This is a genomic window from Streptomyces longisporoflavus, from assembly GCF_014649775.1.
GTDB classification, from domain to species: Bacteria; Actinomycetota; Actinomycetes; order Streptomycetales; family Streptomycetaceae; genus Streptomyces; species Streptomyces longisporoflavus.
Genome location: NZ_BMTR01000041.1, coordinates 1 through 42797, shown reverse-complemented (window position 1 = coordinate 42797; position 42797 = coordinate 1). Strand labels below are relative to the sequence as shown.

The window sequence follows — 42797 nt, the reverse complement described above, 5'->3', positions numbered from 1 at the left end:
GCCCACCATCACCCCAAAGGACGTTATCCCAGCTCAACCCTTCCCCCGAGGAGAGCTACACCCGACGGAGTTTGGCCTCAGTACGGGCAGAAACGGCCATCAGGATGCCTGGGGGAGCTGGGCGGTGACCGGGTGACATCGGCGAGGCGTTCATGGAGGGCCGCACGCCGGGCCGGGGCAAGGCGTTTGTCGCCGAGCGTGCGGGTGAGGTCTTCTTGCTCGGCGAGCCAGACTGGGGCGTGGGCCGCGGTGACGACGGAGTTACGGCAACGGGCGGGCTGGCAGGCGCGGCGGCCGCGGGCCTGCTGCTGCAGCGGCTGCCGGTCGATCACGCGCGGGCTCTGCCGGCGGGCGAAGTCGCGGGCGGGCTGCGGGACTTTCCCGTCGGTCACCGGCACGACGGCGCCGCCGTGTACGGGCCGGCCGGTGCCGTTGCATCGCAAGGGTCTTCTTGGACTCCCGGTCCTGGATGGTCGCCCGGGACTGGTTCCGGCTCGACGCGGCAGAGCCGGACTCCGGCTGCTGACGAGCCCGGTGGCCGGCGGGGGGAACCGTGTGATGGCCTGCTACGGCTGGCGGCCTTCACTCACCGCGGCGGCGGCCAGGGCCACCAGGTTGTCGGTCCAGCAATCGTCTTCTTTCATCGCGACTTCGGTGCCGCAGCCGGAACAGACGAGGTTGGGCCCCTCGTGGCCCGCGAGGCCGCAGCAACCGCTGAGGCGGCGAGCATCACCATGGGGTGCCGTCCCCAAAACGTCATCGGGGTGAAGGATCAGAAGGGAACCGTCGAAGTTGACCTTGAAGGTTCCCTGAGCCATCCGCGGTGAAGCGATCTCGTGTCCGGGCGGACGCTCGGGGCCTCTCAACGGCTCCCCGGGCTCCACCTCGCCGGTCAGGGGCTGCTGGCAGTTCACGCAGTGAAAGACCGTCACACGAGTGATTCTGCCCGGGCGGCATCACGGGCATGGAGCCGGCACCGTGTTCACTGCGGCCCCCTCGGCCTGCCGGCACGCAGCCACCGCACTGCGCCCCGGTCTCTTCGGTCCGGCACCGATGAGTCCCGGCGCGGACGCGGCGGGTCCCCGCCGGACCCTGCGGGGGCCTGGACGCCGGTGGGTGTCCTTGGCGCCTGACTTCTCTCATGTCTCATGCCTTGCAGTAGTTGCGGTTCCCGGCGAGTGGCCGGCCGGCCACGACGGTCAGGCGGGTGCCGGCGTCGATGACGGCCTGGTGGTTGGTGGAGTTGCCGGTAGCTCTTCGACCGCTCGGTGAGGGTGTCGATGGGGTGGTCCGGGTGGGGGTCGGAGTGCCGTCCGGCGGCCGGTTTTCTCGTGAGCGCGCTCGGCGCGGGCTGGATGGTTTCCCTCGTCAACTCGTCGACGGCCGCCGTTAGGCGTGCGGAGTTCCCGTGGCCGGCGGATTCGGGGTTGTCGTTCGGCGGTGAACGAGGGTGCTGCGGGACGGGAAGTGCCTCTCTCGCTCACGGGGGCGGGGGCGCGGTGTCGGGGGCGGTGTCCTGCTGGTTGGCGGGGTCGTCGAGCCACAGGCGGGTGCCGCTGTCGTCGATGGTCAGCCCGTAACGGGTGTAGTGCGGGCTTCCCGCGGTTCTCCATGTGGTGTGTGCGTTCACGGCTTCGGCCCAGAGGTTGCGTTGGCCGTAGACGGCGACGGCGTCACGGGCGTACCAGGACTGGTAGTTGACGATGGCCACCGATGTGCCCGCTGCGTCCCACAGCTGCACCTGGCGGTCTGCTCCTTGTCCTCGGTGGGCGAAGGAGATGTCCGGGATGTGCAGCCCGAGCGCGAAGTCGGCCTGCCAGTCCCGGCCGAAGATCTGGTCGGGATGGATGACGGACGCCTCGTGGTGCGCGTCCTGGCCGGGGTGCAGTTCGGGCTTTGGGCGGTGCTGGCGTGCCCACATGTACCAGGCGGCGCCGGTGAAGCGGCCCGAGGCCACCGAGTCCTCTACGCGCAGCCTGAGCAGAGCGCCGCGCGCGTACAGCGTGTTGTAGGGGGCCAGGATGAGGGCCCCGTCGGCGGCCTGGTGACGCCACGCGGCCGGGATGTCGCGTACGGCGCAGGTGGCGATGATCCGGTCGTAGGGGGCCGAGGTCTTCCAGCCGTCGAGTCCGTTGCCGTGCACGAGGGTCGGCGTGTATCCGGCGGCCCGGAGATTGTCCGCGCCCCAGGCGGCGAGGCCCGGGTCGTACTCGATGCTGGTGACGTTGTCGGACCCCACACGCTCGCACAGCAGGGCGGTGTCGTATCCGGAGGCGGTGCCGATGTGCAGCACCCTGTGGCCGGGTTTGAGGTCGAGGGCGTGCAGCTTGCGAAAGACGATGTCCGGGGCGGAGATGGAGGAGGAGTAGTCGCCCCTGGCGGGTCCGTCCAGCGGGGTGCGCCCGTCGTCCATCTGCACGATCAGCGAGTGGTGGTTGTCCCACACCGCCTGGCGCCAGGCCTCCTCGTCCCGGCCGCGGTCGATGACCTGGTGCAGCCCGTCGGCGTCGGTGGTCTGGGACCAGAACCGGGCGGGTGCGAAGGCCTCGCGGTCCACTGCATGGAAGGCGGGCCGAAGCCACGGGGAGGCGAAGCCCCCCATGGCCTGCAGCTCGCGTGCGGCGATGGTGCGCCAGTCCACGGGTGCCCCGCTCTACTTGGGGCGTGCGCCGTCGGGGGACGGCGGCTCGGGCGGCGGCGTCCACGGCTTGTCGTCACTTTCTCCGCCGTGTTTCCCGGACATGCTCACCATGTGATTGATCATGGTCGTTTCTCCTTGTTGTCCGGGGGACGTGTGGCTGCGGGGCGGGAGCGGGCCGGGGTGCGGGTCCGGTCCGGGTGCGGGGGTGCTCATCCTGCTCTCCTTCGGGTGGAGCCCGTGCCGGGCCGTCCCGCAAGGGGGTCCGGCGGGTGGGGTGTTCAGGCCCGGCACGGGAGATCAGGGGCTGTCCGCCACGGCGGGGAGAGACGCGCCGAACGCGACGAGGGCCGGCGGCACCGGCGCGGCCGTGATGAGCGTCTGTGCCGGCCGGGCGCGCTCGGGGCGGCGGGCGCGGTGGCGGTGGTTCACCGCGGCGGCCACGGCGTTGTTCAGCAGCCGGCAGGCCCCGGCCGGGAGGCAGAGGCCGGCGGCGGGGCGGGTGAAGGCGCCGGTGAGCTGGTCAGGGTGGACGGCTCCGGCGCGGCGGATGGAGTCGGTCAGGACATCGCGGGCCCGCTGTGCTGCCGGGCCGGCACTGCCCGTGAAGGCCAGGCGCCACTCGGCCGGGCCGATCAGCGCGGCGGGGCAGGCGGTCGACTCCCCGGCGGCGTCACCGGCCAGGCGGCTGTCCGGGCCGGCGGCTGCCGGGCCCCCGGCACGGTGGACGGCGTTGTCGGCCCCGGCCGGGTTCAGGGGGCGGCCCTCCGGCTGTGCGGGGCTCGGTGCGCAAGCGCTCATGCGGGGGCCTCCCGGTCCGGTCACGGCGGCGTCGTCCGCGCACCGCCCCGATGGCGGCCGCGGGCCACGGCAATGACGCTAGGACCGGCCGGAGCCGGGGAGCCAGGAAGTTGCGGGAAGTTGCGGCAGATGTCAGCCGAGGGCGGCGATCTGCGCCGTGATGAGGGCCCGCGCGGCCGGGCCGAAGACGGCCATCTGGCGCAGCCGGTCGAAGGCCCGGGCATACACCTGGATCTCGTCGGGGTCCTTGATGTTGATCTCCGCCGTGAGCGTCTCGACCTGCACCCGTGCCGTGTCGAAGATCATGAATGTCTCCAGCGGCCACATCATGCGCTCGGCGTCCTGCGGGATGATGCCGAACGCGACGCCGGGCAGCGACATGATCTCCAGCAGGTAGCCGAGCTGCCCGGCCATGACCGACGGCGTCCCGAACCGGTAGGCGAGTACGGCCTGCTCGACCAGGAGCACGAAGCGGTGTTGGGGTTCGTAGATGACGCGGGAGCGCTCCAGACGCGCGGTGGCGGCTTCCGGGGCGTCGTTGGGGGTGCCCTGGAAGTCGCTGATCGTCGCCAGCAACGACTCGGCGTAGCCGTGGACCTGGGAGAGGCCGGGGACGACGTTGGAGCAGTACACGCGGAAAAGCCGGGTGGAGTCATACAGCGGCACCGCGCTCTCCTGCATGCGGCGGATGCCGGTGCGGTGCAGGCGTTTCCACTGCACATAGAGCTGGTCGGCGTCCCGCGTGCGGGCGATGAGTTCATCGACCGCGCCGGGGGCGCGGCATGCGCTGCACCAGGCGCGGATGTCCGCGTCCGTGGGCAGCACCCGCGCGTTCTCCAGCCGGGAGACCTTCGACTTGTGCCAGCCGCAGGCCGCCGCGACCTCGATCGCCTTGAGGCCGGCACTCTTGCGCACGTCGACCAGGCGCGCGGCGACCTGGGCGCGGGCCGCCCGGGCGGCTGATGAAGGAGTGCTCGTCATGGTGCGTGATGGGGCTTCGGCTCAGACAGTGAACTGAGTGTGCTCGGTGCCCAGTTCCCACACCGTCTCGAAGGCGTCGGCGCACTGCTTGATGACCTGGTGGTCGGTGCTGGCCTGCGGCTCGACGGCCTGGCCGTCGCCGGAGAAGATGTTGAAGCGGATGATGCGGTCGTCGATCAGCCAGAAATCGTTGCCCGGCAGCATCAGGTGCGAGGCCCGGGCGCGGGGCAGCCAGCGGACTTGCTCACCGGCGTGCAGGTTGGTGGGGGTGATGGCGTGCTCGAAACGGATGTACTGCGTCACCGGCTCCGAGACGACACGGACCCGCCGCACCTCCACGCCGCGGGCCACGGTGCGCTGCACCAGCCCGACCCAGGGCCGCCAGAAATCCGAGTCGTGGGCGGGAACCTGCCCGCTCGCCCGCCAGGCGGCAACGGTGCCGGCTTCCTCGTCGACGCCGTAGGTGTCGCGCATCTCCAGGTGCCAGGCCCGGTACTGGGCGCTGTCGAGGAGTTCGTCAAAGCCGGGAACGTTCGACAACGTCGCATGCCTCCCTGATCTGGGCCACCATCCGCGCCGGAATGCGGATGACGGCTTCGCTGTCGGGCCGGGGACTGTCACTGGCGCAGCGCTCCAGCGTGGCCGCATCCGCCAGCCACCCCTGGAGCACCAGCTCGGGCTCCGTCCGCGTTCCGTCGGGCTGGTCCACCCACACCGCCGGGCAGTTGCCCCCGCCGGTGTCCGGGTCGATCCCGATGAAAAGTAGTGCCATGACCGCCTCCTGCGTCCAGACAGTTGCGCCATGTTGCGTCCCGATCATCCCGCAGAGGGACAGGAGCGGTAAGAGCTCATTCCGGCCGTCGAAAGATTCACGGCACGCCGGCACGCGGGGGCCCGCCTTGCCGGGGGCTCTTGGCATGCGTCCATCGCTGTCGCGTGAGGCCGGCGGTATGACCGAGCCGTTGCCCGTCGTCTTCTGTCCGCCCTCCCCGGCCGGCGGGCGCCGCGTCCGTGTGGACGGGCAGATGCCGGGCCCGGCGCACAGCGTCGCCGGCGTCGTGGAGGCCCCGCGCCGGGGCCGGATGCCCAGGGTCGCGGGTGGCGAGGACAGCTTGGGCCTGCGGAGTAGCCCCGTGCCACAGCGCATGTCGGGCCGAGGGGCGCAATACCGGCTCGCCGCCGCTCATGGCCGCCTCCCCTGGCGCCGGTGCCAGGCGGCGATGGACTGCTTGTAGCCGTCCGGCATGGTCAGGCCAGGCACCTCGTCAGCGGTGAACAGGCCGATCTGCTGGTGTTCGTGGCTCAGGGCCGGTTCCAGGTCCGGGGTGAGGACGGTGCAGCCATAGGTGATGATCACGACGCGGCGTTCGGGCATCGTCCCGGGCAGCGGCTGATAGATCCACACGTCCAGCAGCGGCCCGGCCGTGACCGTCTACCCGGACTCTTCACTGATCTCCCGCGCCACGGTCGCCTCGGGTGCCGCGTCTTCGGGCTCCAGGCGCCCGCCGGGCAGCTCCCACTCCCCGCGCTCGTTCTTCAGCAGCAGCACCCGGCCCCGCGCGTCCAGGGCGACGCCCTTGACGGAGACGGGCCAGGCGGGGGGCGTATACGCCATCGCAGTCCTCGAAGATCGCGGCCGGTCACGGGTGTTCGGAACGTAGCACGCCGTCACCAACCCGCCATCGCGACGCGTGAATTGCCCGAGCCGGCAATCTGTCGCTTTACCGCCCGCCCGATCACGAGCCCGGGGCCGGGATGGTCGATGACGCGAGCGGCGGTGGACTTCGGCACTCCGAAGAGCGGCGCGAGTTGACGCGGAGTCAAGTTGGTGTACCGGTACGCGGCCACCAGTAGCGCCCGGTCCTCCATGGAGAGCTTCCACGGCCGGCCACGGCCCGGCGCGTCGCCGCCCTCGCGGCGCCGCGCCGGGCCGTGGCCGCCCTCGCGGTGCCGCTGCCTCGTCAACTTGCCGAGGGCGCGTGGGATCAGTCGGGCGAACGGGGCTGTCCAGGACGGCTCCGGCGCCGTGATCACACCAGCCACGGCCGAGACCATCCCATGGCAAGATCACTTACGGGACAACCCTCAGGGGGGCGTCAACGATGAGGACGCCGTGTTCCTGGCTGCCTGCAGCGACAGCTACGGTGATGACGGATTTGTATTTCGTGCTGAACGATCGGTGCGGCTCATGTATCCGGTGGCTGAGCCCACGTGAAACGGGGTTCTGCTCTCCAGGATGTCGTGTAGCACGGTCAGGCTCCGCACCAAGGTCACCCGCGGCGCGGGCAGCCCGGCGGCCGCCCTTGCGGTGGTCTTCAAGCTGGTCGAGTCGGCTCGGGCGCGATGGCGTGCGATCACCGGAGCTCACCTGGTGTCCCTGGTCCGTGCCGGTGCACGATTCGAGAACGGCGTCCTGGTCGGGCGCGGGGAGCAGGTCGCATGAACGTCCACGACATCCTGCAGAACCCGGACGAGCACGTCCGCTTCGCGGCCTACCTCGAAAAGCTGGGGCACGTTGCCGACGCGAACGAGGTTGACCTGGTCGGCCGCGTGCTCACCGATCCAGACCTGACGATGGCCCAGTCTGCTGTGCTGCGGCACCTGGACCGTCGGGCCGCCGGTCTCTGCCCCGGTCCCGCCTACGAGGGGTGGGTGCAGGCGATGACCCGGGCCACGATCGCCCACCCCTTCCTGGCTCAGCGCCTGCGGGAGTGGTCACTGTTCCGCGCCATCACGCTCAAGCTGCCCTGGCAGCGGGAGAATCTGCTCGCGTCATCCAACTGGCTCCAGCTCAAGGCCGCCGCCGGGACGACCACCGAGGCCATCGAGATCCTCGCCGAAGCCGGCCGCACCAGACGGATCCGCAACACCGCCAGGATCAGCCTCAACCACCGCAGCGAGAGCTGAAGACAGCTCACCCGCAACTCTTGACTATTGCTCGGGGCAACGTAGGGGTGCCGTCGTGGTTGCCGGCGGTCTACCTGCTGGCGCCGTGGGGCCACAGGATGCGTACGGGGGTGTCGGTGTGTTGTGCGTAGGCGGCGACGTCGGCGGTGCCGCCGTGTCCGCGGGCGGGTTGGCCGTCCCAGACGGCGAGGAGTTCGTCGGCGAGCCGGACGAGGAGTTCGGAGCCGGCCATGTGGGCGGCGGAGTCGGAGACGCTGATGCCGGTGTGGTGCACGCGGGCGGCGCGGGAGAGCAGCGCGTCGTACACGCCGTGGTGCCAGCGGGGCAGGCCGGCCCGGTACCGGTCGGCTGGCACGATGACTTCGAGCCGGCCGCCCGCGGCCAGGACGGCTTCGGCGAACCAGGCGTCGGGGCCGTCTGCGATGCAGGAGAGCGCTACCAGCTGAGCCGCGTCGTATCGGCTGACCTCGCAGGCCAGGAGCGTGCGCACCTGTTCCTCCACGTCGCGGCTCAGCCCGCGGTGGCCGGTGATGGCTACCCGCATGCCCGTTCCTCCTAGAGGTAGACGCCGTGCAGTTGTTCGTCGAAGTCGCGCACGGCCTTGGGCGGTGAGCTGGTGGCCAGTGACCTGCGCACCGTGCGTGCTCTTTCCACGATCCGGCCGGAACGGTAGCGGAGCCCGGTGTCCAGTGCGCGGGAGGCGAGGGCGAACGCGGCGTCGATGCGTCCGGCGGCCAGGTGTCCGGCGGCGATGTCCAGGAGCAGCAGGGCGCGTTGTTTCTCGTGTCCGGTGGCCAGGGCACGGGTGTCTTCGGCCAGTACCCAGTCGGCCAGGCCCAGCCGGGCGCCGCAGGCGACCCGCGCGGCGGATACCTTGGCCGGGGTGAAGGTGAACACCCACGGCCACGGCGGCGCGTGGCGGTCCAGGTCGCGGGCGCTGGTGCGGGCCGCGGTCAGGGCGGTGTCGGCCGAGCGCCGGTCACCGGCCGCCGCGTGGGCCAGCGCCTCGACGGCAGACAGCCACGCGTCGGCGACGGCCGGGCCGTCTTCCCCCAGGTACCGGCGGGCGCGTCGGGTGAGGTTGAGGGCCGGCACGCTGTTTCCGGCGTGGGCCTCGAACTGGGCGAGGCTGCCGGCCTGATAGGCGCCCAGCAGCGGATCCTGCGCCGAGCGCGCCGCCTTGAGTGCTGCTCCGTACCAGGAGCGGGCCGATCCGTCATCTGCCCTGTCCCAGGCGAGCCAGCCGGCGAAGCTGGCCGCCTCGCTGCCCACGGCGGCCAGTCGGCGGCGGTCCTCCTCGCCGGTCGCGGCCCGGGTGACGCTCTGGATCAGCCGCAGATGGGATTGCACGGCCTCCGACAGATCGCGGCTGGGCACCGAGCTGTCCAGTCTGCGGTAGGCGGTGGTGGACAGCCGCAGGGCTGCGGCCTGCCCGCCGCTGGCCTCGGCCGTTTCGGGAAAGGAGGCCAGGGCAGGGGGCGCCGCAGCGGCCACCGCTGCGCCGATGAAGCGTCGTCGGTTCACGTCCTCACCGTCGTTTCGTGGACTGGTCGGCCGGCTGCCGGCGAGCCCCACCGTTGCCGGCGGGATCTGCAGGTGCGCCGCTGCCGCCGCGAGGGTGTCCGTGCTGTAGGGGCCGGGCCCCTTCTTTTCCAGGCGGGACACCGCGGACTGACTCAGGCCCAGGGCCCCTCCCAGGGCGGTCTGCGTCATCCGCCTTTCAAGGCGGACGAGTTGGATCACTCGCCCGTAGTCCCCGGTCCGGGATGCCTCCCCAACCGGGCCGGTCTGCACATCCATGGCGTCCCCTCGCCCCACGCTAAGAGCCCGTGCGGCTTCAAGCGTCTACCTCTACCCGCCGGGCGGGTATCCCTATGCGCGTGCCGCATCCGTGATGGCCTTCGCACGCATAGTGATCGTTGACTGGCCATCATGCCAACTTGGCCCACTAGCAGCCTGGTTGGCCCCGGCGTGGCCCCGCCCTTTCCGCCGCCGCGGAAGATGCGCACCGCGCCACCGCCCCCTGACCTAGGCGTGATGACCATGGCTGCAGCCAGAGAAACCGAGCATCCGGGCTACAACGTGATGATGGCCAACGTTCCGCAGACCGCGACGGAGGCCAGGCGCATGGTCCGCACCGCCTGTGCGGCGTGGGGCATCGAGAAGCAGGCCGACACGGCCCAGCTGGTGCTCAGCGAACTCATCGCCAACGCCGTGCACCACACCCGCGGGCGCCACATCCGCGTCATCGTCGAACACCCGCGCGCCGATCGCCTGCTGATCGCCGTGGTCGACACCTCGCGCGACCTGCCCATCGTGCGCACCCCGCACACCGCAGACGTCCGCGGCCGCGGACTGCTCCTAATCCAGGCACTGTCCGCGCACTGGGGCTGCACCCGCCCCGGACGGGGCGGCAAACACGTCTGGGCCCTGCTGGAAGCCGACCCCGGCCAGGAGAGGTGAACGCCGTCATGGTTCCGTCCGGGCGGGAGCTCGCCCGTACGCGAAGCCAGCTGATCATCCTGCGCCAGTGGCTGAGCGGCGCAGCGGCCTGCGGCCTCTACCCCCACGACGGCCCGCGGCAACCGGCTTGCGCCCCTGTGCAGCCAGAGGGGGTGCGGCCGTGATGTCTCCCTCAGCACCCGGAGACCCGGCGGACGGGCCGTCCGCCGTCCGCTCGCAGGCGTTGACCACCCGCCTGCGACTGCCCGGCGATTCCGAGCGCACTCCGGGCCGGGCGCGCGCCTACCTCGGTGTGACTCTCGCCGACTGGGGCGTGTGCGAAACCGTCCGGGCGGACCTGCAGCTGATCGTCAGCGAGCTGGCCACCAACGCCGTCACCTGCACGCGCAGTTCCGAAATCACAGTTGAGATCACCCTCACCGACGACGAGGCCGCGGTCAGCGTCGCCGACCACGGCCCCCACCGCCACCTCCGCGCCCGGCACGTCCCGCCCGATGCCGAGTCCGGCCGCGGCCTGCTGATCGTCCAAGCCCTGGCCAGTCGCTGGGGCCAGAGCAGGGACGACGCCGGCGGCACGACCGTGCATGCGGCCATCACTCTCCCCGCGCAGCAGAGCACCTCGCTGCTTGAAGGTGCTGTGGGTGCCTCTGACAACCGCACGCATTTCAGACCGGATTGGTGAGCCGGGGATGACGGGCAAACGCCAGGAGGCCGGAGAGACACTGTCCGCGTCGGCCCCCGCTGCCCGTGCAGCGGGGCCGGCCGGGCCCGGTGGTGTCCCGGAGGGGGAGTGCCGTGGTCTGCGGCGGCTGACGGCGGGGGACTGGGGCCTCCTTTCTCCGGAAGCGCCGTCGATCTGGCGTGCGGTACCGGCCACTGGGCGCGGCAGCTGGCCGCCTGGGGGATGAGCGTGCGCCGCTATGACTATGCGGGCGAGGCCATCCGGCAGGCGGCCTGCCGCAGCACGGGAAGCGACACCCGGTTCGAGACCCTGGACCTCGACCGGCAGCCTGTTCCCGGTATCCGTCCCGGCTCGGTGGACCTGGTGACCTGCCGTTTCGCCGTCGCCTACCTCGACTGGGCCCGGTTGATGGTCGATGTCGGCAGCTGGCTGTCCTGGAGCGGTGTCTTTTTCGTCCTGACCCGTATCGATGAGCCCGGTGCCCTGGTCCACGAGCACCATCGCGGCGTGAGCAGACAACAGCTCGATCAACTCGCCGACGGGTGGGCCCACCACCAGATTCACCGTGTCGGTCGCCGGGTCAGTGCGCTGGTCCTGCGCCGGTACACCGGGCGAACCAGCAGCTCGAGCCCTGTACGAAGACCAGCTTGTCTTCCCATCTCGGACGTCTGTGCCGGCTTCTTTGGCGGGGGCGTTCGTGGTGTCGGGCTAGCGGCGGTACTTTTTACGCATCCAGCCCGCTCCGATAGCGACCGCGGCGATCGCAGACAGAAGGATCGCCCCAAGGACCGCGGTCGCGCCGGCTGAAATCACGATGATGGCCCACCACGGCGGATCACCTTCCACAGTGCACCCCTAAGGAATCACGAGTACCAGACACGACGCCGAGCCCCGGGCAATGGTTCCCCCGCGAGGCTGGGGCCGCTCTCCGCCGCCCCCGGGGAGAGGCGGGCCGAGCCCGCCCGGCTCGCCCGGCCCGCGTCCGCCGCGGGTTCAGGAACCTCCGCCCTGCCTGCATAGCCGGCCCGTGCTCCCAAGCCCTCAACTCCATTACCAGGCGCCCCGCTTGGCTCAAGGAACCGGCGACCCGCAACCCGTTACGATGCGGGCAAATCAACCAGACGCCCTGAAAGCATCGCTGAACTTAATCATCTCAAAGCTCGCAAACCATAAAAACAAGCTCAGCCACCCGGGGGGCCGGCCCCGGCCCCGCCCGGCTGAACCACGCCGTGCGTGCATTGTGACCCCGCCAGCACCACCGGGCCGGTTGCGGGCGTGTGCCGCAAGGGGCGGCCGGTAGTGCCATTCTCCTGACGCGGCGGGTCGCCGGCGGTCATGCTGGGTAGGTGTCCGGCGACCAACAGCCGCAGCCGTGCCCCGCCTGCAACGGTGACGGGGTCACCGAGCACGTGTCGCACAGCGTGGAAACCGACGAAGACGGCAATCTGCTTCCCGTCGAGCACCGGTGGACCGGGCAGTGCAGCTCGTGCAGCGGCACCGGCGAAGCCTGACCGGCAGCACCCGCACCACCCGGGGAGAGCGATGCGCGAGAGCGACGGACCACAGCGCCAGATCTACGTCTGCCTGGGCTGCGCGGCCCAGTACCTGCCCCCCGGGCCCATGACCTACCCGCTCCTTGGCGTGGCGGCCTCTCCTGTGCACTGCAGCCGCCCCGAGTGCGCCTCTACGGTCGCCGAGTCGATGAACGTCATCGCGCTGCCACCCGAGCAGGTCGCCAAGTGGGCCAGGCGTGCGGCCGGGGTGGAGGGCCCGGTACGGCGCGGCAGGCCCGGACGAACCGCCCGCGGCCGCCGCGCGCAGCCCTCGCCCGCAACGGGGCGCACCAGGCTGCGATAGGCCCGCGTACCTACATGCGGCTCAGCCGACGGCGGCGAACGAAGCCCGGCAAGCCGACGTACGGAAACCAGCGGGGCGGTCGGGGGTCCTGCCCGGGGTGCACGATAAGGCGGCAGCCCCTCGCGAAGCGTTCGATGGCCTGCTCCGACAGTAGACGGTCGGCTTGACGGTTGTCCCACTGCTCACGGTCTCGCATACGGTCGGGCAAGTCTTCACCGATCCAGTACGCCAGGCCATCGAGCCACACATCCAGGTGACGCGCAGCGGACTCCGCTGCGTCGGCCAGCCACGCAGGTCCCTCCACGACGACGGCACCGATGGTGCGCATGACGTCGGCTCGCATCGTCTGTGCCCGGGCCAGCTCCGCCCTCGCCGCATCCGGCCCGATGCTGTTGGAACGCATGGCTTCCATCAGGGCGCAGACCGCATCGCGGCGCACAATCAGGCTTGTTGCGCAGGAACTGTAGGCAGCGCGGCGCAGCTTGCTGTCCTCAAGCGCCGCCTGGCCTCGCGCACTGACCCCGGCCGCGCGCACGGCACCGACCATCCCGGCGGACCCGGCAACTGCCGTGCCTGCCACGCCGATCAGGGCCACCTGCGTCACAGCATCCATCTGCGCATTGTGCCGCGCCAACGGGACCGAGCGGTGGTTGGCGTCAGAACGACGTCAGAACGGCCTCGGGGGCGGGTCAGCGCCTCGTAGACCAGCGTCCGTGAGAGCTGTAGTTCAGCCGTGCGTCTCGCATTCCTGGAGCTGTACCCCGGCCTGGCCCTGCTCGCAGGCAATGGCGCCGCCGATGGCGGAAGCGGGAGTCCGTGAGACACCGCTGCAGTCCGCACGCGTTGCCGCGCCGGCCGGGTAATCGTCACAGCTCGAGGCATGGATCAACTCCCTGTCACAGGATGTCAGATCCCTTGCCGCAGGCGCCTGCGGTGAGATCGGGGCATGGACGCGAACACGCCGGCCATTCTGGCCGAGTTGCTCGAAGCTCGCGGGCTGACCCGGCGGGACGGCTGAGGCGTGCTCCGGGGCCTCGCACCTGGCCGGGCATGGTTTGGCCGGCATCTTTGTCTGCTCTGCGCGCTGATCCGGGCGTCGCCGGGTCACGAACCGTCCTGCGCCGAGCGTGCCAGGTATGCGTGGTTGTCCTCGATGAGGTTGTCCAGCGCGTTTCTGGCGGCGGCGAGGTGGTCGATGGCCTGGGACAGCCGGGCCCGCTCGCGGCTCATGATCTCCAGAGCCTGCCGCGCCCGGTCCTCGTTCGGCTCGGCCATGCAGGGCGTCATCTCGGCAATGGTGCCGCTGGACATGCCCGCCGCCAGGAACGCCTGCACGAGGCGTACCCGCTGGACGTGTTCGTCCTCGTAGTGGCGCTGTCCGCTGGGCGAACGGGAGCTGACGAGCAGGCCCTGTTCCTCGTAGTAGCGCAGCGACCGACGGCTGGCTCCCGTCCGGGCGGACAGGTCACCGATCCGCATGCCGCATTCCTCTCATGCTCTGGGCCCCCTTGCCCCTGACATTGATGTGAGCTTTTAGGTTAACTCCATGCTGAAGCTCATCTTCATGATCAACCGTGTCGAGGGAATGTCCTACGAGCGTTTCGTCGAGCACCACCGGGACAGGCACGCGCCGCTGTTCACCTCCATCCCGGAGGCGGAACGCTACGTGCGCAAGTACACGGTGTCCCACCCGGTCCCCGCCGCGAACTACCCGCACCGGGCCTACGACGGCCTGACGGAAATCTGGTTCGAGGGCTGGGAGGACCACGATGCCTTCTTCGCCTCCGAGAACTACCGGATGCTGGTCAACCCCGACGAAGCACGCTTCATCGACATGGACTCAGTGGCCGTGATGGTCACCGAGGAGAAAAAGGTCATCTGACGGACCGACCCGGCAGACGGACACCAGCTCAGCCCTTGCGGCCGACCGTGCCGCCGGGGCTCCCTCGTGCCTACTGATCCCAATTGCCGGCGCCGACGGCTCTGCTGGCGAACTCGCGGACGGCATCCTCGACTTCGAGCTGGTGGGGCCGGTCGAGCTTTCGGAAGGTGGCCTCGAATTCGTCCTCGGGCATCGTCCGAAGCCGGTGGACAAGAGCACGACGAGCTCGTCCTGCTCATCGAAAGTCAGTTCTTCCGTGGTCATGCGCCGCCTTCGTCCGTGTTGATCGTGCTCATGGGCCGTTCGTGGGCGCGTGGTGGCTTCAACCTCGTCCTCGACTGCAAGGTCGTCCAGCGCGGCGCGCATCATGCTCGCCAGCACGCGCTCGGCTGCCTGCTCCTCGTCCTCGTCCACCTCGACGTACTCCCGGCCCTCGGCGTATCGCAGCACGTTGGACAGCGTCTCGTGGTCGGCCGCGCCGTGCGGGCCCTCGAAGGGCGAGTACAGGACTGCCGACAGCGCCCGCCGCACCCAGCGCGCGATGGTGCCCTCGTCCCCCGAGGGCATCCACGAGTAGTAGGGCACGCGCCCGAGTTCGCCCAGCGCCTCTGTGAGCGCCTCGAACTCCGGGCCAGGTCGCGGGCCGGCCGCGCGGTCGAGTGCGTCGGCGGACTCGGTGAGCAGCGTGAGGTCCGCTTCGGCCACATCAAGGGTGGTCAAGTGCATGACCCTCCCGCCGTCGCAGGGGCCCGCCAGCAGCAGCACATTGGCCGTGGGCGGGTACTCCTCCAGGGCCCCGTCCGCGAACTCCTCCGTCCCCTCGGGCAGGGCGGCGCGCACCCGCCAGTACGCCTCGCTGACGTCCTCGATCGGCGCGCCGGGGATCGGCACCCCCGCGTACCCCATGACATCCAGCAATTCCCCCCTGTGGTTGAGGACCAGAACATTCCGGAGCCGCAGGAGCAGCGTCTCCAGGTGAAACAGGCCTTCAAGGGCTTCCTGGAACAGCGGCAGCAGAAGGGTGCGAACGGGGGTGCCGCGCGGTGACAACTGCCGACTGCCCGCCCAAAGACGGTCGTTCGCCCTCATCGCCTCGGTGTAATGAGTGCCGGCGGCCCGGCTCTGCTGTCGGATCTCGCGCGTGCGCTTACGCGACTTTCTGGGTCGCTTCGTAGGCATATCTGTCTCCGTACCGCAGCGCGCCCCACGCACACGCCGCTTGGAAGGCAGGCGGGTTCCAGGTGCACGATGAGGCCGCAGACCTGCGGCCCCTGCTGCTGGATGTCTACGCCGAGATCTACGAGGCGGCAGCACGCACCGGCCCCTTCGCCGCCGTCGACCGCTTCGCCCGGGGACTGGACGGCTGGAGCCGGCGCCCCGGATGGACCTGCACCGTCGGCTACGCCGACGACCAGGTGGCCGGCTATGCCTACGGGGCCCCGCTGGCGGCCGACGCACGGTGGTGGCGCGGCCTGCTCACCGACATGCCCCGGCAAGTCACCGAGGAGAACGGCAGCCGCACCTACGCGCTCAGCGAGCTCATGGTCCGCGCCCCCTGGCGCAAAACCGGGCTCAGCCGCCGCCTGCACGACACGCTCCTGGCCCGGCGCACCGAGGAGCGCGCCACCCTCCTCGTCGACCGGCAACATCCCAAGGTGCGGGCGCTGTACGAGAGCTGGGGCTGGAAGACACTCGGTGACCTGCGCTCGCACATCCCCCGGGCGCCTCTGTTCCACGCGTGCTGCTGGCACTTCCCGCACGCTGACCGGACCCGGGCGCGACGAGTGGGGCCGTCAGCGCACGGGGTAGACGCAGCGGTTGAACTCCGCGTGCCGTCTGCCCTGTGGGGAAGCCGCCGACTGGCTGCGAGGCGCGAGAGGGCTGTCGGCCGGCCGCCAGCGCCCGCCCGTGTTCTGGCCGCGGCAGTGGCCCCTGGGAAGCTCGGGATCACCTCAGCGTCCGGATGGTGAAGCAGAGCACCACGGCGGCACCCTTGGCCTTCAGGCGATGATCGCGTTGAAGAACAGAACGCCGGCGCCGAACGCGCCGCCTCCGGCGAGGAGTCCGCCGGCCAGGGAGCCGCCGGCCAGCACGGTCAGGACCGCCGCCGCAGCTGCCGCCAGCACGCCCAGCAGCAGGATCACCGCGGCGCGCTGACTGAGCAGTGTGGTTGGCGGGTCGGGCTGAGGCGGCGGTGTGTTCTGTTGCGGCTCCGGTTCACTGTGGCATGTCATGCTCGCCTGTTCCTCCTGCGCGGTCCTTGCCGTCTTCTTCTCGTCGGCCCCGCTGTCCATGGTGTCCGGTTCGCCATGCACCCGGGGCCGGTCCGCTGTTGACGTCCCGCGTTGGCAGCAAGCGAGGTGTTGCCGACTACAGGTGTCAACGCTTTGCGGCTGCTGCAGAAGTGAACAGACCTGATACTGGGTGCAGTTGACGGAACAGGGGCAGTGGCATGAGCACCAGCAACACCACGGGGGCGACGCGCCTGTCACCGCTGAGCCGGGACCTCACAGCGGAGAAACGGGCCTTTGTCGAGGACCTCCGGTTGCTCTTCTCCAGTCTGCGCGTGAGCGTACGGCGCTATGCCGCACGCCGTCACCTGGACGCCAGTACGCTCACCCGTTACCTCAAGGGGGAGCGGCTTGCGCAGTGGGACTTCGTCGCCACGCTGATCGCTGATCTTCGGGAGGCCGGTTCACCGATCACGCCCGAGGCGGAGCAGCGCATCCGTGAGCTGCACCGAGAGGCACTGCAGTCCAACAGGCCGGCGAGCAAGAGGCAGAAGCTGGAAGACCAGCTGGCCGCTGCTGATGAGGAAGCCCGGCGCAAGCGGGCGCATGCCCAGGCGCTGGAGGAAGCACTTCTGGACCGGATGCAGCGACTGTCGCACACCGAGGCCCGCTGCAACGGCCTGGTCCTCGAGCTTGAGCAGCAGGCCCTGGCGCACCAGGGTGAAGTCGACGTGTGGCAGGGCGAATACGAGCAGTTGGGGCGGGAGTGCGATGACCTCCAGCAGGAGATCACCTACCTCAAGGAAGCCCTGGCGGTCACACGGGCTGAACTGATCGCTGCCGAAGACCAGTGCCACATGCTGGAATCCCAGCTCGAAACCGTGCAAGGACTGTGGCAGGAAGCGGTGGGCGTGCCCTCGCTGATGGCTGCACTGGAGGCCACCGACCGCAGTGCTTCCGTCCCCGAACTCGTCACCGTGGTCAGCGATCTGGTGTCCCGCACCCAACGGGCCATGGCGAGTGAACTGGTCACTTCCGTCAGCAAGTCCCGCAGGGTCCATGAGGTGGCGGCTCTCCTGGCAGGGCTGGACAGAGCCGGACTCGGGGCACACGCCAAGGCGGCGCTTCCGGTACTCGCACTGACCCGCCCGATCGACGACCTGGGCTTGCTGGCAGCTGAACTGCACCGCTCTCATCTGGTCGACTGCGGGGCCCAGCTGCTGCAGGCGGCCGTGCAATTCCATACGGCACCAGACACCGCCGCGTTCGCGCTGGCCCTCGACCGGGAGCAGCTGTCCGACCACGTCGCCGTTGTGATCGGTGCCTTCTGCGCCACCCGTCCCGTCCCGGAAGTGCTGGACATGGTTGCCGTGTTGGTGCCCACCGATCTGGCGGCAGCACTTCCTCAAGCCTTGCGTGCCGCGGCGGTTGAACGTCCGACGTCGGACATCGTGGAGCTCAGCCGCGGACTGGGAGCCGGAGGCTGGTGCGATCTCACCAGCGAACTCCAGGCCGCCGCTGTCGCGGCCCGCCCCGCAACTGACGTCACCGAACTCATCGAGAGTCTTTCGCGCCAGGGCCTGCTGCAGGACGCCGATTTCGTCTTCGACAGCGCCCAATCGCGCGGCACAGGACATCTGGTGGCCCTGGTAGCCGCGTTGCGTACAGCGCGTAACCACGTAGCAGCCGCAGCTGTCCTGCAACGCGCGGCCCTCACGCGTGCGCCCGGCGACATCGCTGCTCTGATCACCGACCTGCATGCGACCGGCAACCAGAAGCCCGCCTGCGATGTCCTCATCGAGGCCGCGGCCCGGCGCCCGGCCTGCGACTTCCTGTCGCTGCTGAGCGCTCTGGACGAGGGCCACCGCGAGGTGCGGTGGGTTCTCGAGCACGCGGCCAGAATTAGCAGCGCCAGTGATGGTGCCCTCCTCTTCCGCGCCCTCAACGAGATCCCACTGCCCTCGCACGCCGAGATGGTGCTCGCGTGCACGCTCAAGGAGCGGCCCACCGGGCATGCCGGACACTTCCTGCGCATCCTGCACCAGGGCGGGGCGGCGGCTCTTGACGAAAGGGCGCTGCTGGAACGTGCCCGCGAGATGCCCCCGACAGCCGTGGCCTCGCTGGCGCTGGCGCTGGCCTCTGTCCGGCTCGGTGCACAACTCGACGCCGTTCTGCGTGGAGGAGGAGCCGAAAAGGGGGCCGGTGAGATCACCATCCTGCTCAGACAAGTGGCCCGCGCGGACAGCCACACCGCCCCGATGAGCGGCAGGATCTTCGACCGCCTCGCCCACGCGTGTCTGGACCTGTTGCCAGTCGAGGACCTCGCGGTCCTCGTCCTCGCCTTGGAGGCTGCCAGCCTCAACCTGCACGCCGCCGCGCTTACCCGCAGCGCACGCACGCGTCACCATGGCGCTTTCACGTCGTGCCTGCGCAAAGAACGTACCAAGAACGAGCAGAAGGTGTTCTCCACGAGATTCTGGAGGAGCCAGGGCGACGTCCCCCTTCCCGCACCAGGGCCATTGACAGACGTGACCTGGGTGAAGGCAACCGCTGACGGGCGCCGCGGACGACATCGGCGAAACTAGTGCCCCGTCAGGTCGCGTTGCCCTTGTCAACGACGCTTCCCGGGCGTCGGCCATCAGCGTGGTGGTACCGCCCGACTATGTACCGGCGGAGCATGCTGCCGTGGTCGGCGTGGTCGGTGCCGTCGATGGCGAAGGAGCGCAGAGCGGAGAACTGGGCTTCGAACCGGTTCAGCCAGCAGTTGTTGGCGGGGGGTGTAGGCGAACTCATCGCTGTCGGCACCGTGCTCGTCGATCCAGGCCTGAACAGGGACATCGCCGCTTCGCAGTCGGTGCCCCGGGCCGGGGGCTGGCCTGTTCGGCGACTCGGCGGGCCCCTGCGGGGTGGCTTGAGGGGCGGCGGTGTCGCATGCCTTGCACGCGTCCCGGCCGGATCCGGGGCTGGGTAACAGGGCACGCACGCGGGCCGGACGCTTCGCCCGGCCGTGCCTGCCCGTGCTGCGGGCGGCCGGGGTCATCGCGTTATAGCGGCCCGGACCTGGTCCAGGCGGTGGGTCCACCAGAGCAGCAGGGCCTCGTCGTGCAGGAACAGATCGTCGAAGGCGTTATCGCCGCGCTGGTAGTGGAAGCTCAGCTGCCAGAAATCGGTCATCCTCTTCCACCACAGCCGCTGCACCCCGTCCGCCAGGTCCTCGACGGACAGATCGACCACCGTGCGGTAGCCGGAGAGGAAAGCACTGACCCGCTCCAGATCGAAGCGGCCTCCGACGCCGAACTGCACCTGCGCGGTCCGCGTGACTTCCTCGGCGTACGGGCGGACCCGCAGCCGGTCCCAGTCCAGGACTGCGGCCACCTGCCCGTTGCGCCACACGATGTTGCGGAACTGGAAGTCGCCGTGCGTCCAGCCGTAGGGGCCCGCCGGCACGTCACCGAGCGGGCGGAGGTCTGCGTACTTTTCCAGCAGCTGCTTGCGTGCCTCCATCGCCTGGGCAACGCAGCGGTCGAACGCGCGGGGCGCATGAAGTGCGGCCACGGTGGCCAGGTAGCGGTCGGCGGCCTCGACCGCCTTCGCCGCGCCGGTGACTTCCGCCCCGGGCGGGGCGGCGGGGACCGGGGCGGGCGCGTACACGGCCAGGGCCCGGTGGATGCGGCCCAGCTGCTTGCCCAGCAGGACCACCTGAACCACAGCGAGGTCGCTGCCGCGTACGTGGGCACCCTCCACCCACTCGATCACGCAGTGCCGCGGCCGCCGACCTCGGTCACGGTGTCGCCCCTGGTGCTGATGACCGGTGTGCACACGGGGATGCCGTCCGCGGCCAGCGCCGACAGCGTGCGCAGATTGCGGCGGGCGGCCTCCAGCGGCACGTCGATGATCTGCTTCACCGCGAAGCGGCCCCGACGGGTGCTGATCTGCCAGTTCCGGTTCATCAGGCCGTCCGCCAGGTACCGCGGCGCCCCGGTGACCTCACCGAGACCGAAAGCATCGGTAACCGCCGCAAGATCCCTGTCGAGGGCGTTCTCCCGGGCTTCATCCACTGCAACAGGGCCGGTCACCTGCCGCAGGATACGCCGTCCATCCCGGCACAAAACAACCTTCACACAGACCCGCCCGGACGCTGCAGGTCACCGCCGCGCTGCCCGCTACGTCCCGCAGCGAACCGTCCGTGACACTCATGGCCGGCAAAGCGGCCGGTCAGGGCCAGGTCCACGCGCTGTACCAGTCACGGGGCTACTGAGCCCCGACGGGAACGCGGCCGGCCCCCGGTCGAACCCGGCAGGGAAACGGCCGCGCTCCGGTCCTCGGCCATCGGACTGACCGGACCGTAAGACCGCCGGCGCGGGGACCGGGGCGACGGATGCCTCCGGCCGCAGCGGCGTGCGTCTCACGGATGGCCGCCGCACCGGGAACCCCTGGCGTGCCTCCACTGGTGCCTCTACTGTTGGAGGCATGCCGAAGATTTCTGTGGATCTCACCGATGACGAGCTTCAGCGCCTGAACGCCTACGCCGCGTCCAAGGGCGTTTCCACGCGCTCGCTCGCCCGCACGGTGCTTATTTCCGAGGTGGACCGCGAAGCGTTCCTGACCGCCGCCCGCGGCGCCTACTCCGTAGCGAAGGCGGCCGTCGCGGACGCGCCCGAAGGCCTGCGGTGAGCCCCATCGTCTACGTGGACCCCGGATGGCTCCTGACGATCCAGTCCGAGGCGGCGCCCGCCGACGTCGACATCAGCGACTGGGGAGCCCTGCACTGGACGGGCTCGGCCCACCGCTACGAGCAGCTCGCGGGCACGCCGTACTACGAGGAGCCCGAGGCACGCGCGGCGACGTTCTTGTACCTCGCGCTGGTCCTCAGGCCGTTCGCCGACTACAACCTGGTGATCGGCTGGTCCGCCGCGCAGGCGTACATGGAACTCTCCGGGCGTCCGGTCGCCCCCGAGCCCCAAGCCCTGTGGGCGTTGGCAGGCGAGATCCGAGTGGGCGAAGCAGCGCTGCGTGATGCAGCCACGGCGATCCGGACCTGGCGCACAGACCTGGACGCTTAGCGCGTGTTTTTCTGCGCAACCTCAGCCCAGAGCACGAAATCGGTCCACCGACTCCTCTGCCAGCGGACCATCATGTAGCTTCGAGGCTGAAGGCCCTCGTCGGTCCGAACGGGGCGGCGTCATGGAGCCACTCGTTCACCGTCGGCCGCGGTACGTCCCGGAAGATCCGCGCCCCTTCCCTGCTCCCTGCTCCCTGCTGTTTGGTTCCCTGCGCGGTCAGAACCCGTCGCGATACCTCCGAATCACGTCTCTTCCCTGCTGGGGGGCCTTGCCCCGCGCGGGTGGGCCTGTGCGCTTGGCGCCGGTGCTGAGGGCTGCCTCTGCAAACCGGGGCGTCTGCCCGCCGAGTCTCGCTTTCCATGACAGCCAATCAGAGACCGCGTCCGGGGCCAGGTGATCGGGAGCTGCAGCTGCGGAGGGGGCCGGCTCTCACCGGCGCCGTTCTGGCCGCGCGCGGCGTCTTCTAGGCCACAAGGTCTCTTCGAGCGGGTCCATATTCCTGCCGTCGCCCTTGCCGAGAGCGGCCGGATGGGCGGTGAGGTCTCGCTCCAGGTCGCTCTCGCCCACCCTCTGCTACCGACAAGCGCTTCACCACACGAGTCAGGCGTTTGGGAGGCGTCTGGCCTGTCCCCGGGAGGCATCCACGGGAAGCCTGTCGGAGAGTGAGGATGCAAAGGCTTCCGCTCGCTGCGAGTCCTCGCTCCGACAGGGCGATTGGGTGGCGAGGGTGATGTCAGTGGTAGCGGGCAGAATGTTTTCAGGGGAAGGAGTGGAGATGTCCACTGAGGGGTCTGACCTGCGGATACCTGCGCCCAGCGGCTGCCGTTGGTGTGGGGTTGATGAACGCGAGCACATGCAGCGATGGAAGCCGCCCGTGGGGTGGCACGAGTGGGTTACTCCGACTTTGGAGCAACGCAAGGAGAGAATGCAGGCACGCCGCCGCAAGCGTCCTTCCGGTTCCGGAGGCGGCGAGGTCATGCGAGGACACCTCAGGACGCTAGTTCTCCGAGTCGTTTGAAGACGCTTCGCAACTGCTCGGGTACATCGTTCGCGTCCTCCAGTGCCATGGCCAACTCGTACATCATCTCGGGTTTGCCGCCGGGGCCGCTCGCGCTTTTCTCCTGCAGCATTTCCTGGACTGCTCCGCTGAACTTGCCCTGGCCTCGAAGGGCAGCGAAGTCGGCAGGCTGCCAGGCGCCGTCGTCCTTGGCCCAGATCTTGTTGGCTACCTGAGCCCATACGTCGTCGCGGAAGAGTTCTTCGAGCTCGTTGAACTTCTCTTCCTGCGGTGCGTTGTCCTCGGGTTCTCCCAGGAAGGTCACGTAGCGGCGGGCGTGGGGTCCGAAGAACTGGGTGAGTTTGGGCGTCTTGAAGATGCCCTTGCTCACGTTGCGGCTGTCGGCGTCGACGACCAGCATGATCGTGCGACCGTGTTTGGCGAGGTACCGGGCCAGGTGGAGGGCACCTTCGTTGTTGAAGCAAGCCCACAGAGCGATGCCGGCAGCCTGCAGTGACAGCCCTTCGCACAACCGGAACAACAGCGGGAAGGCGCGCTGTTCGGTCTCGCCTTCTACGGCCAGGAAGCAGCGTTCGTGCAGCAGCACAGAGTTTCGCAGTCCGACCGTGGCCGCGATCTTCCCCAGGTGTGCATCGATCTCGTCACCGAGAAGCCCTGCGCCGAGCCGTTCCACCACGGTGCGGTAGTTCTCCAGCTTCAGATGCACCACATCGGAGATATCGACCCCGTCGATGAGGTTCATCGAGTGGGTTGCCACCAGGACGCTGACGTTCCGGACTTTGCTCTGCGCACGGATCAGCTGCATGATCTTGCGCTGGTGTGTGTAGTCGAGGTGCGTATCCGGCTCGTCGTACACCACGATCGTCTGCACGGGCGGCGGTTCGGACGCCCCGCGCCCACCTGGGGTCGTGGCGGGAGCTGTGTCTTCTTCCTCAGCCAACAACTCGCTGGTCCATTCCCAGATGGCCAGAGAGATACGGCGATTGCTGCCCAAGCCGGTCCGATCCAGCCCTACCGCTTCACCGGCCCGGCGTGCGATACGCAGCGGTGCAGCCTTGAACCCCTGCTGGAAGGAAACGTCCGGATCGACGGAGACCTTCGTCAGATCCGGGCAGCGTGTCTGAATGTGGTCGCACAGGGACTTGGCGTCAATGCGCAACCGGTCCTGGACCTCGTCCTCGATGGCGGTGAGCTTGCCCTTGAGTTCCGGATCGGTCATGTGGCTCTGGAAGCGGCCGACCAGCGCGGTCTTGACGGCGTCATCCGGCTTGGCCACCTTGCCGTCGAAGGGAAGGTACCGCGGCATACGTTTGTCGAGACCGGACGGGGCGGGCGCCCAGCCCTCAGAGCTGGCGTTCTCACGCCCGTAGGCCCGCAGAGCCTGCTCCAGGTCCGGTTTGCGCGTGGATGCGGGAGTGAGTTCGAACTCTTTCACCAAGTCCTTCAAGCCTGTTGCCAGGTGCTGCGACAGATCGTGCAACCGCTCATCATCCGGAAGGCGCTGCCAAATCTCCAGGCAGGGAACCAACTCCTCTCCCGAACAACGGCGCAACTGAACCTGCTCGGGGAGCCCGAACACCTTTTGCTCCCAAGTGTCCAGGGTGAACGATCCGACGACGGCGGTCTCCTCGCACCGCACCGGCAGCGCGGACTCGTCTTCCCCTTCGACGCTCAGGTATGTGCGGTCGTCCTCCGCCAACGTATGCTTGCCGAGCAGAAAAGCAAGAGCGTTCAGCAGTGCGCTCTTACCGCCATCGTTGTGCCCGGCGAGGATCGTGGGCTTCCTGATGGGGATGTCCGCGACGTCGGTCAACGAGCGGAAACCACTGACGCTAAAGCTGTTCAGGTGCACTGCGCGACCGCTCCAACTTCCGCGCCGATCATCCTTCGCGAGCCCGCAGCCTGCGTTGCAAGGGTTCTTGGCGCTTCAATCCCAACCCCGGTCGGCCCATCCTAGAGCGTCCGTCGCATCGCCACCCCCAGTCCCATCCAACTTCCGCTCCCACTCCCCGTCCCGGCTCTTCCGGTGACAGCGCTCTCAGCGAAGTTGCCCTGTGCGAGACCGCCGGATGCTGTCCGCAGATACTTCAAGGCAGCGCACACCGCGGCTCTCCAAGGCGTGCATCGTAGGCTGGTCTGCTCCTCCATCTGCCTCGGTGTCCGGTCGCCCCGACGGGCCCGGGCGCTGGGAGGGCGTCGCGTGCTGGCGGTCAGCCGTCGAGGCGGAGTTCGCCTGGTTCGTAGCGGAGTTGGAAGGTCTGCGCGTGCTCCCCGTCCATCCAGTACAGGGTCATGGTCGACAGCATGCTGCGCTTGATGTACCGGGTTCGTGAGGGCATTCCTTCGTCTTGCTCGACAACCCAGGCTTCCACGCGTTCCGGCAGTCCGAACCGCAACGCGTATGCCTCGGGGTGCTCCGCGGAGCGCAGCTCCCAAACGGGGTGTGAGGCTGCCTGATTGATGCGACGCAGGCGCACCGCGTGTGTGGGGTGCGCTCTCGCGTATTCCACGAAGTCGTAGAGGTGGTCCGAGGCCAGTCCCAGGACGAAAGGTGCTGCTGGAAAGGCCAGAACAAGACCGAGCTGCGATCGGCTGTACAGGGCTTGCGCCAGGTAATCGAGGGGGCCGCGGATCGCACCGGGCAGTTCCACGTCGCCTGGGTCCATGTCCAGGAGTGGCCAGCGGAGATACGTCCGTATCTCGTGCAATTTCGGCCGCTCGACCGCCGGGGTGGCGTCGAGCACTGCATGAATCGTGTCGGCCGTGTTCTTGACGAGAGTCCGCAGGACGGCGAAGTCCGGCGCGGAGAGGTCGATCAGGGATATCTGGTGGGCGAGCGCGTAGTCCTGCGCCTCGGGGCTGAAGCCGGATGTGGAGAAGATCGCGTAGCTATAGCGGTATCGCGTCCGTGGCCGACCGGTTCCCGGAGCGGTGAGCGTGGTGGTCTCGCCCTCGTTCACATCGTGGATCACACCGTGGCCGTTGCGTACGGTGGGCAGGCCAACTGGAGCTGTGGTCAAGTACTTTGCCTCGACAAACAAGCGCACCGGCAGGGAGAACGGCGGGACGTACCGGAACTGTCCGAGGGCGTCGACCTGGTGCCAGGCACCGCGTCCACGAACCAGCAGGCCGTTCTTGTCATCCTTCAGCACTTTCCACGGCTCTTTGTCCTTGTCGTCGTCCGCCGTCAGGACCTCGAAGCCGCTGGAGCGCAACAGCCAGGCCAGCACCTCCTCAAGCAGGTAGCCGCGCAAGGGTCCTTTACCGATCAATTTGCCTGCCACGACCCGATCCTATGCACGATCCCCCGGCGGCTAGGTCTCCTTCAATCACGCGCGGTTCACCGCCGGCTGGCCATGTTTGATCGGCCTGTGAAGACTCATGGAACATGCTGTGGGTCGCCGCTCTGCAGCCTCGTCCGGGGCGTCCCCGGCGGTAACCGGTGAGCTGGCTAAGCGGTGGCGGCCGACAAGACCGACGCCGTCCGCACCGCGTACTTGGAAGACCGCTCGATCGCCGCCCTCGCCCGGGGCCGCGACGTCGGCCGCGACGCCGTCCGCACGGCTGTCGCCGACCTCATGCCCGACCACATCACCATCGAGGGGGACGTCCCGGGCCCGGAGTTGCCGGTCACCCTCGACATGCCGGGCAAGGTCGCCGACTTCCTCCGCGCCGCTGACCGGGAGCCTGCCGAGCGGGCCGCTCGACCAGGGGGTGACCGTGCAGCGCGGCCAGGGCTACACCCTGCGCGTCAGTGCCGCGCCCGCCGTGCACCGCGGGCTCCTCGCCCGCTGTTCCCCGGAACGGCTCCGGCACCGGGTGATCGTTGCCACCCGCTTGTGCGTGGGGGCCGGGGTCCGGCCCGTCCTGGCGGCCTCTCGCACCGGTGTGCCCGGGTGTCGTGGACGGTGGTGGCGTGCACGGCGCGGATACGACGGCTGGACCTGCGTGACGTACCTCCTTCGGTGAAGCGGTCTCGGGGGAGGGGAGTGGTGGCTGCGGGGGGCGGTTGCCCGCTTTTTGCGGGTGGCACGGGGCGTCGTGTGGTGCTGCTTCTGGCGGCCGTGCGGGCCTGGATTGCCGGTCCCGGGGGGGTGTGGGGTGAGGGGCGTATCGGGTGATCGTGTTGTGGGTGTCTCGATGTCAGCTTGAGCTTCATCCTTTGGTGGGGGGCTTGGGATGTGAAGGTGTGTCAGCGGGGTCACGTCTTGGATGTGCAGGGGGAGGGGCGTGTTGTCCTTCGAATGTGTCCGGCCTTGCATCTGGTGGGCGGGGTAGGCGGTTCCCGCGTGTGCGGGGGCGGGCCCGGGGCCGGCTGGCGGGTAGCGGTTCTGTGGCTTGTTCGGCTGGGGGCAGAGGTCAGTCCGGGGGCGGGGTTCCGGGTTTCCGGCCAGGGGTGTCCGGACGGGGGCGGCAGGCCTGTGTTGTCGGAGGTCTTCGAGGACGGCGGCGCCGAGGGGGACGTGCCGTGGGGGGCGTGCTGGGGGGGCATCGGTCGTATGGCGTAGGTCCTGCGCCTCAGGTGCGCTTCGCGCCTGCTGGCTAGGGTCGGTCTGCATGGAGAGAACGGGGATCGTTCGCCGCCAGAGGGCGGTGCGTATGCGCGACGCCCTGGAGCGGCTTGTTACCGAGCGGGATGTATGGGTGTCGACGGCTCACCCTGATCACGGGCCGCACCAGGTGCCGCTGTGGTTCTTGTGGGATGGACGAGCAGTGTGGATGTGCACCAGCGCCACGTCCGTGACGGCGCGCAACGTCCGCAAGGAGCCGCGTGTGCGCCTGGCGCTGCCGGACACCTTCGACGTGGTGCTCCTCCAGGGGGAGGCGGAGTGCTTCGCGGACCAGGAGGTGCCCGGAGGCGCAGCGGAGGCCTTCGCCGACAAGTTCGGGTGGGATCCGCGCGTGGAAGAGGGTTCCTTTCTGTATGTACGCGTGGCCCCGGGGACTGTGCGCGCTTGGCGCGGCGAGCCGGAACTGCGCGGGAGAGTCATCATGCGCGACGGAATGTGGCTGGAATAACGGCCCTCCCTCGCCGACGCGCCTCTCCCGGATCACGGTCTGCAGCTGGAGTACCAGGCTCTGCCCAGAAGCAACCCGGCGCTGTGCCGGGCTCGTTGATCCGGGCGCACGTTGCTGTGCAGGAGGCGCCGCACGTGAGGCAACCGTGGCTGTCGCCTCCTCGGGGGCCTGGCTGCGTCTGTCAGAGGTCGGTCCAGGGCCGTGGCTCCGGGGTTCCGGTGAGGGGTGTCCAGAGGGGGGCAGCAGGCCCGTGTTGTTCGAGGTCTTCGAGAATGGCGGCGGCGAGGGGGGTGTGGCGGGCGAGGTCGGTGACGGCGGGGTGGATGTCGGCCATGGACCTGAGGTCGGTGGTGCGGTTGTTCAGGGTGCGGCGGGTGGCGCCGGTGAGGATGAACAGGATGCGGGGGTAGAGGGGATACCAGCGCATCCATGCAGGCCCCTCCAGCGACGGGGCGGGTGTGCGGCGGCCGGCGGGGGTGGGTTGGTAGCGGTGGAAGCGTGCGTACTCGATGAGTTTGGAGGCCATGCGTTCGCTGCTCATGGTGGTGCGGTCGATTTCGATGAAGGCGCGGAGTTTGGTGCTGCCGCCGTCGGGGCGGGCCAGGCTGTAGTGCATGAGGGCGTCGGCGATGAGGCGTTGGCCGTCGCCGAGGTGGTGGGCGACTTCGGGGGTCCAGTCGTGGGGGCCGTGTTCGTCTCCGCGCTGTCGGGCGTCTGCGGCGAAGGCGAGGTGGGCGCGCACGACGGCGAGGGTGTGGGGGATCTTCAGCGACGCGGCCGCGGGGGAGGCGACGGTGTAGGGGGGGCGTCCGCGCAGCACGGGCAGGTCGCGGGTCAGGCGTGAGCCTTCCCGTGTGAGGTACCAGGCTTTGGTGCGCGTGCGGTTGGCGTGCGGCAGCTCCGAGCAGGCGACGAGTCCTTCGGATCGCAGCCGGTTCAGGACGCGGGAGAGCAGTTGGCGTGTACCGGCGGGCCGGAGCATCTGGCGCAGCTGGCCGGTGGTGGCGATGCGGTGCTGGGCGAGGGCGGCCAGCACCTGGCCGCGAAGGGGGTCGACGGTGCTGGGCGCCAGGCCCGTGGCGGGAGTGTTGGGCGCGGGGCTGGTCACGCAAGTCCCTTCCGTGTGCGGCCGGGCCGGGGAACTTGGGGGCCGGCCGGTATGGCAGCGCTCCTCATGGGTGCTCCTTTCGCGGCCGGCGGCGGGGCTGCCGGTCCCGTTGGCTGCTGGTGATGAAACCAGCGGGGCCCGACCAGAGGCCCGACCACTGAGCCCCGACCACGGTCACGAAACGGCAACGCTTAGGTGGTAGGGCCGGTGGTCGGGGCAAAGGGGGCGCGGAAAGGCGGGCTGAGGATTTTGGGGACCCGGCGGGCAGGCTGCCGCGCCGTATGTGCAGACAGGGCCCGGGTGCCCAGGGGCGGGGGGTCCGCAGCGGCCGCGGCTGCTGCGGGGCACGGTGGCGAGCCGTGCCGGCCGTCGTGCGGCACCCGGCCCGCAGGGGGCCGACTCCCCTGGCCGGGAGCCGCGTTCAGGGGGCGGTGGGCGTCGGTGCGCTCAGCGCCGGGGTGTTACTTCCGGGACCGTTGGGCCGCCTGATCGAGGATGCGCCGGCGTGTCCAGCGCCGGCGCCCGTTCTGGCGTCCGGCGTTCTCGGCGATGCCGTCCGTGGTTTTCAGCAGCGGGAGGTTGCCCTGGGAGAGGCTGCTGGAGAACGAGCTGATGCTCTTGAACCCCAGCAGGGCGGCCGCCTGGCTGGCTCCCAGCAGTTCGTCGGGATCGCCGTGGAGGGGAACGTCGGGAAGAGGCGGTGCGGCCTTGGCTCCCGCCCGCCTGCCGCGGCCGGGCCGGGTGGCCGCCCACTCCTGCAGGGTCTGCACCTTCCAGAGCTGCCGGCGGTAGGGGTTCTCGGCCGTGCCCTTCTCCTCGACCGCGTCCGGTTCGGGAAAGTAGCCGGGGTGGTCGCGCACGAAGGTGGTGACCTGGTTGGAGTTCTTGTACCCGAGATACCTCGAGGCTTCGGCCGCGTTCAGCAGCGTCTGGGGGTCGAGCGAGGGCGGTGTGTGTGCAGCGAGCCGTGCCGGCGCCCGGTGGGCGAACCACTCGGTGACTTCCGCGTGGTCCCACAGGCGCGCGCGGCCGCGCTTGCCGGCCGGCTCGGGGAATGTCGTGCCGGCCGCGTTCTGTGCGCGCCCCGTGTAGAGGCCGGTGATCCTCGCGGGTGTCAGGCCCTGTTCGGCCGCGATCTCGGCGGCGTCGGCCAGGCGGGGCTCGCGGCGCGAGGTCATGGCACAACCGTCCGTCCTGTCGGCACTGGGCCGGCCGGCCCGGCCCGCAAAGCAAATAATGGCAGGAGTCTCGGTCGGTGGTCCAGCCGGCGCGCAACTTTCCCGGGCGGCTGTGCCGGCGGCCCGGCCCTATTCCTCGGGTATCAGGCAGATACCGCGGCGAGCGGCGGCCTCGGCCATCTGCGTGTACGCCATGGCGGCCGGCGTCATCTCCCATGCGGCCAGCGCCAGCAGCAGGATCACCTCGTCACGGCCCTGCGCGGCATCACAGGGCATACCGGCTGCCTCCGCTGCGGTCACCAGGTCCGCGGTGGGCGACCCGGCAAGACGTGCTGCCGCATCCCGGTGCAGCTCCTTGAGGCCTTGCTGGTACAGCCCGTTCGCCTCGCGCAGGAGCACCACCAGGTCCTCGTCCCGGCTGGCCGGTGCCGCCGCGGCGAGGTCGAGGATGCGCTGGGCCGTAGTCATCGTCATGGAGTATCCCCCTGACGGGCGGCGGTGGCGTCAGCTGCAGTGGTCGCACGTCGGGCGGCGGCCGCTGCCGCGGGCCGGCCCGGGCTTCTTGAGGGGTTTCATCGTCAGCGCTTCGCGCATCTGGTGGTGCAGGGCGGTGAACTCCGGGCCGACGACGCCCAGGTCGACTCCGCCCGGGCCGACTGCGCACGTCTTTGCGTGCCGGACCGGATCGGCGATGCGCGGGTCGGCGCGGAAGCTGTCGCCGCGCACCTGTTTCGCCTCCGCGTGCAGGCAGGCGAGCCGCGGCCGGCGTCCGCCCGGGAGCAGGAGGCCGGGAAGGGGAGTGTAGCTGCCCAGCACCAGGGCGCAGCGCGTGTTGCCCGTCCGGTCACCGGCGCGGGGCAGGGTGGCGTATGACCGGCTGTACGGCACCGGCGCGCTGGCATGCCACTGCTTGACCACGTCGGTCGTCCGGCCCTTGACGGGCAGTCACTCACCGCCGATCCGAGCGGAGACGGCCGGGCGCCGCACGGAAGGGAGGACGCTTCTTCGGTCCGCTCCCTCGTCGCTGCGAAGTCCCGTGAGCTTTCAGGATCCGTACCGGACGGCTGAGCTCGCGCTTGAGGCGGTTGACCCTCGGCGTTCAGGTGCTGGGAGACCACACCCGTCTTGGCGTATACGCGGCTGCAGGGGCCGCCCATGCGCGGGAACCGGCCGTACTGCCGCGGCCCGGGTCAGCAAGCTGCGCGGTATCGGGGGTTGCCGTCCGGGCCGGGCAGCGTGCGGGTGACCTCTATGCGGTGGTCGGCCGGGCCTGCGAATGCTGCGCTCTGTATGGCGGAGAGTTCCGGTACGCCCGGGATTAGCGGCCGGAACGCATTGCGGACGCTGCGGCGCCGGAAGCCGGGAAGCGGCAGGGGCCCAAGGCTCCAGGAAGTCACCGACGGGTTCAGTCGAAGTCGAGTCCGGAAAGATGGTCAAGTACTGCCTTCCATGGCGCCAGCAGCCGTAGGGCCGCAGCACGTACTCGCGTATTCCTGTCCTGGTCCCGCGCCACGTCATAGGACGTGGCCCAGCCCTTCAGCGGGTCGCGGGCCACAACGATAAGGTGCGCAACGTGGCGGTCCTCGGCGGCGTCCAGGGGCAGCTCATGCAGCGTGTTCTCGGCTCGTGTGCGCAACTCTCGGTCCTGGTGCCCCAGGAGATCGAGAAGTGCTCTCGCCGCAGGTATATCTCCCTGTCCGGCCCGGTAGGCGATCTCTTCGAGCGCGGCCGTACGCAACGAGCGCAGCTCACTTTCCAGCGCGGTTGCCAGTACTGTCATCGATACCAACGGCGCCCCCGATGCGGCATGGCCCGCGACAAAACCGTAATAGGCTCTTGCCGGTGATAAGTAGGTGGGTTGGGTGGTGGTGAGCTCAATGCTGGCGGCCGCCCAGACGTTTCCGTCAGCCGCTGGTTCAGTGACTTCGCCTTTTTCGGCGTACTGATTGAGCGGGTAGATCAGCGCGGCCAGGGTTTCGCGCACCGCAAGAAGTTCAAGGGAGGCGCGCGGCAGACCCGGCCAGCTGTTTTGTACCTGCAGCCAGCTGCCGGTTCCCTCAGTGGAGTGGTGGTGGAAGGACGTTTCATGCCGTCCCAGGTAGCTGCGGATCGTGGTGAGCATGGCGTCGATCGCAGCCCTCACTGACTCTGGCCCCGTGACGACCAGTTCGGTGTAGGCATCCGCCAGTGCTGTGCGCAGTTCCCGCAACGATCTGAAGACGACTTCCCACATCTCGAAGTCGAGATCGTCGTGGAGCACGCCTTTACTGCGCATCATTGCCAGGGTGCGTCCCACGGCTCGCCGTGTGGTCATCTGGTCGTCGCGCGCATGCTGCAGCGCTGTCAATGCCTGCGCGATCTTCGACGTGGATGCGCCGTCCAGCACTGGCAGGCTCTGGTTGGCATCGACGATCCGGCGCAGCATCCGTACGGGGTCGCCGGGGTCTGCCGGAGATCGGATCCAGGTATTGCCCCAACGTTTCACCCAGGCCGTCAGGTGCGGATCGTCGGCGAAGGCCCTGGCTGGAAGGGCCCAAAGCTCTCTTCGCTCGGGATGGCCGGGGGCCTTGTCCGATTCAATGATTCCGATGAGCAGATCGTCGGCGAACAGTGCCGCCCCCGACATGCCGGCCCAGGTGCTGCCGCCATTCGGCCTCGCGAGTCGGGCTCCGCCCTCGATCTGGACGACCCAGCGGTTGCTCTTCACGCCAGACAGCGGTGTGACGAAGCCTTTGATCTGCCGGGACTCACGTATCCGTCCGTCCACGTCGCCGTCAGGGAACCCCACTGCGGTGACCTCGAACGGATGCCCCCCGGTTACATCCGCCCACATGGGCAGCTTGCCAAAGGCCCCGCTGTTGCCGGCCCGCACGGTTTCCCATCCTGTGGTGTCTGTGATGACCAGCAGGGCGACATCGATCCGGGATGACCACCATGCAACGACAGCGTCGTTGAAACTCACCTGGCCGCCGCGATGTAACGGCCGGATACGGCAACGCGGGTAGCTCCGTGGGAGACCAACCAGCCCGTGCTCCACGTCCCGTTGGGGCGGGGGAGTGAGTGGCCCGTCATCCGGTAGGGCGCCCTGGACAATGTGCCGCGCGGTCAGCACCGTGTAGTCGTTGATCAGGTAGCCGGAGCCGACTGAGCCCGTTTGAGGCTCATAGATCTCCACTACCCGTCTCTCGCTGAGCACCGGCTGCCCTTCGTCTCGATCTCCGTCGCTGCGGAGCGTCAGTCCGGTTCATCTGTTGTTCGGGCGTTGACCTGGACTGATGCGGCCCGACCGTTGCCGTCGATGGTGACTGGTGTCAGAGACAGCGACAGCTGGTGGGTGGTCTGGTCCCCGGCCTGCCCCTTTGTGCCGAAAGAGACCACGCCGAACCGTAGCCCGGCGTCCCCTGAGGCTTCTCGGGTGATCGCCAGAGTGACGTTCAGCTCCGCGGCCCCCAGTTCGAACCGCAGGGCCTCGTTGTGGCCACTGCGCATCGCAGCGGTGAGCTCACTGCGGAGCGCCTGGATCGTCTCTGCCAGTCCGGCGGCAATCCGATCATCCATGTTTCCTCCCCGGTTGATATTGACAGCGCACCCGCCCTCCGCGCTCGCACTTTGGAACTTCCTCTTCAGAGGTCCGCATCTGCGTCTGTATCGGCTGCCGTAGAGGGATCGAAGGGAACTGCACGCCCGCTTCCTGCGGCACAGTTCGCCCTGTCCCGACCGGAACCGTGCCGTACGTGCCTGCACGAGCTTCAACCCCATGACCTGCACTGGTACTTGACAGATGCTGATAAGGCCGGATGAGCCGGAGTAGTGGTGTGCTCCCGCGAACCCCTTGGCGGTTCCTCGTAGGGGATGCCCGCCTGGGGCGGAGGGGCGGAGGGGCGGAGGGGCGGAGGGGCGGAGGGGCGGAGGGGCGGAGGGGCGGAGGGGCGGAGGGGCGGAGGGGCGGAGGGGCGGAGGGGCGGAGGGGCGGAGGGGCGGAGGGGCGGAGGGGCGGAGGGGCGGAGGAGCGGGGCTAGGGCCGGCTGGTGGCCGGTTTCTGCTGCCACCAGGCGGGCAGGTGGTTCGGCCCGGTGGCCGGTGGGGATGTGGCGGCAGGCTGCGGAGCCGGGGAAGCGGCGACCGGGCGGGCGGCGTTCGGACTGGGCAGGCTGGTTTCGGTGTAGGCGATGCGCTGGCGCAGGCTGATGCCGAGGTCGTCGACGCTCAGGTAGACGGAGTCGTCCTTGACTGCGGTGATGCGTCCCTTGGCCAGGACGGTGATCCCGTCGGCGAGCGATTCGGCGGCGTTGCGGGCCAGGTTTCGCCAGGCGGTGCAGATGTAGGTGATCGGGTCGAGGTCGTGCCATTTCTGTGCGGCGGCGTCCCACTGCGTGGGGGTCTGGGTGAGGAGGAAGCGGCAGACGGCGATGCCGTCTTGGGTGTAGCGGACTTCCACGTCACCGGCGACGGTGCCGGTCAGGTGCGTGAAAGTCGGGGCCATGCAACCGCCTCCTATTCAAAATAATAGTGTCTATTGTGGGTGGTCGGCCGCCCTGTCGGCATTTCGGCTGCGGTGGGGCGGGTCAGGCGCCGCGGATGGGTTTTCCGTCCGGTCGGTCGCGCCGGTCCGCCGGCGGGGCGAGGGTGTCGAGGATCGTGGTGTCTTCGATCTCCACTTGCAGCGGGATGGTGCCGTCGGCCCGGACCAGCTGCTCGTTGGTGGTGTCCAGGTGGACGGAGATGCGTAGGGCTTTGAGGTCGGCGTCGAGGTAGGCGAAGACGAGGGTGCCTGCGATTTCGATGCAGGGCAGGCCTTCGTCGTCGGGGTTGGCCTGGGGGTGGAAGACGGCGGAGCTGTTGGCCTGGGCGCAGGCTTCGGGGTCGGCGAGGCTGAGGGGGAGTGGCGGGTGCGCGTGAGGGGTGTTGTCGGCGGGGTGCAGCGGGTGATCCGCTTCGCGGCGGTTGCTTTTCGGCCCGTAGGAGGGGTTCACGGCGGTCTGGTTGTCGGTGGGAGGGGGGTAGGGGGCGTCGTTGGTGCCTGCCGTGGCGTCCGGGGATCTGCGTACCTGCTGTGCGAGCCGGGCAGGGGCGGAGGCCTTGTCGGACCGGAGGGTCGCCTCATCGCTGTGCCGGTCCCGTGGGTGGAGGATCCCTGCCCGGTCTGCTGCCTGCGTGGTGGGGGCGTCGGTGGTGGTGAAGCGGAAGCGGTTCAGCCAGTTTTGGAGGATGTTGACGGTGTCTGCTGCGGGCCATTGGCCGGTGCGCTCGCGGAGGTCGTCCATCAGGTCGGCCAGGTCGATGATGGCCTTGCCTGCGGGGGTGGCCGGGTCCGGTGTGATCGGCATGGCGGTTTCCTTCCGCGGAGAGGGGCCCTCGGGCCCCGTTTATCAGGGCGTTGCAGAGGTTCGGCAGGTGTTGCTGGTCGGGGGTGAGGGGGGCGGTGCGCAGCACGTGTTTGCGCAGGACGGGTGCGTCGGGGCCTGATGCCGCAGGGCACTTCCGTCCGGTCGGGCAGCAGGATGAGCCGGGTGTGGGTCATCCAGGCCTCGTATCGGTCGGCGGGGCTTGCGCTGCGGGCGGTGTGCCCCTCGCCCGTCGTGCGGGTCGGGCAGAGGCGGGACGGGTCGGGGCAGGGCCGTCCGGCGGCGTGGCCGGTCAGGGCGGGGAGCGGTGGTAGTGCGTGGCGGTGGCGTTGGGTATCGGGTGGTGGTCGGCGGTGCAGGGGCAGGTACTCGGGGTGCAGTGCCGGTTCCGGTAGGAGCGCATGAGGACGTCGGCCGGGCGGACGGGCAGGAAGCATCGTTCGTCCAGTGGGTGTGCGCAGATCTAGCAGAGGCGTCGTTGGAAGGCGGTGGCGGTCTTGTCGGCGTCGAGGACGCCGAAGGCCGCGTGAGCGTCGTGGATCAGGGCCATGTACGGCACCAGTAGTCCGCCCGCCAGTGGCCGGTCAGCGCGGCGTTGGGGTATGGCGTGCCTGGGTCAGTTCCTTCGGTTCGCGGGAGCGCGGCGGGGCCGGGCGTCTGGTGCCGTCTGGCGGGGGAGGGGCGGCGGGGCCGTCGGCCGGGGGCGCTTCCCGGCGGGCGGAGCGGCATTGGGTGGCGTTGTGCAGGCGCGGGTGCAGCCAGTTGGGGTTGTCTGAGGGGATGAGGGCCTCGGTACCGATGGCGGTGGCCCAGGGGTAGAGGGTGTTGTCGTCCGGGGCGGCCATGACGAGGATCAGTCCCCGGCGGCGCGGCAGGTGGCGGAGTGTGAAGTCTGGGTAGCTGCGGTTGCCTGGGAGCACGAGCGGAGCGCGCCAGATGCAGACGGGGGACCGGGCTCGTCCGCAGGCCGACCGGGTCGTGATCGGTTGTGTGGCTGATGACCAGCACCGGGGCCTGTGGTCCTTCGTGCGTGGCTGGGGTGGGGCGGGTATGGCGATGACACGCCGCTTTCGGGGGAACCGTGGTCGCGAAGAGCGCGGGGAGAGGGGTGTTGGCTGCCCGGGGGCGGGGTGTCGGCGGGGGCGTCCCGGCTCCGGGGGTTGGTTCAGCCGAGCGGGTAGAGGACGAGGGCGGGTTGGGTGGTGTCGGGGGTGTCGTCCGCGTACAGCTCGCGCAATTCCGCGTCGTTCTCCAGTTCCTGCGGCAGCGGGAAGATGTCGCCGGCGAAATCACTGGTCGGCGCGTACCGGGAGAGGCTGTAGCCACCGAGCGGGGAGAAGCAGTTGCCCTCGGCGTCCCCGGACAGCACGACGAGCGTGTCGCCGGGCAGTCGGCTCCAGTTCGCGCGGATCAGGCGGCGCAGCACTGCAAGGGTCAGGGGGCGGTGGGGGACTTCGCCGTCCGGGACGGGGAGCGGGGCTTGCGGCTGGTCGGTCATGTCGGGCCTTTCATGTGCGGGCCGGGCCCGGGGGCCCGGTCGGTCGACCGGTGGTCGGCGGGCGCCGCCCCGCGGTCGGGACGGCGTTCTCGGCCCGGTCAGTCGTCCTCGATCTCGTCCAGGCAGGCGACGGGGATGCCGCCCGGGAGCCGGAAGCGTGTCGTGTCCTCGGGGACGCGGTAGCGGGGCTTGCCGGGCGCGCCGTTGCGCGGGTCGCGGCGCAGGCTGCGCGTGGACTTTTCGTCCAGCAGGAAGCCCGCGCGCCTGCCGGTGCGGTTGCGTCCCTGCACGGTGCCGGTGAGACTGCGCAGCACGGCCGGGCGAAGCGACTGGTTGATGCGGGCGCGGCGTCCGGACACGAGTCCGGTAAAGGATTCCTCGTCGATCGCGCTGAGCCGCTGCGCGCAGGCCTCCTGGACTTTCGACACCTCGCTTGCATCGGGCAGTCGGCCGATGAATTCGAGGACCTCGTCCATGGTGAAGGTCATGCTGGTTCGCCTTTCTGCGACGCGGGGCAGGGGGTCGGCCGGGCACGCGGGTGCCCGGGCCGAGGGGTGGGGGAACGTGCGCTCATGCGGCGGGGGCGGGCCGGTGACGGGCGACCGGCTCGCCCGCGGCCTTCGGATCCGGTAGCTGCTGTTGTCGTCCTGGCCGGGCGCTTGGAGGAGCAGCAGGCAGCGGGCCTGCCGCGCGGTGAGGTCCGACCACGTCTCGGGCTTGCGGATGTCGTACTGGCAGGCAGCGGCGACGTGCGCGAACAGCGTATTGACGACGTGTGCCTTGGGCAGCGGCACCGCGGTCTTTGTCAGGTCCGCGTGCCGGGGCTTGTTGATGCCCGGGAGCGGCGCGCGCGGCCGGGGGATTTCGGTGTCGTGCAACTCCGTTCATGCGGTGGGGTGTTGCAGTAGTGCTGGTGGGACTCGAACCCACGACCTCAGGACTTATAAGATCCGCGCTCTGCCGGCTGAGCTACAGCACCTCGGTGGTTGGTTGCGGGGTCGTCCCCTTCGGGGGCATCACGGGCCTCTGGACTGTTCTGCGCGGCCCGGCTGCCGGCGTGGATGTCGTGGTGGTGGCCGGGTGCCGGGGCGGGGCCGGGGGTGTCAGGTACGGGGGTTCTCCTTGCCGGTGCCGGGGAGCGGCAGGGCCGGGGCTTGGTAGACCTCGCGGGTGAGGGCGCAGAGGTCGGGGCAGGGAATGACGGCGGTCTGGAGCGCGGCCGTGTCCGTGGGGTGAAGCCACCCGCCGTGCACGGTCCAGCCGCATGCACGGGGGGTGGGCTGGGCGGCGGTGGTCGCGACCAGGACGGCGCTGCGCATGGTGCTGCCCTCCAGCGCGAGGACCAACAGGCCGTGCAGGGCGCAGAATTCGTCTTCGTCGCGTACGGCCAGGCGGATCGGTTCGGTGGCGATGGACAGATCGGTCCGGCCGGTGACGAACGCGTGGTCGGTCCGCTGGACTGCGAGGTTGAGGGTGTGTTCGCCGTCTTGGAGTGCCTGGAACACGGCGGTGAGGGCGCTCAGGGTGCGGCTCGTGGCGGCGGCGATGGCGTCGTCGCCGGGGCGGGTGAGCTCGGGGCGTGCAGGCATGAGGGCTCCTTGCGGGAACGGGGCGGTGGGCGGTGGGCTCCCGGTGTCGGCCGCCCCGCGCCTCCCGGCGCATGTGTCTTGACGGGGCGGCGGGCTGCGCCGCCGGCATGTCGCGTTGCCGCGGCAGGGACGGGGGCCGGGCGGGCGGACTCCGCGCTCCGCGCTCCGCGGGCGGGCGGGAACGCGTGCTGCGCGCTGTGGGGAGGTTGGGGCCCGTGCGGGCCGGGCTCGGGGTTCCCGGCCCGCACGGGGGTCTGTCGGCTGGGGCTGCCGGTCTCGGGTCTCAGCGGGTGCGGAGCTGGAGCAGGCGGCGGTGCGCTTTGGACTTGATCTCGTCGTCGGCGCCTTCGAGTAGGGCTGTGGCGCGTGCGATTTCCTCGGTCATGGACTGCGGCGGGCGCCTGGGGGTGAGGTGGTCGAGGTAGCCGGTGATGGCGCGCTCGGCGGCGTAGGCGGTGTGTCCGACGCGGCCGGACTCGGTGCGGTACACGTCGGTGATGGCGTCCAGCCGGGCGGCGTGGTTGGTCCGCTTGCGTTTGGAAGCGTCCTCTTCGAGGGGCCACAGGTCGGCGATGACCTGGTGGAAGTCGGCGATGGCGATGTCGGTGCGGGCGAGCGCGGTCTCTTCGGCGGCGAACTGTTCGAAGTACCGGGCGGAGAGGCCCAGGGTGCGGCGGGCTTCCTTGATCTGGCTGGTGGCTCCTGCGGTGTGCCGGACGGCCCAGCGGGTGACTGCGTCGCGGACGGCGAAGCGTTCGGTGTTGGCGCAGACGGGGCGCCAGGGGGTGACGACGCACTGGAACTGGCCGTTGCCGGAGTGGTCGTTCATGACGGCGATGTAGGGGACCACGATGTCGTTGATGCCGTCGGCGTCCACGGCGACCGTTTCCGGGAGGCGGATGGAGATGAACACGCGCTTGCCGCCGCGCAGGAGTCCGGCGGACTCCCAGACCACGTCATAGCGGCTCACCAGTTCCTGGAGGAACACGAAGCCCGCCCGGTTCTGGATCGGCGTGTAGCGGGAGCCGACCGCGCCGAGGGCGGCGCCGGTGTCGGCGCGCACGGTGTGCTGCTGGTCGGCGTGCTCGCGCATCTGGCCCTGCCACTCGTACAGGGCGGGCACTGTGATGACTTCGAAGTCGAGCCCGGACAGGCGCAGCACTTCGTCGATGTCCGTGGTGCCCTGGGGGATGATCTGACCCAGGCCGTGCCAGGCCGGGGAGGACGCATACAGGGCGGCGGTGCCGTCCGCCCGGTCGCCGAGCCCGTGAGCGGCGATGATCTGCTCGATCTGCCCCTCGGCGTTGCGGGAGAGGGTGAACGTCTCGCCCCGGTCCCAGCCGGTGAGGATCTCGTAGCGGTCGGCGGCGACCATGCGGATCTCGCCCCGGTCCACGCGGGCCTGGAAGGCGCGCTCTTGTTCGCGGGCTGCCTCGGCCTGTGCGGTCTTCTCGGCAGCGAAGGCAGTGTTCACGTCGGTGATAGTCACGGTTCCCCTTCGACGTTGGTTTCTGCGGGTTCGGGGGCGGGGCCGCCACCCCCGAACAACTTCAATAATAGTGTGTTCTGGGGGTGTGTGAACCCGCCTCTGAACAGGCGGTCGGGTTCTGCGCGGCGCCGATCCGGACGGGGCGGGCGTGATCCTGTCGGCGGAGGTACGTGGTGCACCCATCGCCGGCCCTGCTGGTACCCGGGGCGGTGGGCTTGGCCGCCGGCGCAGGCCGGGCAGGGGCGGTGAGCGTCACTCCCGCGGGGGTGTCCGGACGTCCGGGGCTGATGCATGCCCGGTCGCGGTCACTGCGCCCCGTTGCCCGGCTGCCTGGCGTGCGTTCCGCCGCCCCGTCGGCCGCCCCGGGCCAGCCGCCCGGGGGCGGATGCCGGGGGCGGCCGGGCTCACTGCCCACCGGCAGCGAGCCCGGCCGGGGTGCCGCGCCCTGCCGGGGGAGCAGGGCGCGGCGGCTCGGTGTAGCTGCTATCCGGGCTCGGGCTGCTTGTGGCCCGTCCCGGTCATGCCGGGACTTGCGGGGCCTTCGCCTCTGCGGCGCTGGCTTCGGTCGTCATGGCCTCCTTGATCAGGGCGTCCAGGGCTTCGCCGATGCGTCGGCGGGCTCCCGCTTCCATGCGGCAGCAGCTTTCCTGATCGATCCGCTCGAAGACTGCCTTCCTGGCCGGGCTCGGGGGAGTGATGCCGGGCATGACTCCGGCATCGATGGCCTGCTGCCGGAAGCTGCCCCAGACGCGGCACCAGTCGTTGGCTTCCGCCAGATCATCGAGTTCGTCGACGGTGGCAGGAAGGGCGGCCAGGATGCACCTGGCCTCTGCCCGGTATTCTCCGCAGTTCTCGGCGATCCACTTCACCAGGGGATCGCCGGACGTCTTCAGGGCGTTCCAGGCGGCCTCGAGGGTTTCTGCGCCCGTGTCGTAGACCTTGCGGATCTCCTCGCTGTAGGCGCTGGCCTGGCTGCGGCTGTTCTCGCCGTAGCCGTAGCGCTCCGGATACTTCTGGTCCGCCGCAACTGCGGCTGCGCTCTGGGCCGCCGTGGCCGCCTCCACGCTCTGGATGTACGTCTGAACCTCCGGCAGCATCTGCCGGGCTCCCTGCTCTGCCATTGCCGTTTCCCCTTCGACGTTGGTTTCTGCGGGGTCGGGGGCGGGGCCGCCACCCCCGAACAACTTCAATAATAGTGTGTTTCAGGGGTGAGTGAACCCACCCCTGACCTGCACACTTACGTCGGCGTGCGGTACTCCGGGAGCGGTGTCAGACTCCGTCGCCGCACGTCCGTGACAGCAGGAACCGGCATGCCGCCGATCACCGCGCACAAGTCGTAGCGCAGAGTGTGAACCGCACCGACGGGACCGGCGTACGCCTTGATCGCCTGCACCCAGTAGACGCCGTGACAGCGTGTCAGGCTGCCGTGATACCTGGCCTTCTGCCACAGCACCGGCCCGGTGTCTCGCGGATCGAGTATCTGCGCTACAGCGATCACGAGCTGATTCGCCACTTGCCCGGAGAGCAGGTTCACGAACGCGCGGTCCACCGCCGCCCGGTCGACCGGCACGTCTGCCATCGCCGCGTCGGTGTGACCGGTGCGCACACCCATGGCCCAACCCAACTCGAAGAACGGCCGGACCACGCCCAACTGCTCGTAAGACACCCTCAGAGCCTCCGGGTCCCTCTCACTGCGCGCCAACTCCGACAGTGCGTAGCTGGCTTGCTCCGTCTCGGCGTCTGTGAGCGGGGCTTCGCTTTCCCGGGTCTGCCCTGCAATACGCGTGTCCTCCATGGCGTCCCTTCTCCTTTCGGTGGTGCCGGACGGGAAGGGGCGCCGCAAACGTGGCGCCCCGTGCGGATTACTTCAGGAATCCCTTCGACCGGAGGAATTCGCCGGTAATGTGCGCGATTCCTTGGGGCTTGTAGATCTGCGGGAATCGCCGCAACTCAACTTCCGTGCGACCCAACTTGTCCGGGTCGATGAACTCCTGAACCAGACGGTAAGGCTCATCACCCACCGGCATTTCCAGCACGACCGGACCGGCGGCCGTGGTCTCGAACCGGATTCCCGTGTAGTTCCGGTCTGCGTTGTGCACGATCTTCACTCCTGCTCGCGCGCACAGCAGGGGCAGGAAGTTCGCGATCGTGCGGGCCTGAACCGCGCGCCTGGTCATGGGCGCGTCCGCTCCGCGCACCCCGCGCACGATCCCGTCAGTGATCTGGAGTTCCACGTCATTCCCCTTTGTCGGTCCCTCGAGGTTCCCGGGGGTCGCCTCTCCCAGGACTTCAAATAATAGTGTCTTATCTGTTCGGGGAGAACCCCCGTTGCGCTGCGGGTTGCGCCCGATGTTGCGCCATGGTGTTGCGATACAGGTTGCGCTGTATGTTGCGCGGCCTGACTCCGGGCCTCCGCGCCATCCCAGATCACGCCAACAAGCAAGCTCGGCAAGCCCGCTGACATCCCCTCTGCTGCCCCTGCTCCCGCGCCCGTTGGATGAAGGGTGGGGGCGGGTGCGGTCGGCGCGGCGGCCTCGGGGATCGGGTGTCAGGTTTGGTGGGTTGCGCGTCGACGGGGTCTCCGCGCTAGGGCCGCTGGGCCGTGAGGGACGCCGTGGCGCGCTCTCAGGCGTCCGGCGGGCAGCTGCCGGAACCTGGGTCCGGCTGTCCGCCCGGAGGGCGGCTGACGGGCCTTCGGCCCGGTGTTGGCCCGGAGGGCCAACACCCTTTTCCGTTCCGGGAGTTCGCTTTCCTCTCCCGGAAACGGTGTAGTCTGTATTCAAGGCCAGGGAATTGGAAATTCCCTGGCTGATTCCCGGAGGGAATCCCACCCCATCACGGGGACAGGCAAAAGGTGACGGGCAGTCAATTCCGTCCCGAATACTGCGCATCGGGAATTCCTCCCGGAGGGTGGAATTCATTACGACTGGAAGTCGTAACAGTTATCGAAAAGCCCGGAGGGCATTTCGATAACTACCGCCCGGAGGGCGGCAATTCGCGCGGGGACGCGCGAAACGGAGAATCCGGAGGATTCGAGTATTCGGCTGC

48 protein-coding genes, 1 tRNA gene and 4 pseudogenes are annotated in these 42797 nt (G+C 69.5%); 14 read left to right on the top strand and 39 right to left on the bottom strand.

Annotated elements, in window-relative coordinates; genetic code table 11:
* Positions 1 to 77: 77 nt before the first annotated feature.
* The 11 genes and pseudogenes from IE226_RS39890 to IE226_RS39845 all read right to left on the bottom strand — a co-directional run.
* Entirely contained in the window at positions 78 to 392 is a 315-nt protein-coding gene (locus IE226_RS39890) for a hypothetical protein (RefSeq protein WP_190086423.1), read from the bottom strand.
* Positions 393 to 566: 174 nt separating this feature from the next.
* Positions 567 to 932, bottom strand: coding sequence for a hypothetical protein (locus IE226_RS39885; RefSeq protein ID WP_190086422.1), 366 nt, complete (start codon positions 930 to 932; stop codon positions 567 to 569).
* A 217-nt stretch (positions 933 to 1149) separates the two neighbouring features.
* A pseudogene (locus IE226_RS39880) lies at positions 1150 to 1276 on the bottom strand (IS5/IS1182 family transposase); the annotation flags it as partial.
* A gap of 204 nt (positions 1277 to 1480) precedes the next feature.
* A complete protein-coding gene (locus IE226_RS39875; protein ID WP_190086421.1) occupies positions 1481 to 2641 on the bottom strand; it encodes a methyltransferase domain-containing protein in 1161 nt (386 codons plus the stop codon).
* A gap of 297 nt (positions 2642 to 2938) precedes the next feature.
* On the bottom strand, positions 2939 to 3439 hold the full coding sequence (locus IE226_RS39870; RefSeq protein WP_190086420.1) for a hypothetical protein: 501 nt from the start codon (positions 3437 to 3439) through the stop codon (positions 2939 to 2941).
* A gap of 132 nt (positions 3440 to 3571) precedes the next feature.
* Positions 3572 to 4420 carry a helix-turn-helix domain-containing protein gene (locus IE226_RS39865; protein WP_190086419.1) on the bottom strand — a complete coding sequence of 283 codons (849 nt, stop codon included), beginning with the start codon at positions 4418 to 4420 and terminating at the stop codon, positions 3572 to 3574.
* Positions 4421 to 4441: 21 nt separating this feature from the next.
* Positions 4442 to 4960, bottom strand: a complete 519-nt coding sequence (locus tag IE226_RS39860; RefSeq protein ID WP_190086418.1) for a DUF6879 family protein — start codon at positions 4958 to 4960, stop codon at positions 4442 to 4444.
* On the bottom strand, positions 4938 to 5192 hold the full coding sequence (locus tag IE226_RS39855; RefSeq protein WP_190086417.1) for a hypothetical protein: 255 nt from the start codon (positions 5190 to 5192) through the stop codon (positions 4938 to 4940). The genes IE226_RS39860 and IE226_RS39855 overlap by 23 nt, the downstream gene beginning before the upstream one ends.
* Positions 5193 to 5603: 411 nt before the next feature.
* Positions 5604 to 5825 carry an NUDIX hydrolase gene (locus IE226_RS44500; protein WP_229871863.1) on the bottom strand — a complete coding sequence of 74 codons (222 nt, stop codon included), beginning with the start codon at positions 5823 to 5825 and terminating at the stop codon, positions 5604 to 5606.
* A gap of 27 nt (positions 5826 to 5852) precedes the next feature.
* A complete protein-coding gene (locus IE226_RS44495; protein ID WP_229871862.1) occupies positions 5853 to 6035 on the bottom strand; it encodes an NUDIX domain-containing protein in 183 nt (60 codons plus the stop codon).
* 119 nt (positions 6036 to 6154) lie between these two features.
* A pseudogene (locus tag IE226_RS39845) lies at positions 6155 to 6463 on the bottom strand (helix-turn-helix domain-containing protein); the annotation flags it as partial.
* Between the two features lie 202 nt (positions 6464 to 6665).
* Between IE226_RS39845 and IE226_RS39840 the strand changes: the two are divergent.
* A pseudogene (locus tag IE226_RS39840) lies at positions 6666 to 6863 on the top strand (IS256 family transposase); the annotation flags it as partial.
* Positions 6860 to 7327: a hypothetical protein gene (locus tag IE226_RS39835; RefSeq protein WP_190086415.1), complete on the top strand. Its 468-nt coding sequence runs from the start codon at positions 6860 to 6862 to the stop codon at positions 7325 to 7327. The pseudogene IE226_RS39840 and the gene IE226_RS39835, both read left to right, overlap by 4 nt.
* A gap of 70 nt (positions 7328 to 7397) precedes the next feature.
* Here IE226_RS39835 and IE226_RS39830 read toward each other — a convergent pair whose 3' ends face one another.
* On the bottom strand, positions 7398 to 7871 hold the full coding sequence (locus IE226_RS39830) for a hypothetical protein (protein WP_190086414.1): 474 nt from the start codon (positions 7869 to 7871) through the stop codon (positions 7398 to 7400).
* Between the two features lie 11 nt (positions 7872 to 7882).
* The gene (locus IE226_RS39825; RefSeq protein WP_190086413.1) at positions 7883 to 9127 is read right to left on the bottom strand and encodes a helix-turn-helix domain-containing protein; all 1245 of its coding nucleotides are present in this window, start codon (positions 9125 to 9127) and stop codon (positions 7883 to 7885) included.
* Positions 9128 to 9370: 243 nt separating this feature from the next.
* On the opposite strand from IE226_RS39825, the gene IE226_RS39820 reads away from it, so the two are divergent.
* The 6 genes and pseudogenes from IE226_RS39820 to IE226_RS39800 all read left to right on the top strand — a co-directional run bounded on the left by IE226_RS39820 (position 9371) and on the right by IE226_RS39800 (position 12329).
* Positions 9371 to 9790 (top strand): ATP-binding protein, encoded by a 420-nt coding sequence (locus IE226_RS39820; RefSeq protein ID WP_190086412.1) that lies wholly within the window; start codon positions 9371 to 9373, stop codon positions 9788 to 9790.
* A gap of 163 nt (positions 9791 to 9953) precedes the next feature.
* Entirely contained in the window at positions 9954 to 10472 is a 519-nt protein-coding gene (locus tag IE226_RS39815; RefSeq protein ID WP_190086411.1) for an ATP-binding protein, read from the top strand.
* 108 nt (positions 10473 to 10580) lie between these two features.
* Complete coding sequence (locus IE226_RS39810; RefSeq protein WP_190086410.1) at positions 10581 to 11279, top strand: class I SAM-dependent methyltransferase; 699 nt, start codon at positions 10581 to 10583, stop codon at positions 11277 to 11279.
* Between the two features lie 101 nt (positions 11280 to 11380).
* Positions 11381 to 11645: pseudogene (locus IE226_RS45155) on the top strand (NF041680 family putative transposase); the annotation flags it as partial.
* Positions 11646 to 11818: 173 nt separating this feature from the next.
* Positions 11819 to 11983: a hypothetical protein gene (locus tag IE226_RS39805; RefSeq protein ID WP_190086409.1), complete on the top strand. Its 165-nt coding sequence runs from the start codon at positions 11819 to 11821 to the stop codon at positions 11981 to 11983.
* Positions 11984 to 12014: 31 nt separating this feature from the next.
* Positions 12015 to 12329 carry a hypothetical protein gene (locus IE226_RS39800; RefSeq protein WP_190086408.1) on the top strand — a complete coding sequence of 105 codons (315 nt, stop codon included), beginning with the start codon at positions 12015 to 12017 and terminating at the stop codon, positions 12327 to 12329.
* A gap of 10 nt (positions 12330 to 12339) precedes the next feature.
* On the opposite strand, the gene IE226_RS39795 is transcribed toward IE226_RS39800, so the two are convergent.
* Together IE226_RS39795 and IE226_RS39790 are read right to left on the bottom strand one after the other, a co-directional pair.
* Positions 12340 to 12942: a hypothetical protein gene (locus tag IE226_RS39795; protein WP_190086407.1), complete on the bottom strand. Its 603-nt coding sequence runs from the start codon at positions 12940 to 12942 to the stop codon at positions 12340 to 12342.
* Positions 12943 to 13433: 491 nt separating this feature from the next.
* Entirely contained in the window at positions 13434 to 13808 is a 375-nt protein-coding gene (locus tag IE226_RS39790) for a MerR family transcriptional regulator (RefSeq protein ID WP_190086406.1), read from the bottom strand.
* Positions 13809 to 13875: 67 nt separating this feature from the next.
* Between IE226_RS39790 and IE226_RS39785 the strand changes: the two genes are divergently transcribed.
* Complete coding sequence (locus IE226_RS39785) at positions 13876 to 14211, top strand: EthD domain-containing protein (RefSeq protein WP_190086405.1); 336 nt, start codon at positions 13876 to 13878, stop codon at positions 14209 to 14211.
* Here the strand turns inward: IE226_RS39785 and IE226_RS39780 are convergent.
* Positions 14170 to 15261 carry a hypothetical protein gene (locus IE226_RS39780; RefSeq protein WP_190086404.1) on the bottom strand — a complete coding sequence of 364 codons (1092 nt, stop codon included), beginning with the start codon at positions 15259 to 15261 and terminating at the stop codon, positions 14170 to 14172. The genes IE226_RS39785 and IE226_RS39780 overlap by 42 nt on opposite strands.
* A 191-nt stretch (positions 15262 to 15452) precedes the next feature.
* Between IE226_RS39780 and IE226_RS39775 the strand changes: the two genes are divergently transcribed.
* A complete protein-coding gene (locus IE226_RS39775; RefSeq protein WP_190086403.1) occupies positions 15453 to 16181 on the top strand; it encodes a GNAT family N-acetyltransferase in 729 nt (242 codons plus the stop codon).
* A gap of 30 nt (positions 16182 to 16211) precedes the next feature.
* Here IE226_RS39775 and IE226_RS39770 read toward each other — a convergent pair whose 3' ends face one another.
* Positions 16212 to 16505: a hypothetical protein gene (locus IE226_RS39770; RefSeq protein WP_190086402.1), complete on the bottom strand. Its 294-nt coding sequence runs from the start codon at positions 16503 to 16505 to the stop codon at positions 16212 to 16214.
* Between the two features lie 158 nt (positions 16506 to 16663).
* Between IE226_RS39770 and IE226_RS39765 the strand changes: the two genes are divergently transcribed.
* Complete coding sequence (locus IE226_RS39765; RefSeq protein WP_190086401.1) at positions 16664 to 19027, top strand: hypothetical protein; 2364 nt, start codon at positions 16664 to 16666, stop codon at positions 19025 to 19027.
* Positions 19028 to 19034: 7 nt separating this feature from the next.
* Here IE226_RS39765 and IE226_RS39760 read toward each other — a convergent pair whose 3' ends face one another.
* From IE226_RS39760 to IE226_RS45330, 3 genes are all read right to left on the bottom strand, one after another.
* Positions 19035 to 19235 carry a hypothetical protein gene (locus IE226_RS39760; protein WP_190086400.1) on the bottom strand — a complete coding sequence of 67 codons (201 nt, stop codon included), beginning with the start codon at positions 19233 to 19235 and terminating at the stop codon, positions 19035 to 19037.
* Between the two features lie 243 nt (positions 19236 to 19478).
* The gene (locus tag IE226_RS39755; protein ID WP_373307106.1) at positions 19479 to 20261 is read right to left on the bottom strand and encodes a phosphotransferase; all 783 of its coding nucleotides are present in this window, start codon (positions 20259 to 20261) and stop codon (positions 19479 to 19481) included.
* Entirely contained in the window at positions 20195 to 20518 is a 324-nt protein-coding gene (locus IE226_RS45330; RefSeq protein WP_373307105.1) for a protein kinase family protein, read from the bottom strand. Before IE226_RS45330 ends, IE226_RS39755 begins: the two co-directional genes overlap by 67 nt.
* 394 nt (positions 20519 to 20912) lie before the next feature.
* Here IE226_RS45330 and IE226_RS39750 point away from each other — a divergent pair, with 394 nt between their 5' ends.
* Together IE226_RS39750 and IE226_RS39745 are read left to right on the top strand one after the other, a co-directional pair.
* Positions 20913 to 21116: a YlcI/YnfO family protein gene (locus tag IE226_RS39750; protein ID WP_190086399.1), complete on the top strand. Its 204-nt coding sequence runs from the start codon at positions 20913 to 20915 to the stop codon at positions 21114 to 21116.
* Complete coding sequence (locus tag IE226_RS39745) at positions 21113 to 21505, top strand: hypothetical protein (RefSeq protein ID WP_190086398.1); 393 nt, start codon at positions 21113 to 21115, stop codon at positions 21503 to 21505. The genes IE226_RS39750 and IE226_RS39745 overlap by 4 nt, the downstream gene beginning before the upstream one ends.
* Positions 21506 to 22494: 989 nt before the next feature.
* Here IE226_RS39745 and IE226_RS39740 read toward each other — a convergent pair.
* Positions 22495 to 24375, bottom strand: a complete 1881-nt coding sequence (locus tag IE226_RS39740; RefSeq protein ID WP_190086397.1) for an ATP-dependent nuclease — start codon at positions 24373 to 24375, stop codon at positions 22495 to 22497.
* A gap of 358 nt (positions 24376 to 24733) precedes the next feature.
* Positions 24734 to 25807, bottom strand: coding sequence for a PDDEXK family nuclease (locus tag IE226_RS39735; RefSeq protein ID WP_190086396.1), 1074 nt, complete (start codon positions 25805 to 25807; stop codon positions 24734 to 24736).
* Positions 25808 to 27080: 1273 nt separating this feature from the next.
* On the opposite strand from IE226_RS39735, the gene IE226_RS39730 reads away from it, so the two are divergent.
* The gene (locus IE226_RS39730) at positions 27081 to 27542 is read left to right on the top strand and encodes a pyridoxamine 5'-phosphate oxidase family protein (protein WP_190086395.1); all 462 of its coding nucleotides are present in this window, start codon (positions 27081 to 27083) and stop codon (positions 27540 to 27542) included.
* A 181-nt stretch (positions 27543 to 27723) separates the two neighbouring features.
* Here IE226_RS39730 and IE226_RS39725 read toward each other — a convergent pair whose 3' ends face one another.
* The 17 genes from IE226_RS39725 to IE226_RS39645 form a co-directional block, all read right to left on the bottom strand.
* Positions 27724 to 28650, bottom strand: a complete 927-nt coding sequence (locus tag IE226_RS39725) for a replication-relaxation family protein (RefSeq protein ID WP_190086394.1) — start codon at positions 28648 to 28650, stop codon at positions 27724 to 27726.
* 461 nt (positions 28651 to 29111) lie between these two features.
* Positions 29112 to 29828, bottom strand: a complete 717-nt coding sequence (locus tag IE226_RS39720) for a hypothetical protein (protein WP_190086393.1) — start codon at positions 29826 to 29828, stop codon at positions 29112 to 29114.
* Positions 29829 to 29957: 129 nt separating this feature from the next.
* Positions 29958 to 30302: a hypothetical protein gene (locus IE226_RS39715; RefSeq protein WP_190086392.1), complete on the bottom strand. Its 345-nt coding sequence runs from the start codon at positions 30300 to 30302 to the stop codon at positions 29958 to 29960.
* Positions 30303 to 30332: 30 nt separating this feature from the next.
* Positions 30333 to 30746: a hypothetical protein gene (locus IE226_RS39710; RefSeq protein WP_190086391.1), complete on the bottom strand. Its 414-nt coding sequence runs from the start codon at positions 30744 to 30746 to the stop codon at positions 30333 to 30335.
* A 487-nt stretch (positions 30747 to 31233) separates the two neighbouring features.
* Complete coding sequence (locus tag IE226_RS39705; protein ID WP_190086390.1) at positions 31234 to 33003, bottom strand: S1 family peptidase; 1770 nt, start codon at positions 33001 to 33003, stop codon at positions 31234 to 31236.
* Between the two features lie 59 nt (positions 33004 to 33062).
* Positions 33063 to 33386, bottom strand: a complete 324-nt coding sequence (locus IE226_RS39700) for a trypco2 family protein (protein ID WP_190086389.1) — start codon at positions 33384 to 33386, stop codon at positions 33063 to 33065.
* 457 nt (positions 33387 to 33843) lie between these two features.
* Positions 33844 to 34311, bottom strand: a complete 468-nt coding sequence (locus IE226_RS39695; protein WP_190086388.1) for a single-stranded DNA-binding protein — start codon at positions 34309 to 34311, stop codon at positions 33844 to 33846.
* A gap of 82 nt (positions 34312 to 34393) precedes the next feature.
* Positions 34394 to 35155, bottom strand: a complete 762-nt coding sequence (locus IE226_RS39690) for a hypothetical protein (protein ID WP_190086387.1) — start codon at positions 35153 to 35155, stop codon at positions 34394 to 34396.
* Positions 35156 to 35757: 602 nt separating this feature from the next.
* A complete protein-coding gene (locus tag IE226_RS39685) occupies positions 35758 to 36018 on the bottom strand; it encodes a hypothetical protein (RefSeq protein ID WP_190086386.1) in 261 nt (86 codons plus the stop codon).
* Positions 36019 to 36338: 320 nt separating this feature from the next.
* Entirely contained in the window at positions 36339 to 36671 is a 333-nt protein-coding gene (locus IE226_RS39680; protein WP_190086385.1) for a hypothetical protein, read from the bottom strand.
* A 98-nt stretch (positions 36672 to 36769) separates the two neighbouring features.
* Positions 36770 to 37549: a hypothetical protein gene (locus IE226_RS44490; RefSeq protein ID WP_229871859.1), complete on the bottom strand. Its 780-nt coding sequence runs from the start codon at positions 37547 to 37549 to the stop codon at positions 36770 to 36772.
* Between the two features lie 27 nt (positions 37550 to 37576).
* Positions 37577 to 37650: transfer RNA gene (locus tag IE226_RS39670), tRNA-Ile, on the bottom strand.
* Positions 37651 to 37774: 124 nt separating this feature from the next.
* On the bottom strand, positions 37775 to 38260 hold the full coding sequence (locus tag IE226_RS39665; RefSeq protein ID WP_190086384.1) for a hypothetical protein: 486 nt from the start codon (positions 38258 to 38260) through the stop codon (positions 37775 to 37777).
* A gap of 283 nt (positions 38261 to 38543) precedes the next feature.
* Positions 38544 to 39734 (bottom strand): DUF932 domain-containing protein, encoded by a 1191-nt coding sequence (locus IE226_RS39660; protein WP_229871858.1) that lies wholly within the window; start codon positions 39732 to 39734, stop codon positions 38544 to 38546.
* 533 nt (positions 39735 to 40267) lie between these two features.
* Positions 40268 to 40870: a hypothetical protein gene (locus tag IE226_RS39655; RefSeq protein ID WP_190086382.1), complete on the bottom strand. Its 603-nt coding sequence runs from the start codon at positions 40868 to 40870 to the stop codon at positions 40268 to 40270.
* Positions 40871 to 40986: 116 nt separating this feature from the next.
* The gene (locus IE226_RS45485) at positions 40987 to 41544 is read right to left on the bottom strand and encodes a hypothetical protein (RefSeq protein ID WP_229871857.1); all 558 of its coding nucleotides are present in this window, start codon (positions 41542 to 41544) and stop codon (positions 40987 to 40989) included.
* Positions 41545 to 41611: 67 nt separating this feature from the next.
* Positions 41612 to 41983: a hypothetical protein gene (locus IE226_RS39645; RefSeq protein ID WP_190086381.1), complete on the bottom strand. Its 372-nt coding sequence runs from the start codon at positions 41981 to 41983 to the stop codon at positions 41612 to 41614.
* Positions 41984 to 42797: the final 814 nt, after the last annotated feature.

Bases quoted from the DNA above. Each gene is read 5' to 3' on its own strand.
- IE226_RS39760 (WP_190086400.1), bottom strand. From the start codon at position 19,235: ATGAGTTCGCCTACACCCCCCGCCAACAACTGCTGGCTGAACCGGTTC.
- IE226_RS39815 (WP_190086411.1), top strand. From the start codon at position 9,954: ATGTCTCCCTCAGCACCCGGAGACCCGGCGGACGGGCCGTCCGCCGTC.
- IE226_RS39720 (WP_190086393.1), bottom strand. From the start codon at position 29,828: ATGACCTCGCGCCGCGAGCCCCGCCTGGCCGACGCCGCCGAGATCGCG.
- IE226_RS39870 (WP_190086420.1), bottom strand. From the start codon at position 3,439: ATGAGCGCTTGCGCACCGAGCCCCGCACAGCCGGAGGGCCGCCCCCTG.
- IE226_RS39865 (WP_190086419.1), bottom strand. From the start codon at position 4,420: ATGACGAGCACTCCTTCATCAGCCGCCCGGGCGGCCCGCGCCCAGGTC.
- IE226_RS39765 (WP_190086401.1), top strand. From the start codon at position 16,664: ATGAGCACCAGCAACACCACGGGGGCGACGCGCCTGTCACCGCTGAGC.
- IE226_RS39750 (WP_190086399.1), top strand. From the start codon at position 20,913: ATGCCGAAGATTTCTGTGGATCTCACCGATGACGAGCTTCAGCGCCTG.
- IE226_RS39795 (WP_190086407.1), bottom strand. From the start codon at position 12,942: ATGGATGCTGTGACGCAGGTGGCCCTGATCGGCGTGGCAGGCACGGCA.
- IE226_RS39730 (WP_190086395.1), top strand. From the start codon at position 27,081: ATGGAGAGAACGGGGATCGTTCGCCGCCAGAGGGCGGTGCGTATGCGC.
- IE226_RS39685 (WP_190086386.1), bottom strand. From the start codon at position 36,018: ATGGCCGCCCCGGACGACAACACCCTCTACCCCTGGGCCACCGCCATC.
- IE226_RS44495 (WP_229871862.1), bottom strand. From the start codon at position 6,035: ATGGCGTATACGCCCCCCGCCTGGCCCGTCTCCGTCAAGGGCGTCGCC.
- IE226_RS39785 (WP_190086405.1), top strand. From the start codon at position 13,876: ATGCTGAAGCTCATCTTCATGATCAACCGTGTCGAGGGAATGTCCTAC.
- IE226_RS39680 (WP_190086385.1), bottom strand. From the start codon at position 36,671: ATGACCGACCAGCCGCAAGCCCCGCTCCCCGTCCCGGACGGCGAAGTC.
- IE226_RS39855 (WP_190086417.1), bottom strand. From the start codon at position 5,192: ATGGCACTACTTTTCATCGGGATCGACCCGGACACCGGCGGGGGCAAC.
- IE226_RS39665 (WP_190086384.1), bottom strand. From the start codon at position 38,260: ATGCCTGCACGCCCCGAGCTCACCCGCCCCGGCGACGACGCCATCGCC.
- IE226_RS45485 (WP_229871857.1), bottom strand. From the start codon at position 41,544: ATGGAGGACACGCGTATTGCAGGGCAGACCCGGGAAAGCGAAGCCCCG.
- IE226_RS39825 (WP_190086413.1), bottom strand. From the start codon at position 9,127: ATGGATGTGCAGACCGGCCCGGTTGGGGAGGCATCCCGGACCGGGGAC.
- IE226_RS39700 (WP_190086389.1), bottom strand. From the start codon at position 33,386: ATGGATGATCGGATTGCCGCCGGACTGGCAGAGACGATCCAGGCGCTC.
- IE226_RS39800 (WP_190086408.1), top strand. From the start codon at position 12,015: ATGCGCGAGAGCGACGGACCACAGCGCCAGATCTACGTCTGCCTGGGC.
- IE226_RS39790 (WP_190086406.1), bottom strand. From the start codon at position 13,808: ATGCGGATCGGTGACCTGTCCGCCCGGACGGGAGCCAGCCGTCGGTCG.
- IE226_RS39820 (WP_190086412.1), top strand. From the start codon at position 9,371: ATGGCTGCAGCCAGAGAAACCGAGCATCCGGGCTACAACGTGATGATG.
- IE226_RS39695 (WP_190086388.1), bottom strand. From the start codon at position 34,311: ATGGCCCCGACTTTCACGCACCTGACCGGCACCGTCGCCGGTGACGTG.
- IE226_RS39655 (WP_190086382.1), bottom strand. From the start codon at position 40,870: ATGGCAGAGCAGGGAGCCCGGCAGATGCTGCCGGAGGTTCAGACGTAC.
- IE226_RS39835 (WP_190086415.1), top strand. From the start codon at position 6,860: ATGAACGTCCACGACATCCTGCAGAACCCGGACGAGCACGTCCGCTTC.
- IE226_RS39830 (WP_190086414.1), bottom strand. From the start codon at position 7,871: ATGCGGGTAGCCATCACCGGCCACCGCGGGCTGAGCCGCGACGTGGAG.
- IE226_RS39690 (WP_190086387.1), bottom strand. From the start codon at position 35,155: ATGCCGATCACACCGGACCCGGCCACCCCCGCAGGCAAGGCCATCATC.
- IE226_RS39770 (WP_190086402.1), bottom strand. From the start codon at position 16,505: ATGGACAGCGGGGCCGACGAGAAGAAGACGGCAAGGACCGCGCAGGAG.
- IE226_RS39715 (WP_190086392.1), bottom strand. From the start codon at position 30,302: ATGACGATGACTACGGCCCAGCGCATCCTCGACCTCGCCGCGGCGGCA.